We start from the raw sequence: 57671 nt of genomic DNA, 5'->3' as shown, positions 1-57671 counted from the left end.
ACGCCTCCTTCAGCAATCTTCAAAGACTGGACAGCGGCAAGCAGCGCCTGCTCCAGCTGCTGCACCTCCTGCTTCGTATGGCTGTCACCCAGACTGATACGGATGCCGCCAAGCGCAGCAGCCCGGTCTCTCCTGATGGACAGCAGCACCCGGCTCGGTTCGGCCAGCCGTGACGAACAGGCGGAGCGGGTGGCAACAGCCATTCCCAGTTCCTCCAGCTTCCTGGCCATAACCTCCCCCTTCATTCCGGGGTAAGAGAAATGGACAATATGAGGCGCCCCGTCTCCGCTGCTGTTCAGCACAAGCTCCGGAATTCCGGATATATAATCCTCCAGCTGTTTTTTTAGCGGCGTAATCCGGCGGGTGAATTCCTGCCGCCGTTCGCCGCTCATGCGCACCGCCTTAGCTGTGGCTACAATATTCGGCACATTCTCTGTTCCGGCGCGGTTGCCCATCTCCTGTGAACCTCCGGTAAGCAGAGGGAACAAGGTTACGCCTTCCCGTACATACAGGATTCCTGTTCCGCGCGGGCCGCGGATTTTGTGCGCTGACAAGCTGTACAGATCCGCCTGCCATTCCTTCAGCCGGGTCTCCAGCTTGCCATAGCCCTGCACCCCATCGACATGAAACAGTGTCCGGCGGTTCACCGCCTTGACCTGCCGTCCGATCTCACGCAGCGGCTGCACCGTGCCAATCTCATTATTCACATGCATTACACTGACCAGTACGGTATCCGGCCGGACCGCAGCTGCAACCCGCGAGGGTTCGACGACTCCGGAGCTGTCCGGTGCAATAAAGGTAATCTCCCAGCCAAGCTGCTGCAGCTGAAGACAGCTCTCATAGACTGAAGGATGCTCCAGCTCGGTAGTTATTATATGTCGGCCTCTGCCCTGATATTGCAGCGCCGCCCCTTTGATTGCCAGGTTATTGCTCTCAGTAGCTCCAGAGGTAAACACTATCTCCTGCGGCTGCACGCCAAGCGCTGCCGCACACACTTCCCGCGCACGCTTGATCAGCTTGTCCGCCTCCGCCCCCGCACGGTGCAGAGATGAGGGATTGGCAAAGTGCTGCCTCATGACTTGTTCCATAGTCTGCACTACCTCCTCATACGGCGGAGCAGCAGCGGCATAATCCCAATACAGCATATATCGGCGTTCTCCTTTGCTTATCGTTTCAGCATTCCCATTCTGCCAAGCATATACAGCTACGCCGTCCTTTATTGGATGGTAGCCTTTCAGCAAGAAAGAATAAGTATAGCAAAATTCATTCTTTATTTATATGTTGCAAAAAGGATCAAACGGGCTGCTGCCGCCGGAGCGGCTGGATGCAGATTCCGTTTGATCCTTTATATTATAACGCGTATTGCGCGCGGGCGCGTTCTATTTTGGCAATATAGGCCTGAGTTTCCTTCGGAAGCTCTGAGAGATTAGCCATCAGTTCGGCATCGTTGCTGACGCCAAGCTTATTAACGCGGCCTGGTCCGGCATTATAAGCGGCCAGTGCCATATTCTCCTCGCCATTGTAACGTTTGAGCTGGTAAGAAAGGTAGCGTACGCCTCCGTCAATGCTCTGGGCCGGGTCAAAGGGATCGGAGACACCCAGACCGTTCGCCGTTCCATCCATTAATTGCATCAGCCCTTTGGCCCCTGCAGAAGAAACAACATTAGGATTAAACGAGGATTCCGTATCAATTACAGCCTTGATCAAATCAACAGGAACGCCATATTTCGCGCTGGCCGTCTGGATCAGCTCTTCGTAATCTGTCGGCACCGTGTGCGTTATTTCCCCGGAAATGCCGTCATACGTTTCAGCTGTTCCACCAAGCTGCTGCCAGAGCAGATTACTTAGTGAAGAAGCATCCGTGAGTGAGGTTAAAGTGCTTCCGCTGCTGCCGCCGGTTGCGGATTGCAGGGCCGCCTGCTGTAGTAAAGCCGCGAATTCCGCTGCCGAAGAACCTGTTACTCCGGATGAAACCTTGCCGCTTCCGCCCTTCATGCTTGAACTCCTCAGATCAACCCATTTCAGTTGCCCGGTTCCGCTTGCTGCAGCGGGGTCGATTGCCATGCTCCCATTCCCTCTTTCATCATAAATCTATATAAACAAAATAAAGCATTCTATTTAAATTTGAAATACGGCTTTATTTTACAATTTATTTGCAGTAATTACTATATGCCAAACAGAAAAAACAGACCTCAGACCCGCATAGTTAGGTCTGAAAGCCTGTTTTGAAATCAAATTTCTGCATGCAGCTTACTCTAACGGGCAAAAGGAATTAAGACAAAATAACTTAAGGTAGAGACAATTCCCAGTCCCATGGACCAGGCGCCAGCAGTTTTTTGCCCCCTGGCATAGGCATAATACCCGAGCACTGCAGCAATAGGCCCCATAATTATTGACCAGATAAATAAGGAAACCACACCAAATCCGAGGCCAATATAGCCGATTGTCCGTTCATCGCTTTCCTTTACACTGCCGGTTGTACGTTCTGTTTCCCTGTTGGAGGTACTATGGACCTGCACGGGAAGCGGACTGATTTCAGCAGCATATTCCTCGTTATGACTTCTGTCCCGGCGGGGATAATCCACTCTGCGCGGACGCAAAATAATTTTCCTGCGTTCCGAACGGTCCACTTTGGGTTCATCATTCTGATTGTCCATAAGGGCCTCCTCTAGGCGTTCGGCTTGAACGTCAGACAACAGGTTGCGGATGAAGTTCCGGCATGGTCATGATGATTATTTGCCGTCAGCTCTTCAGCATATTCTTCCTTGAAATGGCTGCCTGCATGCTTGTCAATTTCAATAACAATTTCTTCGGCACGGCACAGGTTCTGTTCTCCCCAATAATGACAGTTGCTCACACTGCATCTCACAAGCGGTTTTGCGTTTGTCATAATGATCACCTCGGCTTCATTATGTCCTCTCCGCTTTACGGCTATGCGGCTGAATGGTTTCCAGCTGATGAATGGAGCCGTTCATATGTACATCCAATTGTGCACGCAAAAAAGACCGGGCTGTCATGTTGCTCATGACAAACCCGGTCCTTTACCTGAAACCGGCAGCTCCGGTATTACACCTGATTCTGCATCCGTTTCTCCGTTAAATAATCGTTCTCATAATAAGCCAGATCATCACGCAGCTCTTCATAGACCTTGGTAATCTCCATAATAATATCGCGTGCCGGACGGACCGGCTTCTTGCGGAAACGGATCGCATCCTGACCTGTGTAGGCATAGCGTCCATCTTCGGAGTAGCTTTCGTTCTTAGGATAGAAGAAGTTGTTCACTCCAAAATGATATACATTATATAGCGCTTTTTGCGCGAAGGCTTCATCAAAAGTGGCGCGGCGCAGAGCAACCCCAAGCTTCTCATAAGACATCTCCGAGAACACCAGCAGATGGCGGAGATCGGACAAGAACCCTTGATAGAAATGCAGTGTTTCTTCATCCTCTTCGGCAACCAGTTGCGGAAGCGCATGCTCGTTCAGGAACAGTTCCATTTTTCCGATTACGGATTTAAGTTTTTCTCTCGTCGATTCACACAATTTCTGCACATTAGCTGCTGACATGGCGATTGCTCCCCCTTATTAGTCCTTGCTTTGTAGTCGTTACGACATAATCATTTCGAGTAGTTCTATCTTGATAGTATCACAAAACTTCACCGGTCTCCACCCACCGCAGGTGAGGAGAGTCATCCCGGTCCGGCAGACCGGATACAAGCCCCGGAAAGCGCTTATTTTCTGATATTAACATAAAACCCTGTACGGCGGTATCCTTTTCTCCGATGCATAAAACCGGCCCTCTCTTCTAAACCTAACAGGTATTACAATGCCAGGAAGGAGCGGAAACCATGTCACGAAAAAATTTAACCGTCGCCGGTCTGGTCACTGCTGCGCTGACGGTGGTGCTGCTTACTTTTGCCCTGCGGCCGGAAGACAGCGCCATAAACGGTACCCTCAGACAAGCCTCTGTGCCGAATCCCTCTCAGGAGAAAACCATCAAGAAAACAGCCCTGGTACAGGATGTGAGTGCTACTGACCGCCTGAACCGCGTGGATGTAAGCAAACATCTTAGAACTATGCTCTCGGATACCCACGGCGCTTCGCCTGAGGATATCTCAGCATATGCCAGGAACTTACAGCAGGGACACGGTCATATCACCATGCTGATGCTGATTGATTTCCGCACGCAGAAGACAACTACCTATAAATCCTCTCTTCCGGAAGGAACGGACCAGGAGAACAAGCAGCTGCTCAAATACCTGAACACAGCCAAGTCGGCCATCAAGGGGCATCAAGCCTATGAGTCCCCGTCTTTTGTAATCGGCAGCAAGAAATATTATTTCGTGGCACAGCGTGACCAGGAGGGCCAGCTCGGTGTCATTGCCCTGATCAATCAGAAGATCCTTGACCGGGTAGCCCAGCACCAGCTAAAGAATCTCCGTCTGATCCCTTATCCTAAGGAAGGCAAGTACCGCGTAGAATCCGTTCATGCCGATACGCTGAAGGACCTCACTGTCAAGACAGGCCATGACAACGAGAATGCCAGCCACTACTACGAGAACGAGATCGTCGTCCGGTTCCGGAGCGGGCATCCTACAGCAGGCCAGCTCCAGACCATTGCCGCAGATATTCAGTGCAAGGAGCCGCGTAAGCTGGGGTATGCCTATATTTTCCGCTCAGAGAAGATGAACTATTCCCAGCTCAAAACCTACTTCGCTTATAAATGGCACCCGCAATATTCCGAGCCTCACTATATGTATTTAACCAATGATACTGTGAGCGAAAATACAGGAGCCAATGTTATAACGCCTAATGATCTGCTCTTCTCCACCTATCAGTGGAATCTGCCGGCCATTGAAACAGAGCTGGGCTGGAATCTGTCCAAAGGCAGCAAGGAAGTCGTTGTAGCCGTGGTAGATACCGGAGTTCAGGCGGACCATCCCGATCTGCAGGGCCAGCTGCTGGCCGGATATAATGCGATAACTAACGGTGGAGCGCCGGATGATGATGTCGGGCATGGCACGCATGTCTCAGGCATTATCGGAGCATTGACCAATAATGAGGAAGGTGTGGCCGGCATCAGCTGGTATAACAAGATCCTTCCGGTAAAAGCGCTCGACAACTCCGGGGCTGGCACCACTTATTCCGTTGCCGAAGGCATTATCTGGGCTGCCGACCATGGCGCCAAAGTGATTAATCTCAGCCTGGGCAATTATGCCGACTCCCAGTTCCTGCATGATGCCATCAAATATGCCTATGACCGCGACGTTGTCATTGTCTCCGCTTCCGGCAATGACAATACCGAACGGCCGGGCTACCCTGCCGCCTATGAGGAGGTAATTGCCGTGGCCGCAACCAATTCCACCGGAGGAAGAGCGTCTTTCTCCAATTACGGGGATTATATCGATGTGGCTGCACCCGGGGAGAGTATCGCCAGCACCTATCCTGATAATCAGTATGCGGCATTATCCGGCACCTCGATGGCCAGCCCTCATGTGGCAGCGCTCGCCGGGCTGGTACGCTCGCTGAACCCCGAGCTGACCAATAAGGAAGTAACCGAGCTGCTGACCTCAAATGCGGTGGATCTGGGTGATGCCGGACATGATAAATACTATGGCTGGGGTCAGGTAGATATCTACAAGACACTGCAGGCTGCCGGCGGAGGTCAGGTTCCCCTGCAGTTATTCCCCCAGCATGTCGGTAAACAGCTTAAATCCATGCAATGAGTTAGGCGCTTGTCCGCCTGGCCTGACGCGGGAAGGCTTATTGGCGGATTGAATGCAGATGCCGGTCCAGCAGGTGCAGGAACTGTCTGAGCCCGCGCTCCATGTCTTCTTGCGTAAGCTGCGAATAACAGAGCCGGATATGGCGGGAAGGCGTATCTCCGGCATAGCAGACATCTCCGGGTAGGAAGGATATCCCTTCCTGATCAGCCAGCGCGTGCAGCTTGTCAATCCCGGGGGATTCGGGCAGCTGCAGCCATAGGTTCAGGCCGCCCTCAGGCAGCGTCCAGCTGACTCCGGCCGGGGCATACTGCTTCAGAAGCATCGCCGCCGCTTCCTTGCGAAGGCGCAGGGCGGTCCGCAGCTTCGCCGCGTAAGCCTCATACCTACGGTCGATGAACGGCAATACCGCGCGCTGGGTCAGCAGCGGACTGCCCAGGTCACTCGACGACTTGGCGGCAATCAGCCTGGACAGGATATTGCCTTCAGCGGCAACGCAGGCGATCCGGCATCCGGGCGCGAGCACTTTGCTGAAGCTCTTCATATAGACTACATGCCCGGCGCCATCCATCGATTTGATCGACGGCGGGGGCGGCTGATGGAAATACAAATCACTGAACGGATCATCCTCCACAATGAGACAGCGGTAACTGCGGGCAAGCTCCAGCAGCCGCTGTCTTCTTGTTATGCTCATCGTAGCGCCGCTGGGATTCTGAAAGGTAGGGTTCGTATAGATGAGCTTCGGCGGTCTGCGGTCACACATTGCAGTAAGCCGGTCCACCCGCATCCCTTGCTCATCCATCGGAACGAAGATCATCTCTGCCCCCCGTCCGGCAAAAACATCAATGGCCCCCGTATAGCTGGGTGCCTCCAGATAGACGGTGTCCCCGGGACCGACAAAGGTCCGGGCCACCAGATCGATTCCCTGCTGCGAACCGCTGGTAATCATTAAGTCATTGGACCCAATCGCTATGCCCCGGCTCTGCAGATGCCTGCGCATCACCTCCCGCAGCTCCTGATCCCCCTGGAAATTCCCGTAGGAGGCCATCAGCTCCGGCTCTTCTTGTACCAGAGCCGCCATAGTGGCGCCAATCGGTTCAAGCGGAAGGAGGCTGCTGTGTATTGCTGCCAGATGGAAGGGATACTTCACTTCCGAATAATTGAAGTTGCGCCACAGCTGTGCCCGCGGCAGGTAGTCGTCATAACTGTCCTGCCATCCGGCTGAAGTATCGGGCAAATTCCGCTGCCGCTCCGCTACATAACAGCCTTTGCCCTGGCTGCAGACAATATGGCCGCGGGTTTCCAGATCAGCATAAGCCTTGCTGACGGTTACCTGGCTTACCTTCAAGGAGGAGGCCAGACCTCTTACGGAAGGCAGCTTACTCCCCGGCTGGAGAAGTCCGGAAGTGATCCGCTGGGCGATTGTCTCACTGATCTGCTGCGGCAGAGATTTAGTGCCGCTTCGGAGTAAATCAATACGCATCCCGTTTCCCCCTCACTGTTATATTTAACGCTTTACTGTTATACTGCTATACCGTTATGATACAACAAAATTCAGATTAGCGGGGAGCATGAACCATGAAGATCAATTATGCTGAGATGACGAACCACCTGGGGTCCTCAGCTGTTCGTGACATTCTCAAAATTACGCAGGGCAAAGATATTATCTCGCTGGCGGGCGGCCTGCCTGCTGAGGAGCTGTTCCCTGTAGAGGCTGTCCGCGATGCCTATAGCCGCGTACTCTCCAGCGATGTTTCAGCGCTGCAATACGGCTTAACCGAGGGATACCTTCCGTTGCGTGAAGCGGTCGCTGCAAGATTGGGACAGCAGGGCATTCAGGTGTCCGCACAGGAAATGCTCCTCACCACCGGTTCCCAGCAGGCTATAGATTTGCTCTGCAGAATACTTATTGATCCGGGTGATGCCGTACTGGTGGAAGCCCCGACTTACCTGGCTGCCCTGCAGGTGCTGGGCTCGTACCGCGCAGACATCCGCGTAGTGGACAGCGATGAACATGGCATGCTGCCTGAGCATCTCGAAGAACAGCTCCGTACGCACCGGCCTAAGCTCCTGTATGCCGTCCCTACGTTCAACAATCCCTCAGGTGCGACCTGGAGCAAAGAACGCCGTGAACAAGTTGTAGGGCTATGCAGGAAATACGGTGTGCTGATATTGGAGGACAATCCGTACGGCGAGATTGCCTTCGACGAGACACCGGGAGCATATCCGCCTGCGCTCGCCGCCATTGACAGAAGTATGGACGGGGATTCCTGTGTGGTCTACACTGGTACGTTCTCCAAAATCGTTGCACCCGGACTGCGCACCGGCTGGATCACCGGGCCCCTGGAACTGATTCGTGTCGTTGCCAAAGCCAAGCAGGCTGCCGATCTGCATTCCAGCGCCATTGATCAGCGCGCTCTGCATGAGCTTCTACAGAGTTTTGACCTTGAGGGCCATATCCGAGTGATCTCCCGTGAATATCAGTCACGGATGAAGCTGCTCTCGGCTGAGCTCTCCTCGCGGAACTGGGAGGGGGCCAGCTTCCTTGAGCCGCGCGGCGGCATGTTCCTGTGGCTGACCCTGCCCGGCCGCATCCATACCGCTGAGCTGCTCCCGCTCGCCGTAGAGCAAGGCGTCGCCTTCGTTCCCGGCGAGGTATTCTACTCCGCCCGGCCGCTGAAGAATGCGATGCGCCTCAACTTCACCCATACGCGGCCGGAGCTGTTGCCGCTTGCGGTGCAGCGGCTGGAGACAGCCATGTCCCGGTATGAGGAGCGTTTGCTTCCTATGTAGCCTTCCCCCGGATGTTACCTGTAACTGTATACAAAAGGCGGCCCCCTGAGGAGGCCGCCGTCTTAATGTCTGTATGTGTATTGAGTTACCGCACAGTGCTTATTCGTTGTCAGTTAGGAAAGTTTGCCGTAAGCCGGGTTCTGTGCTCGTTGTGGTTCAAACGGGAACTACCCTCCCACCATAAGCGACAATCATCTATCTAGGCCATACATTACTGCACAGCTCCAGCGACCAACCTAGACACGCCTCAGGCGAAGGCTGCTTCTTCCGGTTAGGGAAGACGCTGCGTCTCATTAGGTCTTGCTCCAGATGGGGTTTACCAGGAACGAAGTCACCAGCGTTCCTCGGGGTCTCTTACACCTCGGTTCCATCCTTGCCTGTGCTGCCCGAAAGCAGCCATCGGCGGTCCATTTCTGTGGCACTATCCTTCGGCTCGCGCCGACTGGACGTTATCCAGCATCCTGCCTTATGGAGCCCGGACTTTCCTCCCGCGGCGTTCTCACGCACACCGGCGATTGTCTGTCAAACTTTCCGGAACAACATTGTATATTATACAGACTTGGACCAGCGGACACAAGTGTAAATAATTGCAGCCCAGCAAGCTTAGAGGAAATTAAAAGGCTCGGTGTTCAGCTTGGAGGCATGCACCACAGTACTGCACTTATGCTCCGTCAGCTTACCGGCAAGAAATTCCGCTACTTTCTCCTTCATGATCTTCTCCGCGTTATGCCCGGGATCGATCAGTGCAATGCCTGCCAGGTGTGCATCCTGAGCCGTATGGTAATCGATATCACCGGTCACCAGCACATCCGCTCCTTTGAAGATGGCACTGCTGTAATACTTGGCACCGGACCCGCCCATCACAGCTGCCTTGCGGATAGGACGGTTCAGATCGCCGACAACCCGCACATGGCCGACATCCAGACCGCTCTTAACGGTCTCCACGAACTCTCCCAGCGTGGTCGGCTCCTTAAGCTTACCCACTCTTCCGAGGCCGAGGCTGCGGCCCTTGAGGTCCATGGAATAGAGATCATAAGCCACCTCTTCATACGGATGAGCCTTCAGCATCGCCTGCACAACTTTGTTCCGGATCGGATGCGGCACAATGGTCTCAATGCGGATCTCTTCAGCCCGCTCCAGCTTGCCTTGCTTGCCGATATAAGGGTCTGTCCCTTCCTGCGGAATGAAGGTGCCATAGCCTTCAATGTTGAAGCTGCAATGGCTGTAATTGCCGATCCAGCCCGCACCGGCATTCAGAATCGCATCCAGCACCTTCTGATGGTGATCCTTCGGCACAAATACAACGAGCTTGGACAATTGCTCCGTATGAATATCCTTGATCGGTGCACCGTTCTCAATCCCCAGCGCTTCCGCCATCCAGTCGTTCATTCCGCCTTCCGCCACATCCAGATTGGTATGGCTGATATAGACGGCAATGTCGTTTTTGATCAGCTTCTCATACAGCCGGCCCATGGGAGTATCTGTAAGAATGCCTTTGACCGGCCGGAAAATAATCGCGTGATGTGCGATGATCAGATTGCAGCCCTGGGCAATCGCTTCGTCCACGACACTGTCGTTAACATCCAGCGCGACCAGCACGCCTGTGATCTCTTTCTGCAGACTGCCCAGTTGAAGCCCGACATTATCCCATTCCTCCGCCAGATGCTTCGGTGCAAGCTGCTCCATATATCCTATTACAGTCTGTCCTTTGGCAAACATTCCAGCACCTCCGCTATCTGCTTGATCTGTGCGCTGATCTTACTGCGCTTCTCTTCTGCCGCCTCCAGCTCCGAACGCGATAATGAGGTCAGGATACCTTCCAGCTTAGAGATTTCCCCCTGCCACTTCGCCATGAACACTTCATTCGGCGCTTGCAGCAGCCAAGGGCCCATCTGCAGCAGCAGACCCTGATCAAGGGCCACCTTGCCGCCGGCGAGCGTTTGTTCCCGGTACAGCTGTTCATTCGTCCGGCCAGCTTCAGTGCCTTCAGGGACCGCTGTCAGGATCTCATAAGTTTTGCCGTCTTCCTCCAAAATATGCTCCGAGATCAGCACCCAGCCGTTACCAAGCAGCCAGCGGCGCAGAATATCCTCGCCCACATTGGGCTGCAGCGCAAGTGTCTTCACCCCTGCCAGCTTCCCCAGTTGCCGGCCGCGTTCAAGAATAGCAGCGATTAGCGATCCGCCCATGCCGGCAATTGTGATGCAGTCTGCTTCCCCCGGCTCCAGCACTTCCAGTCCGTCTCCACGCCGTACAGCAATCTGCTTGCTGAGGCCTGCTTCGGCTACACCTCTGCCTGCTGCTTCATACGGTCCCAGGTTCACTTCCCCGGCAATTGCCGACGGCACACGCCCGCTCATCACTGCAGCAACAGGCAGCAAGGCGTGATCTGAACCAATATCAGCAAGCCTGCTTCCTTCCGGCACCTGCTCCAGCAATCGCTGAAGCCGGTCTGATAATTTTACGTTGTTTACGTTATTCATGAGGCCACCCACGTTATCCATTTTTTTCTGAAGATGAACAGCAGCGCTAAGCCAACAGCGATCTTCAGTATTAATACAAGCGAAGTCCATTCCGGGAATCCCGATCTGAGCCACAGCGCATCGATTTCCGGCATCAGCCAGAGTGAAACGCCGACGCCCAGGTACACACCCGAGACCCCGCTAACCCGGTGATACAAAAGCCAGCTGAGCCAGATCATCAGCACACAGAGCGGAAGCCAGAGCAGTTCCAGCATGAGAATGGAAGCATCCGGCCTCGCCTGGCCGAAGAATCCCGCGTACAGCAGGGCCCAAAAGGCAAAACCGCAAAAATGAAGGAGTCCGATACGCAAAAAGAAGCCAAGTACACACCATAGAAGACCGCAGGCTGCAATCAGCAAAGGTCTCCAAAAGTCCGGATCCAGATCATGCAGAGCAATTAACCATAGCCCGAACCCAAGGGTTAACACGCTGCCGATTCCTGCCAGCACCAGACTGATCATCTTGTTGCGGTCCTGATAAATAGCAGAATAGCCATAACATACAATTAATACACAGAGCGCCGTGGCAAGTTGCAAAGGCCAGGGAAAAACGCTAAAATAAAGACTAATCAAGAAAATCAAGGAAATTATTCCAAAACCAAACAGCCATATTTTGATGCTTCCCTGTTGGAGATTCCGCAGCGACACCGGATTGCTATCCTTAATTTCTGCTTGATCATCATACAGGTTGGTCAGGAAGTCACAATATTGCTCCGGCAGCAGCTTGCTTCTTCTCCAGTACTGAATTTCTCTTAAAATAGTGTCACGTTTCTCCAAATTCAACGGCTCATCCCTCTTTCCAGATCCTGCCTCTGACCTGTTACATAACCCCCACACAGTGGGGCTTTAGCTTCGATGATGACTCAGGTACTTTGCGGGGACCCCCAGAATATACACAAAGGACCTCCTGCCACCGTGCAGCAGAAGGTCCGGCCTTATACGTCTATTCGAGGAAATCCTTCAACCGCTTACTGCGGCTCGGGTGACGCAGCTTGCGCAGTGCTTTGGCTTCAATCTGGCGGATACGCTCGCGGGTAACACCGAACACCTTACCCACTTCTTCGAGGGTTCTCGTCCGTCCGTCATCCAGTCCGAAGCGCAGGCGAAGCACGTTCTCTTCACGCTCGGTGAGCGTGTCCAGCACATCCTCCAGCTGTTCCTTCAGCAGCTCATAAGCCGCTGCATCCGCAGGCGCAAGCGCCTCCTGATCCTCAATGAAATCTCCCAGATGCGAATCATCTTCCTCACCGATTGGTGTTTCCAGTGATACCGGCTCTTGGGCAATCTTCATGATTTCCCGAACCTTCTCAACGGTCAGTTCCATCTCAGCCGCTATCTCTTCCGGCGAAGGCTCACGTCCCAGCTCCTGCAGCAATTGGCGGGAGACCCGGATCAATTTGTTGATGGTTTCCACCATGTGCACAGGAATACGGATCGTACGTGCCTGGTCGGCAATCGCGCGGGTAATCGCCTGACGAATCCACCAGGTAGCATAGGTACTGAATTTGAAGCCTTTATTGTGGTCAAATTTCTCAACGGCCTTGATCAGACCCATGTTGCCTTCCTGAATCAAGTCCAGGAACAGCATGCCGCGTCCGACATAACGTTTGGCGATACTGACTACGAGCCGCAGGTTCGCTTCAGCAAGTCTCCGCTTCGCTTCCTCGTCACCATTCTTGATTCTCATTGCCAGTTCCACTTCATCGTCAGCCGATAACAGCGGAACACGCCCGATTTCCTTCAGATACATCCGGACGGGGTCGTTGATCTTGATGCCCGGAGGCAGCGACAGATCATCGTCGAAGCTGAAATCATCGCTGTCTTTGTCCTCATTATCCTCACTTGGCCGGAGGCTGTTGACCTCTTCATCATTCTCATTCACAACTTCGATCCCCAGATCGCTCAGCTGCTCGTAGAATTCCTCCATCTGCTCGGGGTCTTGATCAAACGGCGATAATTTCTCCATAATATCTTTGTAGTTCAATGATGATCTTTTCTTACCATGATCAATAAGCTGGTCCTTAACCTGATCCAGAGTAAATTCCGCTTCCAGTTCAGTATGCTGATCGTTCGCCATAATTCGACTCCCTCCTCCCTAGGTACATCCTGTCAATGTCTCATTGTCTCTCTAGGGCTAAAATTTCACTTGCTATTTGTGCTGCACGCAAAAAGTCACCGGATTTTTCCGCCTGAATCATCTCTTCACGCTTGGGTTCTATTTTGCGCTGCAGAGGATACTTCTGCACTTCACGAATACAATCGTCCAGAACCTGGGTATTCCAGTCCGGAGGGGTATCCATCATGGAGATCGCCGTAGCAGTCTTCTCCAGACGGTCATCCTGAAGCGATGATAGAAACCGGCTGATGCCGGGTGGTTTGCCTTGCGCATAATAGGCATATAGATAAGCGGCAATTGCCGCATGATCATCAATATTGAACTCTTCCCCAAGGCGTTCGCCCACATAGGCCGCCGCTTCCGGATCTTGAATCATCAGTGATAAAAGGCGCCGTTCCGCAACATGGTAAGCAGGCAGCAGTGTAGGTGTCTGCACTTGCCCTTTTTTATGCCTACCATTATTCCACCTTTTGTCGTTATTATCCCCTTCGGGAATGTTTTTTTGCATGGACGCCCGAAGTAAATTGCAATCCTGCTTCAAGCTGTCATAGGACAGCTCCAGCTCGGAGGCGATTTCCCTCAGATATACCTCACGCTCCGTCGAAGAATGGAGTCCGGCAATAATCTCCAGAGCCTCCTTGACATAGGCAATTTTGCCGTCTTCCTCTAGGAGTATATGGTTTTTTTTCAGATATATAAGCTTAAATTTTATGGATGATACGGCGGAGTCAATCACCTGTTCCCTGAATCTGTCCCCGCCATGCCGGTTGATGAATTCATCGGGGTCCAGGCCGCTCGGGAGCAGCGCAACCTTAACTCTCAGCCCGCTTTCTTCGAGCAGCGGAATGGCCTTAAGTGCGGCAGCTTGTCCCGCCTTATCTCCGTCATAGGAGAGAACAATCTCATCCCCCAGGCTTTTCATCAGCGCCACATGGCCCTCGGTGAGCGATGTACCCATGGTCGCCACCCCGTTATGCACACCTGCATCCCAAGCCGAAATGACATCACCGTATCCCTCGAACAGGACGATTTGCCGCGTTTTGCGGATGGATGCTTTGGCCTGGTGCAAATTGTACAGGATCCGGCTTTTGTTGAATAACCGGCTCTCCGGGGAATTCAGGTATTTCGGCTGCCCCTCACCGAATATTCTTCCGGCAAAGGCGATGGTCTTGCCCATGCGGTTAGCAATCGGAAAAATGACCCGGCCGCGGAAACGGTCCAGATAACCCTTGCCTTCCCCCCGGGCAGACAGCAGTCCGCCCTTCTCCATCTCGGCGAGATCAAAGCTCCGTTTCTCCAGAAACTGCAGCAGTGTATCCCAACGGTCCGGCGCATAGCCAATTTGAAACTGGTCAATCATTCTATCGCTGAAACCCCGGGTTCTTAAATAATCCATGGCGGCTGTGCCGTATTCCGTGTTCTTCAGCAGATAATGATAATACTTCGCCGATAAATCATACGCCTGAATCAGCCGGTCCCGCTCTGGATCGGGTGGAGCGAGCGCTCCCCCTCTGCCCTCGGGCACGGGTATATCACTTTCTTCCGCCATTATTCTGACTGCTTCGGGAAAGGATAATCCTTCGATCTCCATCCTGAACTTGATGGCATTTCCGCCCATACCGCAGCCAAAGCAATGAAAAACTCCCCGGTCAGGGGTGACGGTGAAGGAAGGGGATTTCTCCGAATGGAACGGGCAGAGGCCCCATAAATATTTCCCCTGCTTGGACAAATGGACAACCTTACCGACTGTATCGACAATATCATGCCGCGCCAGCACGCTTTCGATAACCTCTTCCGGAATATTACCGTGTCCGCTAGCCACATTAGCCACCTTCATCTCTTAACAAATAAATATAATTCGCTACAGCTGTACATTCTCCTGCAAAAAAGTTAAAAGTTTTGTCAGTTTATGTTGAAAATAAATTTTTTCCTCTGCGGTAATCGCTTTTGGACCCTTGGAATAGTGGCCTCGCCTGCGTTCTACCGCCCGGGCATGCCTGCCCTCCAGCATAAAATCCATTTTGGAATCCTCATACTCCTGCCCCCGGTTCGAGAGCACCCTGCAGCGTTTGCCCAGCGCCAGCGCCGCAAGTCCATAATCCTGCGTAATTACGACATCTCCCGCAGAAATATGATTGGCGATATACAAATCGGCACTGTCAGCTCCCCGGTCCACCTGGACAACCGTGACACCTTCCTCAGCTTTGAGCACATGATCGTAAGAAGAAACCATCAGTACCGGTATGCCAAAGCTGCGGGCCACGGTATTAATCTCCTGTTTGACCGGACAAGCATCCCCATCAACGACGATCTTTCTTTCCTGGGACCTTACCATGATTCTCACCAAATTCCCGTGTAATATATATACGCTCCGCTTGGCAGAAATCCTTCTTTGTAAAGCATAAATACGGAACGAATGTCAACTTACGCATTGGCACCGTTCCGTATATTTATACCCTAAACCCTCAATCTATACCATAAGTCATAAACATTAGCTGAATTTTCAATCCTTGATTACCACACCAGCTTGCCGAAATCGGCAAACAATCTGGAATCCGCGTTAATGCCGGACAAGAGTGCCAGACGGTTAGCGCGAACCGCCTCGTCTTCAGCCATGACCATAACGGAATCGAAGAATCCGGTAACGGCATCCTTCAGCCCCGACAGAATCTGCAGTGCTTCTGCGGCATGCAAGGCAGCCAGAGCTTCGCGGTAAGGAGCATGAATACTCTGCCAAGTCTGATACAGCTTCTGTTCGGCTTCTTCTTTGAGCAGAGAAGGGTCGATTACCGTTCCTTCGGCTGCTTTGGCCGCCAGATTGCTGACGCGGGTCAGGGAATCCACAGTGATTTTGAAATCAGCTACGTCTGATACTGCATTCATAAGCGCAAGACTTCTGCCTACTACGTCAACGATATCATCGAAACCGGCAGCAATAGCTGCATCCACAACATCATAGCGGACATTGTTGTCGGATAATAGGCGTTTGACGCGCAGACCAAAGAACTCGTAAAGGTTTATACGCAGCTCAGGGGTGAAATGTTTCTCTGAACGTAAACTTTCATGAACTTCCAGCGCTGCAGCGAAAATTTCCTGCAAACTGATACTAAGCTGATGCTCCAGCACAATTTGCACAATTCCTGCCGCCTGACGGCGTAGCGCATAAGGGTCCTGGGAACCGGTCGGGATGATTCCGATCGAGAAACAGCCTACAATCGTATCGATTTTATCGGCAAGGCTGACTACCAGACCTGCCTCCGTTGAAGGAACGGCATCCCCTGCGAAACGCGGCTGATAGTGCTCGAAGATCGCTTTGGATACATTGTCAGCTTCACCGGCCTTACGGGCATAATCCTCACCCATTGTACCCTGCAGCTCAGGGAACTCGCCCACCATTTGCGTAACCAGGTCGAATTTGCAGATATCCGCAGTCCGGCTGACTTCAGCTGCGGCACTTGCCGGCAGCGCAAGCTTCACAGCCAGACGGTCAGCGATGGCACGGATGCGGCGCACTTTATCCCCTACACTGCCCAGCTCTTCGTGATAGACGATATTCTCCAGCTTGGCCAGCGCATCGTTAATCTGCAGCTTCTGGTCCTCTTCATAAAAGAACTTGGCATCCTGCAGCCGGGCGCGCAGCACCTTCTCGTTACCCTTGGCAATTACGTCCAGCGATACGGCATTCCCGTTACGGACAGTTACGAAGAACGGAAGAAGCTTGCCGTCTTCGCCGAACACCGGGAAGTAACGCTGATGCTCGCGCATAGAAGTAATCAGCACATCCTGCGGAATGTTCAGGAAAGCAGGGTCGAATGTACCGAACAAGACGGTCGGTGTTTCTACCAGGAACAGCACTTCTTCGAGCAGATCTTCCTTAATCGCAATCTTCCAGCTCTTCTCTTCGGCGAGCTTGTTGATTCCGCTAAGGATCAGCTCTTCGCGTTCCTTCACATCTACGAGCACATGCTGGCTGCGCAGAGCTTCGGCATACAGGGCAGGTTCAGCGATAACTGCTTCTTCTCCGAGGAAACGGTGGCCGCGGCTCACATTGCCGGCTTTGACTCCGGTAATCGTAAGGTCAATAATCTCCTGACCGAAGAGCGCGACCATCCAGCGGATTGGCCGGACAAATTTGAAATCATAAGCGCCCCAGCGCATATTTTTCGGGAAAGTCATGGCATTGACAATACCTGTAAGACCTTCAGAGAGCAGGGAAGCTGTCTCAATCCCGGTGCTGCTCTTGGTGGCATAGATGTATTCTACGCCCGCCAGTTCCTTGAAGGTAAACTGCTCCGGCGCAACGCCCTGGCTGCGGGCAAATCCAAGTGCCGCCTTGCTCCACTCGCCGCTTGCGTCCAGTGCGATTTTGCGGGACGGGCCTTTGACTTCTTCACTCACATCTTCCTGCCGCTCAGCAGCATCCTTCACCAGTACAGCAAGACGGCGCGGTGTTGCAAATGCGGTAACGCCATTGTGGCTGATCCGCGAGGCTTCGAGCCATTTGGCTGTTCTATCCTTCAACTGTTCCATGGCGGCGCGGATGAAGCGGGCCGGAATTTCCTCGAGACCGATCTCGAACAAAATGTCTTTAGACAAGGTCAGCACCTTCTTTCTTCAGCAGCGGGAAGCCGAGCTTCTCGCGTTCCTCCAGATATGTTGCCGCTACGGTGCGGGCAAGATTACGCACTCTTGTGATGAATCCCGTACGTTCGGTTACACTGATCGCTCCGCGCGCATCCAGAAGGTTGAAGGTATGCGAGCATTTCAGCACATAGTCATAGGCGGGGAAAACCAAATGGTTCTCCATCGCTCTGCGCGCTTCCTCTTCGTAGGTGTTGAACAGGGTGAACAGCATTTTGACATCGGAAACTTCAAAAGTATACGTGGAATGCTCCACCTCCGGCTGATGGAACACATCACCGTAAGTCATTCCGTCTACCCATTCCAGGTCGAATACATTTTCCTTATCCTGAATGTAGGAGGCAAGACGCTCCATACCGTAAGTAATCTCCACCGCTACCGGGCTGGCTTCAATTCCCCCTACCTGCTGGAAGTAGGTAAATTGCGTGATTTCCATTCCGTCCAGCCACACTTCCCAGCCGAGGCCTGCACAGCCCAGTGACGGATTCTCCCAGTTGTCTTCGACAAACCGCACGTCATGCAGCAGGGGATCTACGCCCAGTGCCTTCAAGCTATCCAGATACAGCTCCTGAATATTGTCCGGGGACGGCTTGATGATGACCTGGAACTGGTGATGCTGGTACAGGCGGTTCGGGTTCTCCCCGTAACGGCCGTCTGACGGACGGCGTGAAGGCTCGACATAAGCGACCTTCCAGGGCTCCGGACCGAGTGACCGCAAAAAGGTCATGGGATTCATCGTGCCCGCCCCTTTTTCCGTATCATACGGCTGGACGAGAATACAGTTCTGGGCTGCCCAGAACTGCTGCAGTGTCAGAATCATCTGCTGAAAGTTCATACTACCGACTCCTTCGCTTTACAAGTGTGTACTGCCTCTTTACTTATGACTGGCTCTTGCTGCTGCGCGATGGAGGCGGTCACCGGCTTCTTTCTGTATCCCTGCGGCAGGTTATGGAGAGTATATCCTTCATAAGTCCGCCACAAGGCAAAAAAGCTCCCGCCCCCATGCCTGATTAACAGACATAGGGACGAGAGCCTGAATTCTTCTCCCGCGGTTCCACCCTACTTGATTACGCTACGCGAAATCCACTTTTCATTCTGCCGCTTCCGTACTCCCGGGCGCCATGTTCATGAACGTTGTCCTGCCAGGCTTCCACTATCCCCGGCTCGCTGAAGCGACAAATCGATTCATTACTTTCCCGATCGCTGCACTCTCTCCATGTCTGGAGCAATCACGGCATTCCTATAAATTGCTGTAAAAAGAAACTGAACTTATAGTAACGGATAATTCGCATTTCGTCAAATATTGTATTTATCAAGCTGATCGAGGAAACTCTGCGATTTCAGCCGGAGCCCCAGCTGCATATCCATAAATGCCCGCATAATGGCCTTGAGCTCTGCGCGTGTCTCTGGCTTCACATCCACATTGCCAAGTCTGGTCAGATCAAGTAGCGCGAATAGACGAAGCAGCTTCAGTGCACGCGGAGAAATCTCCATCACGGGAGGATCATTATGCCGGCAGCTGCGGCAGATTACACCGCCAAGACGCGGACTGATTCTAAGCTCCTCATCCGGCTTGTCCATATCGCAGACTACACAGGTATCAAGCTGCGGGCCATAGCCTGCCGCCTGCAGCACTTTCATTTCAAAAACATTTATGATGATGCCGGGCTCTTTGTCTTCTTCAAGTGCATTCAGGCAGGCGCTTAATTGACGGAACCAAAAGCTTCCCGTCTCTTCATCATGCAGTACCCGGTCAAGCAGCTCGCAGGCATAGGATGCATACGCCGCTTTGACAAGATCCTCACGCAGCGGATGATGGGACTTCGTGATCTCCCCGGCATTCAGTGTTCCGAGTCCTCCATTGTTACGGAAAAATACAAATTCTCCTGTTGTGAACAACTGGATCAGGGCAGCATGGCGGCTTTTCACCTTCTTGGCGCCCCGTACCAGAACACCTACTTTACCGGCGTTCTCGGTGCAAAGCGTAATAATTGCGTTCCCTTCGCCGTAGTCCATGCTGCGGATGACGATCCCTTCCACCCTGTATAGCATGCCTCTTCTCCCAACCACTCGGCAAGCAACCAGTCCTTATTGTGCTTCTTCATCAGTGACCATCTCTTCCTCCGCCGGCAGCGGTCCGCTGCTCTCCGGCGAATCCCCAGCTTCTCTGTACAGCAAATAAGCATCGACATCTCCAGTCATTGCAAAATACTTCCACGAAAAGTTCCGCATTCGTATTCATCCTTTCTTCGGAAACACGATGTCTCTTCAGAAGTAGGATGTACGAAGCTCAGGGATCTATCCTTGCAATTCCTGCCAAGTAGAAGCGGAGGGAAGGTTTATTGGTCTTTATGGAAGCCCAAATCCCGCAGTACGCGGTCCTGATTGCGCCAGTCTTTTTTCACTTTTACCCATAGTTCCAGGAAAATCTTCGAACCCAGCAGGTTCTCAATATCCGTCCGCGCACGCCGTCCGACTTCCTTCAGCAGGGCACCCTGCTTGCCGATAATGATCCCCTTCTGGGAATCGCGCTCCACAAAAATAACCGCTGAAATATGCACTACGCCATTCGGTTCAACGCTCATGTCCTCAATCGCCACCGCAATGGAATGCGGCACCTCTTCGCGGGTCAGATGCAGAATCTTCTCGCGGATCAGCTCCGCACAGACGAATTGCTCCGGGTGATCGGTAATCTGGTCGTCCGGATAATACTGCGGGCCTTCCGGCAGATACTTCTGCACCTGCTCCAGCAGCGTATTGACATTGCTGCCCATTTTGGCAGAAATCGGCACGATCTCGGCGAACTCATGCAGCTTGTTGTATTCGGTAATCATCGGAAGCAGCGCTTCGGGCTCGATTTTGTCAATCTTGTTCATCACGAGAATGACCGGCGTCTTGATGGAGTTCAGCTGTTCCGCAATATAACGGTCACCGCCGCCCATGCCCTCAGAAGCATCCACCAGGAACAACACAGCCTCCACTTCATGCAGGGTGCTCATCGCTGTCTGGTTCATGTAATCGCCCAGCTTCGACTGTCTTTTATGGATACCCGGTGTGTCCAGGAATACGATCTGCGAATTATTGGCTGTATATACCCCGTGAATTTTGTTTCTGGTGGTCTGCGGCTTGTCCGACATAATGGCGATCTTCTGGCCAATCACCTGGTTCATAAGTGTCGATTTGCCTACGTTCGGTCTGCCGATAATGGCGACAAACCCTGATTTGAATTTCATATAATCCTCCTATTTATCTTACAACTTGGTCAAAAACGTTCATAACATTTTAGATCAATCTGGAAACCTTGATACTAGGTCAAAAGCGTTTCGATCAAAAACGTTTCAAAACCCTTCGATCAAAAACGTTTCAAAACCTTTCGATCAAAAACGTTTCAAAACCTTTCGATCCCCCTAAGTCCCCCTTCGCCAAGGGGGACCCCAAGGGCCCCGGCCCTCTGGACACCCGGAAATGGCGTGGACTCAGCATCCGGCACGGGGAAAGCGGGGTTGGAGCATGAGCGCTTACGTTCCCTGCGGGAACACGCTTTACTGCGGCGCAATAAGTGACTGACACGCTATACTGCGGCGCGGAAAAGACTGGTTACTTGAACAACCCAAAGCTTGGTCAAAAACAATACTTCCAAATCTTTTCGATCCCCCTAAGTCCCCCTTAGCCAAGGGGGACCCCAAGGGCCCCGGCCCTCTGGACACCCGGTATTGGCGTGGTCACAGCTTCCGGCACGGGGAAAGCGGGGGTGGAGCAGGAGCGCTTGCGTTCCCTGCGGGAACACGCTTTACTGCGGCGCAATAAGTGACTGACACGCTATACTGCGGCGCGGAAAAGACTGGTTACTTGAACACCTAAACCATACTTGAACCCTCTAAAACAAACTTAGTTGTATTTTGTACACTTATTCTGTTTAGAATCAGAGACTCTACAGGTTTAAATGTATTTCGTACAACTATTTCCTCACTGAGAGGCTGTTATTGGACAAACTAGCAAATATAGTTGTACTTTTTGCAGTTATATCGAAGTTTAGCGGATTTAGCGGGATTTTAATTGTACAAAATACAATTAAACTATGATCACAGGCATAATTAAACCCAACTAAATACTTCACCTGTCTTGCTGCTACTCCGGAGCCTGACCCTGCTCCAGGTCCGCAGGACCGAACGCGCCGGGCAGCAGGTCGCGCACTGTAGTCTCCACGATGTCGCCCTTCAGGTTGCCGAGAATGACCGGCATATCAGGGCCGCACAGCTCAACCATTACCTGGCGGCAGACGCCGCAAGGCGATACGGGGCCGTCCGTATCCGCAACTACAGCGATAGCCCGGAAGGTCCCCGGCTTATGCCCGTCCGCAATCGCGCGGAACATAGCGGTCCGTTCCCCGCAGTTGGTCGGTCCGTAGGCAGCATTCTCAATATTACAGCCGTGGTGAACATTCCCGTCCTGATCTAGCAGCGCAGCACCGACTCCGAAACGGGAATAAGGTATATATGCATTGGCTCTTGCCTTGATCGCTTCCTGAAGAAGTAGAGCAGAATCCATAGTTGTCCTCCTAAAAGTTTTGTGAGCATATACTTCTCTGATTAGTCTTCTTACAAAACTCACTTCGTAAGAATAACCTTAGTTTTGTGAGCATACACCGCTTCGGTTATTCTTCGTCTAAAACCCGCTTTATAAGCATACACCGCATCCATTATTCTTCGTACACTACCGGCCGCTTAAACATGACCTGGTATTGTGGTTCTAAGTAAAGATGACGGAGCGCACAAAGCGGATCCGCCTCTCCCTAAGCTGAAGTTGTAAACTGATTATGACATAAGACTTGTGATCCAGTCCATCACGGGATGATAAAAAACATAGATTCCCGTAATAACAGCAAACACCGCCGTAAGCAGTACAGCTCCTGCGGCGGTATCTTTGGCCTTCTTGGCCAAGGGATGAATCTCCGGCGACACCAGGTCAATCGTCGCTTCAATCGCCGTATTCAGCAGCTCGGCGGTCAGCACCAGCGTAATCGCCAGAAGCAGCAGCATCCAGCTTGACAGGGGGAGCCTGAATACTGCGGCGGCAGCCAGTACAATAACAGCGAGGCCGCTGTGCACCTTCATATTCAGCTCCGACCGGAAAGCCGCAGCAATGCCATGAGCCGCAAAGCGAAAAGAATGCCAGAATTTTTTGTGGCCGACCGCCGTGTTCTTGACCATTAGCGTGTCAACCCGACCTGAGCCAGAACATTCTCCTGCTTAGACATCATCTCGGCCTCAGATTCCGGATCCTGATGGTCATATCCCAGCAAATGCAGGAAACCGTGGACGAACAGGAAGCCCAGCTCGCGCTCCAGCGAATGTCCATATTCCAGCGCCTGCTCTTGCGCACGCGTTACGGAGATAATGATATCTCCGAGCACGTTAGGTACTTCCTCCAGCACCTCGCCCTCACCATTGGGCACAGCATATATAATTTCCGGCTCATCTTCTCCGGTCTCATTCATCGCGAAGGACAGCACGTCCGTTGGACGGTCGATTCCCCGGTACTCCAGATTCAGCTCATGGATGCGTTCGTTATTGACGAAGGTAAGATCCACTTCACCCTCATCGATTCCTTCAGCGCTGCCCGCTTTCTGCAGAATGATCTCCAGCAGGGCGATCAGCTCGCCGTTAATCTCATGCTCTTCCTGTTCATTGCTCCAAACGACGCTCAGGCTCATTTTTGATGGCCCCTTCCTCTTTTTTGGGCTTGCGCACATCCTCGGGGTACTCAATCCGGGAATGGAAAATGCCCATTACAGTCTCTTTAAGTGTCCGTGCAATAATGTCCAGCTCTTTGATGGTCAGGTCGCATTCATCAAACTGATGGTCATCCAGCCGGCTTTTGATAATCTTCTCGATCATCGTTTCTACCTGCACGACAGTAGGCTTGCGGAGGGAGCGGACCGCGGCCTCCACACTGTCGGCGATACCGACCACTGCAGATTCCTTCGACTGTGCCTTCGGTCCCGGATAACGGAAGTCCTCCTCCGTGAAGTCGGGCTCCACACCCTTCTCCTCCGCAATCTTCAGTGCTTTATGATAAAAATAATGCAGGAATGTCGTGCCGTGATGCTGCTCCGCGATATCGCGGATCGGCTTCGGCAGCTTGTACTCCTTCTGCATCTCCACCCCGTCACGGGCGTGGGCCACAATGATGGATTTGCTCAGCTTGGGCTCAATCGAATCATGCGGGTTCTCCATATTGTTCTGGTTCTCAATGAAATAGAACGGCCGTTTCGTCTTGCCGATGTCATGATAATACGAACCCACCCGGCACAGCAGGCCGTCTGCACCGATCGCTTCAGCAGCGGCCTCGGATAAGTTCCCGACCATAACACTGTGATGGTACGTTCCCGGTGTCTCCGTAAGCAGCTTGCGCAGCAGCGGATGATTCGGGTTAGACAATTCGACGAGCTTCAGCGCCGACAGGATGCCGAACGTGGCTTCGAAGAATGGCATCAGGCCGATTACCAGCACGGCAGTCAGCAGGCCGCTGGCAAACGCGAACCCGATGGAATACAGCGTCTGCGTCTCATTCCACACACCACCGCCCAGCATGGTCAGTATAGCTACCGTCAGGCAGCCGAACAGGGAGACCATGATTCCGCCCTTCAAGAGTGTAGAGCGCTGTCCTGCCCGATGGGTGGAGAAAATAGCCACATAGCTCACAATAAGTGCAAAGAAGCCGAAAGTGAAATCAAATACGGTGTTCTGCTGCACATTCAGAATAATACTGGCAAGGACGCTGAACAGAATGGAACAGAAATAGGCCAAGGTCATATCCAGCAGCATGGAGATCAGCATCGCGCCTATCGCTACAGGAGCCAGGAAGCCTATATACGTCCGGACATCCGTCTGCAGGAATGCCGCCAGCTTCATCATAATAATTGTAATTATAAACACCAGCACCAGCATGAGCAGCTGGGAGTTATTATACTTGAAACCGGAGGTCCCGCCGTTATAACGGATGAATGTCATCAGGCCAAAAGACAGCAGCACGGAGAGCAGCAGCAGTCCGAATTGCGGCCAATAATTAACTTCTTTGCTCAAGAGGCCGTTCTCGTCCAGCAGGGCATACAGTTCCGGAGTAATCTCCTGGTTCTTGGCGACCAGCACATCCCCCTGCTCGATGAATACATCAGGTGTATTCTGGCGGGCCTGCACCTTCGCTTCCTTGGTCGCATCCTCATCGTAGAACTTGTTGCTTGTAATGACCAGCCGCACCAGCTCCTGCACAACCTCACGGGCGGTCCGCTGGCTCAGCGAACTGACACTGACCTGCTCGGCCACCTTAGCTCGCGCGGTCTGGGCGTCAGTAATCTGGTCATTCATCAGTTTGGTGACAATATCCCGGGCAACAGGCTTCATCTCAATGATATCCTGGGAGGTTAGCCGCGGAATTTTAATATACGTTTCTTCAGGAATCACATAGGCCTGGTCCTTGATGACCGACTGCATTTCAGCGAGCAGATGCTCCGAATACGTTCCGGCTTTACTGCTGGCAGCAACAAAATTAAGAATAAAATCGTTGGCCCGCCGCGGAATTTCCTCACGGTAGATCGTCGTCTTATCGCTTTGTGAAATCGTATCATCCTGATTCAGCCGGTCAATCCGGTCGAGCAGCAGGGTTACTAGATTCTCAGCCCGCATGGGTATAATTGCATACCGGTTAGTTACATTCTCGGCCGCTTCTTCCTGGGCTTTCAGCTTGGCATTGGTGTCCGGAATTTGCTTGGGCGCCGTGATTTCCTTGGCACTGCGTGTACCCTCTTTGATATCGTACTTTTTGGGCAGCAGATCAGAGGACAGGCTGAAGTAGAAAACAAGCCCCAATAACAGGAAAAGAGCATAGCGCGAGACCGCGCTATACTTCCACCCGTTAGTGCTATATACAAATCCGCTTAATTTCGATGGTTGCTTTGAAGCCATGAAGACAATCCCCTTTTTTATTGGAGGTTTTCGGCAGAGCGGTCATAGGCAACGATAATTTTCTGCACCAGGGAATGCCGGACTACGTCCTGTTCTGCAAAATAGACAAAGCCGAGCTCCTCAATACCGGATAATATCGCTTTGGCTTCTATCAGCCCTGACTTCTTGCCGCGCGGCAGATCGATCTGGGTAACATCGCCCGTAATGACCATCTTGGAGCCGAAGCCCAGCCGGGTGAGGAACATTTTCATTTGTTCTGGTGTCGTATTCTGGGCTTCATCGAGGATAATAAAAGCATCCTCCAGCGTACGCCCGCGCATATAGGCAAGCGGCGCAATCTCGATCAGCCCGCGCTCCAGCGCCTTGGCCACCTGATCAGGCCCCATAACGTCGTACAGGGCGTCGTAGAGCGGCCGCAGATACGGATCTACCTTCTCCTGCAAATCACCGGGAAGGAAGCCCAGGTTCTCGCCTGCCTCCACTGCCGGACGCGTCAGCACGATACGCTTGACGGAGCCTTCCTTGAGCGCCGTTACCGCAAGCACAACGGCAAGATAAGTCTTGCCTGTCCCCGCCGGTCCGATGCCAAAGACGATATCACGCTTTTTGATGGTTGTCACATAATGTTTCTGGCCAATCGTTTTGACGCGGATGGGTTTACCGCGGAAAGTTGTTGTAATTTCACCTTTGAACAGGTCAAGCAGCTGATCGGCACGGAAATCCTTCGCCAGTTCTACGGCGTACTGCACATCGCGTTCACTTAGTATGTAACCGCCCCGCACCAGGGACAGCAGCACGTTGAACAGCTGGCCCAGCATGTCCACTTCACGCTCAGCGCCGCGTATGGTAACTTCAGCTTCGCGCGAGTCGATAACCGCCGGAATTTCTTTCTCGATAATTTTCAGGAATCCGTCCTGCGGGCCGAACAGGGATTGAGCTTCTCCCGCATTTTGCAAAGATATACGAATGCTTGCAGTCTGTTCTGACAAGTAGCCTCATTCTCCTCAATTGTTTACTATCGGAAGTTCTTCCGCGATTCTCTCTTCCACCTCAAACAGCACTTTCATATAAACTTTACCATTCTCTTTCTTCTCATGCAAAATTTTTTGACTTTTGATGACGCTGTCAGCACCGTAACGCGCGAAAATATCACTCTTGGCCCGCGTCAGGCCTTCCTCCCGCGCGGCCTCCGGAGTCAGCATTTCAGCGGTATATTTAATCTCCAGCTCCTTCTCGGTCATCATGCCCAGCGGCAGCTTAAAGGACCGCCAGGACAGCATATCGGGCTCCGTAAGCGTGCGTGACTTCTCAAAGCCGGAATCCCCGTACCCCCACAGCTGCACCGCCCATTTGCCGAGAACGAGATACGTGCGGTCTTTGCGTTCTCCTGTATAGGAACTGCCCGTTCTTTTGAGGGGCACCTCAAGATTATATTCATGCCATACCAGGCCTTTAACATCGCCTTTGGCTACTACAAACTCTGTATTCTCCTCGTCCCCCAGCGCTCCGGAGATGAGGATGTCCCCTTTTTTGACGCGGGAGTTGCGGCTCACCACAGGTCTGCCCTGCTCTGCATAGATTTCAGTGACAACCGCATCCGTCCTGCTGATCAGATGGCGCTGGCTGAGTAGCGGCTTAGTCTCCGGGCGGTCGGCTTCGACAACCTGGATCGTAATGCTCGTCCCCGTCCGGTGAAACCCTGCCCACGTCAGCCCCGGAACAAGGGTGGTCAGCTCCCTGGAGAGCTTGTCCGACTCTTCCATCCGCCAAATCCACTGAAAAGGGTACACCCCCTCCTTGCGTGCGGCTTCGAGAATGTCCTCGGTAGGAATGCGGGTATTCCCTTCAACCTTAATGCTCCACACCATAGAGGACAGCAGCAGCAGCCCCACACCGAAGATCAGCAGTCCTGCGGCAAAAAACTTCCGCTTCCACAAGCGGGCCGCCCGGAAAGGAATTCCGTTACGGGCCGTAACATGCATGCGGCAGCCTGTCTTCTTAAGGAGCGGACGGAGTCTGAAAAAATCATCCAGCAGCAGGTTCAGCGAAGCGCCGTCCCCGGCAGGCCTCACATCCCAGATGACGATGCCTGCTCCGGTTACAGCGTTGATAAAGGTCTCCACCTGCGGTCCCGTCACATGCAGTGTAACGAACCCCCGCAGCGATGACAGAGGCGGCTCTTTCATGGATTCTCCCCACTTTCCTTATACCTGATTTCACCGATAATACCTTCAACGGCAAGCTCCTGGCCCAGAATATTGCGGATGACCAGCCCTTCACCGGAAATCTCCAGATATCCCTTGGCCAATGCCAGCCTGAGCTGCTCCGATGAGAAATGCAGCACGCCGCGGTGGTTCTCAATATACAATTCCTTATTGCCGATCAGGGTGATCCGGGGCATCTCCTGCAGCACATCCTGCGGAAGATCCAGTACCCCGTTTGTCCATCCCCGCAGCCTGCGGCCAATACGGGTCATATATAGACGCTCCCCCTTCCTGCCTTCTGTACACCTTATGCGGGAGGGCGTTTGTTTATGAGAAGAACTCACATCATTTGTACCGTGAGGCTCCTGCGGCTCCATCAGTCAGGCAGTGGTATATGCAGCGGATTCTGCAGGATAAGTCCACGGGATAACACGGCAAAAAGCCCGGATCTGCTCCTCTTAAGGAGCAAATTCGAGCTTTCAGGCAAAGCAAAGAGGTAACCGCAGTGCAAAGCAGCCGCTCTTCTGCCGGGGGTTCAGCCTTCCTTGCGGACAGAGGCATGCGGCTGCCGGGAACGGGGCGGTCCCAGAATCTCCGCCCACATCAGGCCGCTGCGCAGCGCCTCACGGTCCTGCACCAGCGGATGTTGCCCTGTACCCGCCTGAGACGAACTGGCGCCCTCTCCGGCAGTCATTGTGCCTGTGGAAGGCACTGCAGCCGCCATGCCGTCAAAAGCCGCCTGCAGCCGCTCCAGCTCCCGCTGCATGCGTTCTGTCCGCGCCTGCACACCGTCCATATCGCCGGTCTGCTCCATGGACATCCCTTCGCCTGTCTCATAGTCAGGCGAAGGCTGCTCTGCCCGCTCCGGCCACGCCGGCGAAGCATCGTATTCCCGCTCTTCCGGCGCGGGATCAGGCCGGCCCGAATTCCCCCGGCGCCCCCCGGGCTCCGGAAATCCGCTGCCCGGACGTTCAGGGCGCCCGCTATCCGCTGTCCGGGCGGGAGCACGGGGGCGGCGCAGCGGACCCCCTTCGCCCCCGCCGCCAAAGGTAGGCATGCCGCCGCGCGGGGCGGACTTGCCTTTATTTTTGTTCCAGTTGCTGATGACCGCGATCACCGCAATGACCACGATGTAGAGTATGCTGCTCATGGGAAATCACATCCCTTTATTTGTGGGGCGGACGACTGCTGTCGTCCCCGTCGTTTAATTTACCGAGGGAGCCGCGCATCTGCGTGTCGGCCTCAATATTTTTGAGGTTCATGTAGTCCATTACACCAAGCTTGCCGGAGCGCAGCGCTTCGGCCATCGCAAGCGGTACCTGGGATTCGGCTTCAACCACCAGCGCCTTCATCTCCACCACCCGGGCCTTCATCTCCTGCTCGTGGGCGACAGCCATGGCTCTGCGTTCCTCCGCTTTGGCCTGGGCGATGCGCTTATCCGCCTCCGCCTGCTCGGTTTGGAGGTACGCGCCAATATTCTTCCCAACATCAATATCCGCAATATCTATAGACAGAATCTCAAAAGCGGTACCAGAGTCCAGACCCTTGGACAACACCGTCCGCGAGATGGAATCGGGATTCTCCAGCACATCCTTGTGCGAATCACTCGAACCTACTGTGGTTACGATCCCCTCACCGACACGGGCAATAATCGTTTCTTCACCGGCGCCGCCGACGAGACGGTCGATATTGGCCCGGACGGTTACCCGCGCTTTAACCTTGACCTCAATCCCGTTCTTGGCCACAGCCGCAACAATCGGAGTTTCAATGACCCGCGGGTTAACGCTCATCTGAACCGCCAGCAGCACATCGCGTCCGGCCAGATCGATGGCTGCAGCACGGGTGAATTCCAGCGGAATATCCGCTCTCTGTGCCGCTATCAGCGCATTCACTACCCGGTCTACATTCCCTCCGGCAAGGTAGTGGCTCTCCAGCTGGTTGATATTCAGGCCCAGCCCTGCCTTGGTAGCCTTAATCAGCGGATTGACAATCCGGCTTGGCGTTACCCGGCGCAGACGCATCGCTACCAGCGTAATAATGCTGATTCGAACGCCCGATGCCCAGGCCGAAACCCACAGCATGACCGGGAAGAAGCTGAAGAAGACGCTTAGTACAATGATCACGACAACCGCGATCAACAAAAAAGTAATCATAGATGCTTCCATCATACGCTTTACAACCTCCGTTATTTTTTGGGATTAACCTTATTTCCATACAGTATTACACGCTGCTGCCTGCTCATAACAGAGGTACAGCTATTTCACGGATTCCTTCACAACCACCCGGCCGCCTTCGACCTTTACCACCGAAATAGCGGTTTGCGCGCCGATGAATCCGCCCTCTGTCACCACATCAATCCGCTCGCCGCCAATAGCGGCAGTTCCGGCCGGGCGCAGCGGAGTTACGCTGATTCCGGAAGCTCCGATCAAACTCAGCTTCTCCGTCACAGGCACAAACCCCTGCTCTTTGGTGAGGCTATCCTGGAGAATGAACCGGTTCCAGATCCCCCGCTCCTTGAAGACCACAGCCACAATCACAATCACCACTGCCGCTGCCGAAAAAGCAATGCCCAGACTGAACATCGCATGCGTAAAGCTGTAAGCAGCTCTTACAACACCAGCCACAAGGCTGACAGAGCCCAGCAGCCCCAGAATACCAAAGCTTGGCACAAACAGCTCAAGCACCAGCATTACGAGTCCCAGAATGAACAGCAGCAACGTCTCCGCCCCGGCGAAGCCAGCCACATAGTTCCCGAAGAAATAGAGAGCAAATGCCAGCGTCCCGATAATTCCGGGCACCCCAAAGCCGGGTACCAGCAGTTCAATGAACACCCCGGCGATGCCGACAAAGAGCAGAATCGTCATAATAACCGGATTCGTCAGAAAATGCGACATTTTCTCCGCACCGGTATGCTCTACGCGAAAAATGTCATCTGTAGAATAACCCAGCCAAGTAATGGCCTCATTGGCTGTACCCGCAATACGGTCGGCATAACCTGCCTGGAGCGCTTCCTCACTGCTCAGAGCGATGATTTCCCCCTGCCCCTTGGCCACGCCAAGTTCGGGCTTGTTCACCACCAGGTTGATATCCATCATCCCTGCAGCCACTTCCGGATCACGCCCGTTCAGCGATGCGGCTCCTACCATCTTGGATTTCCAGTAGGATACCATTTTTGCGTCTTCCACGCTATTGCCATTCCTGTCTACCAGTGAAGCGGCACCGATCATACTGCCCGGCTTCATGATAATGGCGCCAGCATTAAGCGCTATGTAACTGCCGGCGGAAGCGGCGTCGCCTTTGATGTAGGCCGCGGTAGGAATTTTGCTGTCCCTGACCATATTTCCGATTTGTTCAGCTGAATCCACCCGGCCGCCCGGTGTGTCAATCTCCAGCACAATCAGAACCGCGCCGTAATTGGCAGCCTCCTGAAATCCGCGTTCCAGAAAGCTCTGCAATCCGCGCTCAATCTCCTGATCCACCGGAATGATAAACACAGGACCGCCCACAACTGTACCCGCAGCCGCAGCCGGCGCGCGAACCGCTTCATTATCTGCATGGACCCTGCCCGCTAACGGCAGAATCAGCAGAATCATCATCGCGGCTATACAGGACAAGACCCCTATGCGTAACTTTTTCAAGCTTGCTGCCTCCCCTCTGCACGATTTAAAACCACCTGCATCCTTATCATATAATAAAACGCAGCATATAATCCTTAGTACGCCAGTTTCTGCACAGGCGTTTCAACAGTGGATAAAGTGTATCTATTAAGATCATCTTCACTGATGGATTGCAAAACTGTTTGAGGAGGGAATACGGGAAGCTAGAGGTTAATAGAAAGGTTTAGAGAGGTTTATGTTAATAGAGGTAATAAATTTTCATTATGATAAACTGCCGCATTCGAAGCTATGGTACTTGGAGTCCGCAACACTCCACATAACGAAAAACACCCCTAATTAAAGGGGTGCTAGCGTTATATTATTGCAGAAATTGCTGAACCGCCTGGTTCACGAGTTTACCATCGGCGCGACCTTTGACCTTAGGCATCAGTGCGCTCATCACCTTACCCATTTCACTTTTCGAAGAAGCACCGGTTTCCTGGATGGTCTGCTGTACAATTACTTTAATTTCTTCTTCGGAAAGCTGTTCAGGAAGATATTGAATGATAATCTCGATTTCTGCCTTAGTACTCGCGGCAAGCTCTTCGCGACCCGCTGCTTCAAATTCTTGGAGGGCATCTTTGCGCTGTTTGATTTCACGACTAAGGATATCAAGCACTTCGTTGTCGTCTAATGTTCTCTTCAAATCTATTTCAAGATACTTTATTGTAGAACGAACCATTCGAATGGTGGAGAGTCTGAACTTGTCCTTACTCTTCATCGCTTGCTTCATATCTTCGTTTAATCGTTCGCTAAGATTCATGCGTGGGTAATCCTCCTAAAACTTTCTCTTACGAGCAGCCTCAGACTTCTTCTTGCGCTTTACGCTTGGCTTCTCATAATGCTTGCGTTTCTTCACCTCAGCCAAGACACCATCTTTAGCAATGGAACGTTTAAAGCGACGAAGTGCAGCATCAATTGTCTCGTTTTTGCGAACTTTCGTTTCAGACACCAGTTTTCCCTCCCTCCGACCAGACCGTCCAAGAGCATAACAACACGGTTCATCAAATTTCATTATAGGTCAAACCTAAATAAGGTGTCAACCTTCGTGTTATTATTTTTTAGCCGGTCTGTTTTATTGAATTCCTGATTATGCGTGGGAAGCAGAATTCCCGACGAGGGCGCCGAGTTTGGCTCCGCCCAGCAGATGATAATGCAGATGAGGCACCGCTTGTCCGCTGTCCGGTCCGCAGTTGTTAATCAGCCGGTATCCGGAATCAGCGATTCCCAGTTCTACCGCAATTTGCTGCGCCACAGCATGGATCTCGCCGATCAGCGGCAGATCCTCAGGCGTGACATCATTCATCGAAGCGATGAACTTCTTCGGGATGATCAGCACATGCACAGGGGCTGCAGGCTCAATATCGTAGAACGCCAGAATCCGCTCATTTTCGAATACTTTGCTCGCCGGGATCGAACCTTCGATAATTTTGCTGAACACAGTTTCCATACAACGCTTCCTCCCCAAAATTTGTGATGCAGAAGCTTGCATCCGGCACTTTCCGCGGTAAAATCTGTAGCACCGGCAGTCCTTATATTGTAAAAACAGGCGTATTCACGGCCGTTTCCACTTCATAAAAATCCACCGCTCACAGGGGCTTGCCCTGTAATCATTAGCTCAGCTTTTGGCCGGCGGGGCGCATTAGCCTGAATCTGTTGGTTATTCCGGCCTGATCCGCTTCGCGACAAATATAGTTTATGGCTCTAATCATACAGGAAATTGAAACATAACGAAAGGTGGAGTCCAAGCATAAAGGCTGCCTCAGGGAGAAGAAAATGAAATAAGGACAAAGAGGACAAAGCTGTATTATAACAGGCAGCATAATTTTGGTGCGGTGGAGCGAGGATTTAAGGCATAGAAATTTCCATACAAAAAAAACAAAAAAAAGAAACACCCTTCACAGCTCATATGAGCTGCTTCGGCGGCGGACGTATGAGAAGGAACAAATTCCCTGTCATACGTCCGCCGAGGTGTTTCAAATGATGTCGGCTTAGCTGTATTATAACAGGGGGTTGAAGGTGTATCTGTGATCGTTGTCACATTCAACCCCGTCTTTCACATTTTTTCCAAAAGAATGGTTGAACCCCCGCCGCCCTGTTCTGCAGGAACTACAATCAGCTTGCGCGGCAGACGGGCACGAAGCTCGGGAACATGGCTGATGATGCCTACGGACAGCTGGTCATTGTGCAATCTTTCCAGTGAGGTTATCACGGTATCGAGCAGATCCGGGTCCAATGTACCGAAGCCCTCATCCAGGAAAAAGAATTGCAGCGGGTATTGTCCGCGCAGCTGAATCTGGGCTGACAGGGCTAATGCCAGCGCAAGGGAGGTCAGGAAAGTCTCTCCGCCGGAAAGCGTGGAGACCGGCCGCTTCATACCGCCGTTCCCGTCATCACGGATGACAAAACCTCCGCCGGAGTCCACTTCCAGCGCATAACGCTGCTTGCTCAGGAAACGCAGGCGCTGTGAGGCAGCCTGACATACCTGCATCAGCTGTTCTTCCGCTATATATTCCACAAAGGCGTTGCCGCGCAGCACCGTCTGCAGCTTGGACAAGCGCTCCTGCATAGCAGCATGTCCTGCCCGCTGGCCTTCAAGTTCCATCCAGCGGATGTGCCGCTGCTGCAGATCCTCCAGATCACGCTCCGCACGTGCGCGGGCCTGAAGTGAACTCTCATCCTCTTCCCTGCACTTCTGCAGTGTCTCCTGGCTCTCCTGCCACTCCTCACCGCTGAGCACAGCACCATCCAGCTTCTCCTCTATGCTCCGCAGCTGCAATGCACACTCGGCTTCCTCCTCGCGGTGAGCCCGCACCCGCTCAGCCGCCTGTGCCCGCTCAGAGGTCTCCAGGGACGCAGCTTCAACCTCAGCGGCTGAAGTAAACGCCGAAGACTGCAGCGCCTCCTTCCACTGGGAGTCGGCTGCCGTATAATGCTCATGGGCAGACTCTGCCGCCTGACGGGCAACCGCTGCTTCCCGGGTCTGCTGCTGGGCGTTGTCCGCCGCCTGGCGGTGCTCCCGCCGGCTGCGTTCAAGCGCAGTCTGAAGCTCCAGCAGCCTGCGCTCGCATTCCGCCAGCAGCGCCGCTGGCGGACGTCCGCCGGTCCATTCCCGGAGCAGCTGCTCTTTGTCACGCGCGAGCGCTTCTTTGCCTTCAAGCTGGGCGTCCCACTGCGCGAGTTCCTTGTCGAGTCCGGCCAGCTGCTCCTGCAGCGTCTGTACAGCTAGACTCTTCTCGTCCAGGAACTTGACGCTGATCTCCAGCCTGCTGCGGATCTCCTCGGCCCGCTCATCCTTGGCGAGCAGCTCCTGATAGGCTTTCTCCGCCTCCTCTGGCGCAAGCTCCGGAAAGAGCCCGTTCCATTCTTCCCTAAGCTTACTCGCCGAGGCAGCAAGTTCCTCCGCCTTGGCAGCCAGTCCCTGCACCCAGGACTGCTCGGCTTCGGCACCGGCCGTTTCCTTGTGATACAACTGCTCCAGCTCCTGCATGGAACGCTGCCAGTCTGCGGCTGCACGCCGCAATTCTCCGGACCGTGCCTTCAGCGAGGACAGCCGGGCATTCAAACCGGATAATGCTGCTTCATCCGGGATGTCTGCGGCTGCAAGAGATGCAGCGGACGCAGGGGCTCCGAGGGAGTCGAGAGCTGCAGAGGACTCAAGAGCTGCAAGAGAGCCGCGGGCGGCTGAGGACTCGAGAGCTGCGTGAGAGTCGCCGGCGGCTGAGGACTCGAGAGCTGCAAGAGAGTCGCCGGCGGCTGAGGACTCGAGAGCTGCAAGAGAGTCGCAGGCGGCTGAGGACTCGAGAGCTGCAAGAGAGCCGCCGGCAGCAGTGGCAGCAGACTGCTCCATCGCCTCTTCGGACGCTGCTCCGCCCAGCTGGGCAAGCCATGATCCGTCCTGCTCCAGCAGGCTGCGGAACAAATGGCGCGTCTCCAGCGCCTGCCGGGCCAGAACGCGGACATGGCGGAGCCGTTGGTCCAGCTCTTCATGTCCCCCCTGCTCCTGATTAAGCGCAGGGGAGGGATGGTGCTGGCTGCCGCACACCGGGCAGGGCACACCCTCCTGGAGTTCACGGGCGAGCGCCAGCGAGAGCCTGTGAACCTCCTGCTCCTTCAGCGCAGCTTCAAGCGCGCTGGTGTGCTGCTCCAGGCGGCCGGCAGCGGCTCCCGCTGCACCTTCGGCCGCAAGCAGCTCTTCCTGGTGCAGGGCAGCGGCGGCAAGCAGCTCCCCGCGCCCTGCACCAAGCGCCTGCCGCCGCGAAGAAGCAGCGGCCAGCCGCGCCTGCGCCGCAGCGAGCACCGCTGCGCGCTCGCGGTGCTCGCGGGCTGCCGACTCCCGCTGGAGCTCGGCAGAACGCAGCCCTTGCAGTCTCTGCATGGCTTCCTGCAGAGACTGCCGCTCCTGGGAGCGGACCGCGAGCGGCTGCAGGCTCTGCTGCAGCTCGTGCTGTTTCTTTTGGCCACGGGCCAAAAGCTCACGCTCCCGGGCCAGGCTCTCCCGCCCGGCGGCCAGGCCCCGGGCGGCTTCGTCCTGGCGCGCCAGCAGCGCCGCGCGCTCCCGGCGCAGCCCGCCGAGCTCGGCTTCCAGCTCGAGCGCGCGGCGGAACAGGCCCTCCTCCTGCCGGAGGGCCGGCTCCCCGGCGGTAAGCGCGGCCTGTGCCGCTGCTTCCGCCTCCGCCTTTACCGCCGCCTCCTGACCGGCGGCGGAGGCCAGAGCCTCCAGGCCCTCCGCGCGGGCATGGCGGCTCTTCCAGGCCTCTTCCGCGCTGCGCCAGGCCTTCAGCGCGGGCAGCCTTTTCTCGGCATCGTCAGCCTTGCCGAGCTTCTGCTCCAGGAGGAGAATCTGCTCCTCCTGGGCTTGTAGAGCCTGCCGCTGCTGCCCCCGGCGGGCTTGCTCCTCCTGCAGCTCGCGGATGCGGGCGAAGCGCTCTGCGCGCGCCGCGGCTTCCGTGAGCCGCTTGCGGCATTCCTCCGCATGCCGGACTGCCTCCTGCACCCGGACAGCTGCCGCTTCCACGTCTGCCTTGCCCGCGCTGCCCAGTCCCTGCTGCTCGGCCTCCAGCGCTCGCAGTGCCGCCTCGTTCTCTTTGACGCGGCGGCTAAGCTTAAGGGCCAGCCCGTCCCCGTATTGCTCCAGATGAAACAGCCGCTGAAGCATCTGCCTGCGGTCTACACCGCGCAGGGACAGGAACTCGGCGAATTTGCCCTGCGGCAGCACCACCGCCCGGGTGAAGTCATCCATCTTCAGCCCGATATGCTCTTCCACACAGCGGGTAACATCCGCAAGCTTATCGGCCATCACAACATCGCCGTCATCCTTGACCTCGATGAACCGGCTGATCGTATTACTGACCGATTGCTCACCGGTCCGTTTAAATTTGCGTTCCACCCGGTAACGGCGCGCTCCGGAAGAAGAGGTCAGCTCGAAGGTGAAGGCTACACTGAGCTGGTCCTCAGAATGGTTCATAATGCCTTGAGTCCCGTTCACTGCGCGCTCCACTTTCCCGTACATTGCCAGCGTGATCGCATCCAGAAGACTGGATTTGCCGCTGCCCGTCGGACCAAAGATCCCGAACAGCCCGGTCTCGGTAAGACTGGTAAAATCTATTTCCTGCTGCTCTCTATAGCTTTGCAGTCCGGATAGTTTCAGTAGTATCGGCTTCACTTAAGCATCTCCTCCCCATCCGCAGATTCCTGCCTTTCTTCTTCAGCCAGCTCCAGGAACAGCTCAATCAGGCTGTCATCCGGTTCCGCACCGCCCGTCTGGCGCTGGTAGAACTTGCGGAACAATTCCTGCACAGGCACGCGTGAACGTGCCATCTCTTCCAGCTCCTGCTCCATCTGCGGATAAACCGGACGGATATGTACAATGCCTTCCCGAGACTTGCGCAGCCGCTGGATATCGTTCATCGACATCGCTTCCGTCAGACGTAGCTCCAGATCGATGAAGGCCCCCGCATCCCTGCCTTCATCCAGCCAGCTGTAGACCTCCTGCAATCCGCCGGTTGACTTCCAATTAACCAGCGGACGGCCGCAGCTCAGATAGATTTCTTCGAAGACCGGCTCCCCGCCGGGCGCAACGTCTATCAGAGCTACAGATTTTGCCTGCCCCGCCTCTGAGAAGCTGTAGGCGAGCGGCGATCCGCTGTAGCGGATCATGCCGTCGCCCTTGACCCGCTGGGCCCGGTGCAGATGCCCGAGTGCCGTATACTGTGCACCGCAGGAGAGCGCCGAAGGATCTACGGTATAGGCACCGCCAACCTGGATCGGGCGTTCAGAGTCGCTCTCCACCCCGCCCAGTACATAAATATGGCTCATCGCCAGATTGACGGTCTGCGGTGAGAACTCCCGGCCGAGCAGATTCATCAGCCTGCCGACTCGTGCGCTGTAAGCCAGCCGCAGCTCAGCCTCTCCGCCGTCACCGGCGAGCAGCTCGCCAAGCCGGGCTTCAGAGGGGTAAGGGAGCGCAGCGATTTTGGCAATCTCACCGGTCCTTGCAGCATGCACCGTCACCGGCTCTGAGGTCGGCATCCCTACCAGTGTAATCCCCTGTCTGCGGACAAGCGGAGACACGGAAGCTACACGCTCCGGCTGATCATGATTGCCCGAAATGACAACCAGCGGCCTGCCGCCTGCCGTCAGTCTGGCCGCAGCCTCGTAGAACAGCTGCTCCGCCGCAGCCGGTGGATTGACCGAATCGTAGACATCTCCCGCCATCAGAATCAGATCCGCTCCGGAGGAATCTGCAATCCCCACCAGCTCATCCACGAACTGCTCCTGCTCCTTCTGCCGGCTTCTGCCCTCCAGCGTCCGCCCCAGATGCCAGTCTCCCGTGTGCAATATGCGCATATCCGCCCTCTTTTCCCCGCCTGTCTGCGGCAATCATAGATTTATATATAGATGTTTGGATTTCCTGCTGCTGTAGCCAGAGCAAAATTTTGATAATCTTCCATATGTGTTGACCATCCGCGTATTTTGTTGAAATCCTGCACGAAATACAACATTTTCCTCATAATATCGATCCTAATCCAGAATTGTTGTATAAAAGGCAGCATTTCTGCTTCTCAAAGCGGATTAGAAGGAGAATTCTTGTATTTCGTACAACAATCTTTCGAATAGCTATGAATATAAGAATTCAAGTTGTATAACGTACAACATTTGCTCCTGTGCAGCGTAAACGTAAGGCTTTCATTTCTTTTCTGCCACTAACAAATCAGATATAAAGATCAAAAGATTCCGAGTGACAGAATAGCGGTGGCCGGTTACTTGTTTGTTTACAGTCTAAGCGCTGTCTATATAGTAACTCTTCGTCAGTCTATCAGCTCAAACTATATCGTGACTCCAGAGAACACTTCGCCCTCCGGCCGCTGCCCGTCTGCAGATTTCTTGAAATATTTCGCTGTTCACGGTGGAAATCCGCAGACAATGGCAGACGCTGACGCTCCTATATTCCAAAATGGTTCCGCGCCACATTCCCCTGTCTATATACTTTCATGTTCAACCTATATATGTTAAATCTCTCATTCTCTTAAATCTCTAAGTCTATGAGAATCCTTAGCCTCTTGTCTAATAGCATCCTAAGTCTCTTAGTCTGTTAGTCTGTTAGTCTCTTAGCACTCTTAGCCTCTTAGCACTCTTAGCACTCTTAGCCTCTTAGCACTCTTAGCACTCTTAGCACTCTTAGCACTCTTAGCCTCTTAGCACTCTTAACACTCTTAGCACTCTTAGCACTCTTAGCACTCTTAGCACTTAGCCTCTTAGCCTCTAATCCTTATTCTCACAGCCTCATAGCATGTCCGCCATCGAAAAAGTACAACCAGACCTCGCTGACCGGCTCGCCCAGAATATCAAGCAGCGCCTTCCTGTACAGCTCCAGCTGGAAGCGGTACTTCTCAGTCAGCGATTCGAGCCCGCCCTCTTGCACCGGGACGAAATCTGTTTTGTAATCGAGCAGAATCAGGCGCCCTTCTTCCCGGAACAGACAGTCGATTACCCCTTGAATCAGAACGGTCTCATCGAAGGCTCCTCTGGCACCGTCAGCCGGGAGTCCCGCTGCCGCTTCGTCCAGGTATGCCAGCCCCCGGTAAGCCTCGTCTGCAGGAACGCTATAGCTGAAAGGCTGCTCTCTGGTCTTCCAGGAAGACTTAAAGAGTCTGCGGCCCAGTTCACTAGTACAGAAATCCTCTACTTCGCCCAGTTCAACCGCGTCTGCCTGCTCCTTGCTGAGTATGGCTAGCCGTTCAAGTCGCGCAAGTGTAGCCTCGAGAACAGACCGGTCCACCGGTTCATCCAGCGGAATATGCTGCATAACGGTATGATACGCGGTTCCGCGCTCAGCAGGGGTAAGTCCCCGCTTTTCCATAAATTTCGGGCGCTGCAGATGCAGGCTGTCCCCATATCCGGCACCGCCGCTTCTTGTCTTCTTTCCCCCGGGAATATAGGTTTCTTCCAGCAAATCAAGGGAGGGCTGGTCTTGCATGGACAGCAGTGCCTTCAGCTCGGTCACCGATGTTTTGGCGGGAATGCCGGAAGCAGCCGCATACGGATAGATCCACTGTAGCCTGTCCGCAATCTGCCCTGCTGAGGCCGTTCCCAGCGAAGGCACAGTCCTGCCCTGACGGAGCGCCTCAAGCGCTATACGGCGTTCTTCGTTCTTGTCACTGTCACCGTCTGCTGCCAGAAAAGATCCGGAGCCAAGCTCCGCAGCGCCGAGCACCGATATGCTCCAGTTGGACTCATCGCCGTGAAGCACCGTAGATACCGTGCCTTCACTACCCGCAAGCTTGCGCAGAATAGCGGCTGCGGGATGGCGGATCAGCGCCGGTCCCACCCAGTCCAGATAGCTGCGGCCCCGGGCCAGCAGATGGTCTGCCAGGAGCAGCTCCTCCCGGCCCTGCATAGCAGTCCAGCCGGATACTGTGCGCGGCAAATCGCGGACCGTGCCTACCAGGATCATTTTGTCGCGCGGACGGGTCAGTCCGACATAGAGCACGCGCATCTCCTCAGCCAGCAGCTCCAGCCGTGAACGGCGGTTGATGGCCAGGTAAGGCAGCGTCGGGTAGCTGACCCGTGTCTCCCTCTCCACGAAGCGGGGACCGAAGCCGAGTTCCTTATGCATCAGGAACGGGGAATGCAGATCCTGGCGGTTGAATATTTTGGCCATGCCTGCCAGGAATACAACCGGGAACTCCAGACCCTTGGACTTATGGATCGTCATAATCCGGACACCTCCAGCCTCCTCGCTGCTGCCCCCGGCAACGCCCAGATCGCCGCCGTTCTCTCTCAGCCGTGAGATAAAGACGAGGAAACGGAACAAGCCTCTGGCTGAGGTCTCATTCTCGAACTGAACGGCCCGGTCATACAATGCCTTCAAGTTGTTCTGGCGCTGAAAGCCTCCGGGAAGTCCGCCAACCCATTCCAGATATCCGCTTTCCCGGTAAATACGCCAGATTAGTTCGCTTAAGCTTCCCTGCCGGGCGGCGTTTCTCCAGTCCTCCAGCATGTCCCGGAAGGTCTTCAGCTTCATCCGCAGCTGCGGATGAATAGCCGTCAGCGCCGCAGAGGCTTCTGTCTCGGCAGCCTTGTCTTCAAGCAGAGCCTCTTGCTCTGATGTTGTAAAAAGATCATACGCGGCAGCAGTCTCTGCCGTTAAATCACCGCCTGCATCGCCGCCTTGCTCCACCCGCAGGGCAGCACCCGCTGAACCCATCGCCGGAGGATTGTCCCCCGGTATATTCCCAGCTTCGGATGCCGCAACCAGCGCGTCATAGAACGTTCCGGTGCTGCATAGGCGCACCTTGGCCAGTTCTTCCTCGCGCAGATTCACCACCGGCGAGCGCAGTACACCGGCCAGCGGAATATCCTGGCGGGGATTATCGACAATCTGCAGCAGCGAGAGGGCGATCTCCACCTCGGTAGCCTGGAAGTACCCCTTGTTCTGGTCGCCGTATGCCGGAATGCCTTCATTCCGCAGCTCTTCAATCATCAGCGGCGTCCACACACGGGCGGAACGCAGCAGGATGACGATATCACCGTATACTACCGGACGCATGATCCGCAGTGACTTATCATAGATCAGCAGCGGTTCCCCGCCGGTCATTCCTGTCATCTGCGAGATGCGCCGGGCAATGGCCCGTGCTTCCAGCTGTGCAGTCTCACTCTCTACTGCCTCATTCTCCTGCTGGGGCAGCTCATCGTCCTCCCCGGTTTCCTCCGGCTGACCGGATGCAGAGGTCCCCTTATCAATCAGCAGCAGCTCCGGCGCAAAATAAGTATCCGGCCCTTTCTCCGCCGCTCCCGGGAAGTTGGCTCCATAGACCAGCTCTGCACGCTCGTCATAGCTTATCTCCGCGACATTGCTGTCCATGATCTGCCGGAAAACCATATTTACGGCATTCACAACCTCCAGCCGGCTGCGGAAATTGCGGGCCAGATCGATGACCGAACCGCCGCCATTATCGTTCTGCCCGGGACTGGCTTCAGTCCGGGGATCCGCTTCACCGGCAAGCAGGCCGCTGCCGTTACCGCAAGCAGACGGTTCAGCGCTGAACCTGCGGTATTTGTCCAGGAACAACCCCGGCTCAGCCAGGCGGAAGCGGTAGATACTCTGCTTCATATCCCCGACCATAAAGCGGTTGCCGGGGAACTCACGGGAGATCAGCCGGACGATCTCCTCCTGTACGCTGTTGGTATCCTGATATTCATCCAGCAGCACCTCATCGAACTGGCTGCGGTATTCCATCGCGGCATCAGAAGGCAGGGAATGCCCCGGAACCGAGTCCGGATGGCGCAGAATCTGCAGGCAGTAATGCTCCAGATCACTGAAATCCACCAGCCCCCGGCCCGCCTTCTCCATCCGGTAACGTTCACCGAACCCGATAACCGTCTCCGCCAGCTCGTGCATCAGCGGTGCCGCTTCATGGAGTTCACCCAGGAAAGACTCCGCCGGGCGCCCGAACAAGGATTTCTGCAGCTCCAGCAGGCTCTTCTTCACTTGATCCCGGATTGCCTTAACACTCTCCTGCAGGCCGGGATCGGTTGCATCCTTCTTGCAGGGCTTCAGCTTGCCGAAAGAGATTTCCATGAAAATATCATAGAGTTCAGCCCATGGCTGCGATTCTACCGCATCCCGTAATCCCTGCGCCATATCCAGATCGGCCGCCAGGTTATCCGCATAAGGAGCAGGTCCGCCGGGTTGAAGCGCGATCTCGCGGGCCTGCAGCAGCTGGCTGATGGCACCATCCAGCGTCAGCCTGGCTTCAGCGAGAATGCTCTGTACCCAAGGGGTATGGCTCAAGGACTCCGCATCCGGCAGTGAGAAATCAGCAGCCGTATCCCGCAGCCACTGTGCCGGCCAGGGATGACTGCGCGCGAAATCATGCAGCCGCTGAATCAGCGAATGCACGGCGTCATCACTGCGCTCACCGCTGAACCAGTCCACAAGCCGGACAAATACGCTATCTTCCCCGTCTTCAGTGACCTCACCGTATTTCTCCTCCATCAGCTCTTCCAGCAGCTCCTGGCGCATCATTTCCGCTTCATGCTCATTGAGTATACGGAAGCCCGGATCAATCGGAATCAGCTGATAATACCGGCGGATCACTTCAAGACAGAAGGAATGCAGCGTAGTAATAGAGGCTCTGCCCAGCAGAGCAAGCTGGCGGCGCAGATATTCGTTCTCACCGCTTGTGTCCTCTTCCAGCTTGCGCTCCAGCGCCTCCCGGATCCGCTGCCGCATCTCGGAGGCTGCAGCCTTGGTGAATGTCGCTACCAGCAGCCGGTCCACGCTGAAGCCTGCTTCCTCATTGCTGATTTTGCGGATAATGCGCTCTACGAGTACCGCAGTTTTACCGGAACCCGCTGCTGCCGCGACGAGAATATCGCTGCCGCTCTCGGCAATGGCGCGCCACTGGTCGTCACTCCACAGACTCCCTTCCGGCTTCGCTTCCGTTACAGGATGTATGCTCACAATTTTTCTCCTCCTTTGCGGGACAGCAGATCCCAGATTACGTCTTTGCCAGGCTTACTCAGATTATTGTAGCCATTGCCCTCCACAGCCTCGTCGAACTGGCAGACCGGGCGGAAGGAGCAGAAGGTACAGGCAGTCTCCTGCTGGATGCGGTAAGGCTGAATAGCCACATCGCCTTCCGTAATACGCGTACCGATATCCGAAATCGTGCTCCGCACTGAAGACAGCAGCTGACCCCATTGCTCCGGGGTAGCTACAGACGCGCTGCTGTAGAAGCTGCCGTCGCTCTTCAGCGCTACCGGAACAATAGAGGAATAGCCTTTGTCGAGTGTGGTATCCATCAGTGAGACCACTTCACGGTCAGCCGTCAGCAGACCCTTCATTTTGAAGCGCTTCATCAGCTCCTGCTCCGCCTGCTCCCGGTTCATTCCGTTGGCTGAGGTTAGCAGCGGATCATGAACATGGAAATAGAGCGCGCCTGCCGGGAGTGCAGCCTGGCCAAGCCATTGCTCGGAATAGGTGAGCAGCACATCAAGATAGGTCAGCATTTGCAGCGACAATCCATAGTAGACCTCGTGCAGCTTGAGATCCTTCTGGCTTGATTTGTAGTCAATGACCCGCAGCAGAATACCCTGCTCGCCTTCAGCCATATCCACACGGTCAATCCGGCCGACCACCTCCATTACGCAGCCGTTCGGCAGTGTAATTCTCAGCGGAGGCAGATCCTTCCCGGGACCGAAATCCAGCTCCAGCCCGACCGGCTCGAAGCTCCCTCTGCGCGAATGCTCGCCGAGGATCACTGAAGCGCGGCCGACAATATTCTTCAGCTTGCGTGAGATATAGCTGTAACGTTTGCTGCTCATCAGAATTTCGCCCTGCAGCAGCGGGGACAGACGGTCTACCGTCTCACCCGCCTCACGGCGGCATTCTTCGGCCGTCATGCTGCCCCAGCTGCGGCCCTCCTTCTGCAGCCGCTGCGCCATTTGGCTTAGAGCCGCATGGAACAGCTGCCCGATATCCGGGGCCTGGAGCTTATAGAGCTGGCGTTCCTTCAGCCTTAGCCCGTAAGAAGCGAAATGAGAGAAGGAGCAGGCCACAAATTTCTCCATGCGCGACACGCTGCCGCGCAGTGTGGAGCCGCCGTACAGCCGCAGGCTGGTCTCCCGCTTCAGCCTGATCCCTTCGTTGCGGTAGAACAGCGAGCCCAGCAGCCGTTCAAGCTGAAGCTTCATTGAGACTTCTGCCTGCCCAGCAGCCGCTGCCTGTGTGTTCACCGGTTTGTCCGCATGTCCATCGGCCGCAAACCAGTTATAGACATCCCACCACAATCGGGGAATCTCTACCCCCTGGCGCCACTGCCGGAGCTGAAGCATCAGCATGCGGAGGGTTTGCTCAGGATGGCCGATGAAATTCATGTGGACCGCTTCCGTTTGTGCAGACATGCTGTCTTCAGCTGCCTCCCCTCCCTGGGGGAATCCTGACAGATACTTCTCATCCAGCCCTTCAGGGAACATGCCCTGAAGCTGGCGGATAATCTCCGAGGGCAGCAGCACTTTGCCTTCATCATCAGCCAATGCGTAACTAATCCACAGCTTCCTGCTGGCAGTTGTAAGCGCATTGTAGATCAGGAAGCGCTCATCCAGCAGCTTGCGGGATGAGCCGGGAGCCAGCTCCATACCGGCATTCTCCAGCAGCAGACGCTCTCCCTCGGACAAAATCCCGTCTTCCTTGAACTGTGCCGGAACCACACCTTCATTGAAGCCCAGCAGGAAGGCATACTTCACTCCCGACACCCGCGTACGGTCCATCGTTCCGACCAGCACCTGATCAAGGGCAGGCGGGACTAGCCCCATCTTGAGCTCAGCCAGCCCTGTTTCCAGCACGCCGGCGAACAGTTCAAATTCCATTCTTTCCTTGCCCATCATCTCGGCAATCTGATCGAGCAGATCCAGCACAGCCCCCCACAGCTGGTTATGCTCACGGGCAGCTTCCGGGCGTCCCTGCTCCAGAGACTCCGCCCCCATCCGTTCCAGCTTGCGCGCCGCCTCTGTGTCCTCAAGCAGCAGATATACTGCTCTGCACAGCTCCAGGCCGCTGCGGCTGGCTTTGACCCTCTGCTCAAAAGCCTGCAGCGGTCCTGTGATCGCGCTCCGGCAGGCTTCCATTCTGGCCAGCATGGCTTCATCTACAGCCTCACTGCCCTCCAGCGAGAGGCGGGGAATGCCTTTCCAGGAACGGCCGTCAGTCCACCGGTACCCGTGAATACCGCAGGCCAGCACGTAATTCTCCAGTTCATCCATATTGGCGCGCGTAATACTTCCGTCCAGCGGAAGCAGCAGCTCGGTCTTCACGCAGCGGAACACATCCTCATAGCGCCAGCGGCGGCGGACTACATCCAGAGCGGAACGGATGAATTCCACCAGCGGATGGTGCAGCTCATTCAGCTTCTGGTCCAGGAAGAACGGAACGCCGAAGTCCTGGAACAGCGGAGCAATCAGCGGCTCATAATCACTCATATTCCGCATGAATACAGCCATCTCACCATACTTGGCCTCTGAATCTCTGGCCAGGCTCAGCATCTCGCGCAGCACGCCTTCGACCTCGATCCGGCGGGAGGCCGCAGCCCGGATACTGACTGCCTCCTCCGCTTGCCCGGCTGCTCCGTTCCAGCGCAGCCGGCGCTGGAATCCACGCTCCAGATGGGCGAGAGCCGGACTGTCCTTGAACCTTGGAAGTGCTGGCGGCGCCAGAAGCTGATCCCAGACTGTAAGGCCCATCTCCTCGGCCATTCCGCGCAGCTTGATATACGTAACCGCAGCCGGGTGAAACAGCTCCAGCTCATGCGGTGCCTGGCCTGCGGGATAGATCCTGTCCAGCGTCAGGGCAATGGTCACCCCCGAAGCATATTGCATAAGCTCACGCAGTACGATGAATTCCTGATTGGTAAACCCGTGGAACCCGTCTACCCATATCTCGGATCCCCGGATATAGCCGGAATCCTGAATATGCTCAGCCAGCTCAGCCAGCCTGTCCTCCTGATCCATGTAGAGCTGTGACATTTCCTGCTCCAGCTCACTGAAGACCAGGTGCAGATCTTCCAGCTTGCCGGCCAGAATCGGACTTCCTCCCAGGGCATCCCGCATTCTGCCGAGCTGTTCTTCGAGGTCACCTGCTCCAAGGCAGCAGCGCTTGAGCTCCGTGTGCAGGTCGCTGAGCCGTTCCACGAATCCTGGCCGGTCCGAGGAGGCGCCGAACAGCTTCAGTTCCTCCTTGCGCCGGTTGACGATCTTATAGATCAGCATCTTCTTGCCTTCCTCGCTGATCGGCAGACTCGCGCTGCCGCCGGTCTCCTGCTTCACCCGGTAGGCCAGCCGCGAGAAGCTGAGTGTCTGGGCGCGGATGCTGCCCTTCACGTTGCCCGCAGCCAACAGACCGCGCTCCGCACCGAATGATCCCTGTTCAGGGACAAGTATAATTATCGGCGCTCCAAGCGGCTCTGTCTTCAGCCGTGAGGATACCGTCTCCCATATTGTAGTTGTCTTGCCGCTGCCCGAGCGTCCGATCAAAAAGTTAACCGTCATATCAGCAGACTCCTTCCGTGGCGGAGAATTAGAATGCAGGCCGCCCTGCTGCTGCACACACAGAAGCGGATTGCCTGATGAATATCAGAATCTATGAATAATCTCGTCCCAATAGTATAGCATACCTCCACCGCGCGCTCCAGAACGTACGTTTGCCATTGTTTGCAAATACCTGCCGCTTTTTTAAAGGCCACAGCAACCAAGGTCAACAACAAAGAAGACTCTCCCGGAGCCATGGATCGGCTGGTCGGGAGAGCCTGGATGGAGTGTATTATTTAGCCGGATCGGATATATAACCGGGATAGCCGCAGAATTAAGTGTCATAAATCCATCTAGCATCAATCCGGAAGTAGAAACCGGTTCATTAGATGGAGAAAATCCAATTAAATCAGCAGAGTCACTCCTCTGCTGATTCCGGCTCAAGTGCAGGGCAGCACCCAGCGCGATTCCGCTACGTAGTTCATGATCCCCAGCCCGGGAAGTGGACTGAAATTCCGTTATATGAGCAGATCAGGCGGATTCGCCGGGCAAACGGACTCAGATTCCGCTAAGGGACCAGTCAGAGCTGCTAATGGAATCCAGCCGGCAACATAACGGACTCAGTCCGCTTAAGCCCCATTCTGAGGTTTTTTGGAGAAATAGGAGCTTCTCAGTCCGCTTCGCTCTGCTGACGGTTCCCCGCTACAGTGCACAGCAACTTCCCTGTAAGAAAAAAAGAGAGCCTCAGTAGCTGAGACTCTCAAGACAAGCCTTCCGGCTTGAACTAACATCATTATTTGCTGCGCACTTCAAAGATGGCAAACTTCAGATAATGCCCTTCGTCCACGCCGAGGATCTGCGGGTGATCCTTGCCTGCGGCCCGCCACTCGATCAGCCGGAGCACTTTGCCGGCATCCTTGGCCGCTTCCTGGATGGTCTCCAGGAACAGCTGCGGCTGCATATGGTACGAGCAGCTGGCCGTAACCAGATATCCGCCTTCATTGACCAGCTTCATGCCATGCAGATTGATATCCTTGTAGCCGCGGACAGCGCCTGCTACAGCACTTTTGGTCTTGGCAAAAGCGGGCGGATCAAGTATAACGACATCCCAGGTACGTCCGCCGCCTGCTGTCATCGGCTTCGCGGTATCCGCCTTGGCAGCCGGCTTAGCGCCGGGTTTGCTCTCTGCCGCCGGACCTGTCGCCCGCTCAGAGCGTTCTTCCAGCCCCTTAACCTGATTGCGCAGGAAGGCAAACGCATCATCCACTACAAATTCCACCCGGTCGGTGAATCCGTTGATCTCCACATTGGCTTTTGCACTCTCAATCGCATGCGCGGACACATCAAGGCAGGTTACCTTCTTGGCGCCGTATTTACAGGCATGCAGGGTGAAGCTGCCGGTGTGCGCGAAGCATTCCAGCACGGTTGCGCCGTCCCAGAACGGGAAGGTGACCGGCTTACCGCTTTTGTTGACCGGCAGCGTCTGGAGTGATCCGTCCTCTGCCGCTACCTCCTGCAGCGTGATTCCGCTGCGCCCGCCCCAGCCCTTCATGAGCGGAGCGATGGAGGCTCTGTTCTCGCGCTGATCGAAGAAGTAGCCTGTCTTCTGGCCTTCTTCAATATCGACGATAACCTTCAATCCATTCTCGCTTACCGTGATGTGGCGCGGGCATTCCCCGTAGAGCACGCCTGTGGTCTGCTCTAAGCCTTCGAGCTCGCGGACGCTGACGTCACTGCGCTCATAAATGCCGCGCGGCGCCATAACCTGTACCAGCGCTTCCACAATCTCGGAGCGGTGCTGATCCATCGCCAGCGTCAGCAGCTGTACGACGAGAACCTCCCCGAAGCGGTCGATGATCAGCCCCGGCAGGAAATCCGCTTCCCCATACACCAGGCGGTAAGCATCCGCACCCGGCAGGAAACGCTCCCTGTGCTGCAGAGCGCTTGCGAACCGGCCGGCAAAAAATACCGTGTCCATCGCCGCAAGCTTACTCTGCGACAGAATTCTTACCCGGATCTGCGAGGCCGGATTGTAATACCCTGTGGCCAGATAACGCCCCTGATGATTCAGCACATCCACAAGTCCCCCTGCCTGCGGCTCCCCGTCTACCGAGGCTACTTCGCTGGCGTAGACCCACGGATGTCCCTGTTCCAGTCTTTTCTTACGGTTTCGTTCCAGAATTACCGATGCCAATGACTTCAACTCCCTGTTCTTGTAGCTCGATTTGTATACATGTCCCATGCAATGCCTTCATATATTGGTGTACAACCCCCGTCCAAAAAGGAGCCTGTCCTTATGATCCGTGACCTGCTGTTCCCTGTCATTTATGGCCTTGTCATCTTTCTCGCCGGCATGAAGGTGATGGAAGCCTCATTGTCGCGGCTCGCCGGCCCGCTGCTAACCCGGAGTCTGCATAAGGCAACCTCTACGCCGGCCAAAGGCCTGATTGCCAGCAGCCTGCTGTCCGCGCTGCTGCAGAGCAGCACGGCCGTAACCGTGCTGACCATCGGTATGGTCAATGCCGGGCTGCTGACCTATGCCCGGACGCTGGGCATTATCCTCGGCAGCAACATCGGCACCTGCCTGACTACAGAGCTGATCAGCCTGCAGATCAGCACACTGGCAGCGCCGCTGCTGGCCGCCGCGCTATGCCTCTGGGCGGCCGCAGTGATGGCCGGCGAGCTATCCCCGCAGGCATGGCGGCTGGTTGAAGCCTGCCGCCGGATCTCGGGGCCGCTGCAATTCATCTGCCTCGCGGTGGCCGGCTTCGCCCTGGTCCTGTGGGGCATCGCGGTCATGCAGTCGGTCGGCCCCGCCCTTGAAGGCAGCGAATTGTTCCGCTGGTTCCTCGGGCATGCCGCCACAAGCGCACTGTGGGGACTGGCAGCAGGTGCCGTGCTGACCGCGATGGTGCACAGCAGCGCGGCGGTGATCGGCATGGCGATGGGCCTCGCGACCAGCGGCGTCATGCCGCCGGAGCTGGGAATCGCCATCGTGCTGGGCGCGAATATCGGCACCTGCGTCACGACCGTAATCGCCGCCATCGGCAGCACGCCGTCCGGCGTATTCGTTGCCTGGTCGCATGTGGCGCTCAATGTCGGCGGCGCCCTGCTCTTCCTGCCCTTCATCGGACCGCTGCAGTCACTCTCTGCCTGGATCGGCGGCGGACCTGCCGCACAGCTCGCCCATGCCCAGACCATCTTCAATGTTGTGTGCTCGCTAGGGGTACTGCCGCTGTGCTACCTGCCCGTATGGACCAGGCTGGAGCAGCGGCTTCAGCTCTAATCCATACCGTCCGGCCAGGATTACAACTGTCTTATTATACTTCAATCCGCCCCGCAGTTCTACGGAAGCTCCACTTCCAGCATCCCCCTCAGAAAATACTATAAAACCGCGAGCCGTCATAAAAAGTAATAATCGTCGCGGCTGCGGCTATCCCCACCATCAGACACAGCGCAGCATAGTCGCTGCGGGTAAACGGCCGGGCCCGGTACCAGGTCCGGGTGCGGCCAGTTCCGAAGCCGCGCAGCTCCATCGCGGTGCTGATCTTCTCGATCCGCTCGATACTGGTCAGAATCAGCGGCAGCAGAATGGATACGATGTTCTTCAGCCGCTTAGGCAGCTTCTCCTTGCGGGAGATATCAATGCCCCGCGCCTGTGCCGAGAATGAGATATTCTCATAATCCTGCTGGATGTCGGGGATATAGCGCAAGGCCAGTGAAACGGAATAAGCGATCTTGTAATTGACCCCGACCCGGTTCAGCGAGGCGGCGAATTCACTCGGATCTGTCGTCAGCAGGAACAGCAGCGCCATCGGAATGACCACGGCATACTTCAGAGCGATATTGAATTGGTAGAAAAGCTGCTCCGCCGTCAGCGTATAACGTCCGGCGAGATGCAGCAGATCATGCCGGGTGCCATAGATTCGTGTACCTTCCAGCGGTGAGAAGGCAAAGATCGCGATGTGATTCAGCAGGAAGAAGAGCAGAATGAAGTAGAGCACAAAGGCATATTCCTGAAACCGGACCCGTGAAATGCGGAATACGGCCAGGCTGAAGAGCAGCATCAGCAGCAGGCAGCGGGTATCGTAGGTAATCATGGCAGAGACCGACCACACGGCAAAAATAATCAGCTTCGTTGCCCCCGTCAACCGGTGCACCGGAGAATCCTGTTTGGTATAGGTTAGCATCTTAGCTTTCATCCGCGCCGGTTCCCCCTGTCATATTCGATAAACCGCCGGACAAATTCCACAGGCTGGTTAAGTCCCGCCTTCACTGCCAGAGCAAACAGTGATGTCTCCTTCAGGTTGGCGCTGCTCACAATATCCCGGTCCGTCAGAATCACCTCCGGCCGGGCATCCGCCAGCTTCCTGCCCTCCGCCAGCACAATCGTCCGCTCCGCGTACTCCAGCATCAGGTGCATATCATGGGTAATCATAATCACCGTAATCCCGGAGCTGCCGAGTCCGCGCAGAAACTCCATAATCTCGTTATAGTGCCGGTAATCCTGTCCGGCGGTGGGTTCATCCAGAAGGAGCACCTCCGGCTCCAGCACCAGGATGGAGGCAATGGTCACCCGTTTCTTCTGCCCGTAGCTGAGCGCTGAAACCGGCCATTCGCGGAACTCATACAGTCCGCAAATCCGGAGGACCTTATGTACCCGCCCGCGTATCTCTTCTTCCGCGAAGCCCCGCAGCTTAAGTCCGAGGGCAACCTCGTCATAGATCAGCGTCATGGAGATCATATGATTCGGATTCTGCATCACGAAGCCGATATGCTCTGCCCGCTCCTTGATCGTATCCGTTGCCAGATCCCGCCCGTTCAGCAGAATACTTCCCGCTGACGGCTTGTAGAACCCGCAAATCAGCTTCGACACCGTTGATTTGCCCGCACCGTTCCTACCGGCAATGCATAGCATCTCGCCGCGGCGGACGCTGAAGGACAACCCCTGCAGCACCTTCGCCTGCTTGTCATAGCCAAAGGTAAGATCCCGCAGCTCAAGCAGCACAGGTGCTGCTTCCTCCTCCTGCGGTACTTCACTGGCCTCATACCAGGCGCGGAGCCTGGCGGCTCCGGTCTCCAGCCTGATCCCGTCCAGATGCTGCGGGTTCATCTCCGGTGTAATCTCGCAGCCGGCATATTTGAGCGCAGTAAGATAGAGCGGCTCCCGGAGGCCTGACTCTGCAAGCAGCGGTGAACTCAGCAGCTGCGCAGCCGGCAGGTCCGCCGCAATCAATCCTTCATTCATGACAATGATCCGGTCCACCGGCCGGTGCAGCACTTCCTCCAGCCGGTGCTCGATAATAATGACCGTATTGCCGGTCTCACGCTGCACCCGGTCGATCAGCTCAATCGCCCCGGTTCCCGTATAGGGGTCCAGGCTGGCCAGCGGCTCATCGAACAGCAGGACGTCCACATTACTGACCAGTACCCCGGCCAGCATGGTCTTCTGCTTCTGTCCGCCGGACAGCTCCTGCGGAGAAGCTGTCAGCAGCTCCTGAATATCGACCGCTCTTGCCGCAGCTTCTACCCGCTCATGCATCTCCTGCACCGGAACCGCTGCATTCTCTAGGCTGAAGGCAATATCCTCGCCTACGGTCAGGCCGACAAACTGCCCGTCCGGGTCCTGCAGTACAGTCCCCACCACCTCCGACAGGCCGGCAATCCCCAGCTCCTTCGTGTCTGTCCCTTTAACGGTAAGAGTACCGCTTATTTCGCCCGGATACGCAAAAGGAATCAGGCCATTGATGCAATGGGCCAAGGTGCTTTTGCCTGAACCGGAGGGCCCGACAATCAGAATCTTCTCGCCTTCATGAATCTTCAGGTTAATCTTATGCAGTGTAGGTTCCTGCTGGGCCCGGTATTTAAAGGTGAAATCGGTGAATTCTATAACCGTTTTGCTCATGGGTAACCTTCCTCATATGCTGATTTACGTATCCTAACTGACCCGCTCAAACAGAAAGGCCGGTGACGGGCACCGGCCTTTCTGTTTGAATTATATATTATTGCAGTCTTTTCAGGCTACCCTGTTTCGTTCTCGTCTTGGAGTAGGCTATAGCGAGCAGTGTTCCGATGACCGCCACCGTTACGATGTTGGACGCTCCGGCGATCAGCCCCTGGGTGAAGACCTTGTTAGCCGGTTCCGCGTAGATGAGAATGTCCAGCACCGGCGCTACCAGGAACCAGGCAATGGCGTTGGCAATAATCTGCGCGAGATTGAAGGCAATGATCTCCTTCCGGCCGAACTCCCCATCCCTGATCGCTATTCTGGCTGCCAGCAGCCCGATAATCAGTCCGACCAGTCCCGAGGAGATGACCCAGCTGAACCAAGGGGAGCCATAGAATATCGCATCCTTCAGTGTGTGCCCGATCAGTCCGATGAAGAGCCCTGCAACCGGTCCGTATAGCAGCGCAAACAGTGCCAGAAGTGCGTATGTAGTCTCAATGTTGGTATTCGGAATACCCGAAGGAATGGAACCGAACCTCCCCAGTATTACGAATAACGGCGAACCGATGCCGATTGCCACAATCGTTTGAATGGATAATGCCTTGTGCTTAGCCACCTGCTTCATCTCCCTTAATGGACTTTATACTATGCTTTTCCGAATTATACATCGGTTTACTTGGGATTACTATAGGGGAGAGCAAATTAATATCCGAAACTGTTACACAATAAAAGACCTGAACACCGCCCAGAGGCAAATGTTCAGGTCTGATGATCATGCTTAAGGATAGCAGGCAGTACTGTACTATTTCACTGAAACAGATACCGTCACTGTCTTGGTGCCCAGCTTGCCTTTAACCGAAGTGGTTCCTTTGCTTACCGCTGTAATCTGCCCGGAGGAATTCACTTTAGCCACAGAAGGTTTGGAGCTGGTCCAGACTACGCTTCCTGTGACAATAGCGCTCTTGCCTGTATCATACAGCGCGGTTACAACTACGCTTTTGCCTGCACCCGGAGCAAGAATCAGCTTATTCTCACTGACCGTAATCTTCATTAGCTTCGGCACCACTGAGATTTTGACGGTGGCAGGAATTCCCTGATAGGAACCGCTCAAGGTTACTGTACCTTCCGTAATCGCTTTGACTGACGTTCCCTTCACAGAAGCAACTTCCGGATTTGACGATACCCAGTTCATTCCGCCCGAGAAGTTCGCAGTTTTGCCGTTCGAGAAATATCCGGTGACCTTAATCGTTTTGGAGCCTTTGATATTCATCTCAAGCACAGCCGGTTCTACGACAAGCTTCACAACCTTCTGCTCAATCGTTACCGGAACACTGATCGTCTTATTGGAATACGTACCTTTGAGTGTTGCCGAGCCTTTGACCAGACCTTTAATGGTCTTGGCAGCTGCCGATTGCTTGAGAACCGCGTTGCTTCCGCCCAGTTCCCAGACAATAGTGTCTGTCACATCGAGCTCATCACCGTTCTCCAGTACGGCCTGAACCGCCGGGAGCGGCGTTTCTTCACCGATGACCAGACCCAGTGCATCTTCCGGTCCAATCAGGACAAGCACTTTATTCTTAACTGTAACTTTGAGCTCAACCGTCTTGGAGCGGATCGCGGTCGCAGAACCTACAGTTACTGCACCTGCTTTGATCTTGCCTGTCAGGGTAGCCGTACCTGCCTTGCCGCCGGTAAGCTTCCCGTCCTTAATCGAGACAATCTCTTCATTCGCCGAGGTCCACTCGATTTCATCGCTGATATCCAGCTTGGTTCCGTCATATTTCGTTCCGCTTACCTTCGGCAAGCCGGCGGAGTCTGCTGTGTATATTTCCTGTTCTGTCTTCTCGAGGGTCAGCTCCGTCAGGGTTGGATAGACCGTTACCTTGAAGGTTTTGCTGATTCCGAGGTGATCTGCTTTGATGACAGAAGTTCCTACCGCTTTGCCTGTCACTGTAGCAAAAGCATTGCTGGCATCGGTAACATTGGCAACTACCGTAGCTGCCATCAGGTTGTCCGAGGTCCAGGTAGCTGACGCCGTTTCGTTCGTGGTCGAATTGACCGCATTACGCATCTTTGCCGTTACATTTAGACTTTCTCCCAGGAAAATGGACTGGTCGCCGGATGGTGTCAGCAGGAGCGCTTCATAAGGCGCCCGCACATAGACGTCAACGGACTGTTCCACACCCAGGTAGCTTGCTGTAATGACAGCCTTACCCACGCCATGAATAGTAATCATGCCGTCTTTTACTGTAGCTACGCTCTCGCTTGAGCTGCTCCAATCTGCCTCTTTCTCGATAGGGAGCTCATCACTCACCGCTGTAGCTTTGGTTACTGCTTTCAGCTGCACCGGGTTGTCTCCAACCAGCATTTCAAGCTCTTTGACTTCCGCACCGCTCACTTTGTCTTTAAGCATGATTGCCGAATAAGGAAGCTCCACAACCGCCTTGAAAGTCTCGGTTAATCCCTTGTACTTGGCAGTAACTGTCGCCGTTCCTTCGCCAACCAGCGTAATCTTACCCTCTGTAATTGTCAGTACGCCTGAATTCGAGCTGCTCCAGTCGGCGTCCTTCGTCACATTTTTCTCTTCAGTGGCTGATTCGCCGCCCTTGGCCGTTGCGGTAACCAGGAGTGAGGCTTCTTTGTCTCCTAGTTTATAGCTGCCCTCCGTGCTGCGTTTCAGTGTCAGATCTTTATACGGATACGTAACAGATACCTCAACAGTATCTACCGCATTATTACTATAAGTAGCTGTAATCATTGCCGTCCCGTAAGTAAGCGGCTTGATCTGACCGTTAATTACGCTGACAACTTCATTCTTGGAGGAGGTCCATGTGGCGGATGCCGTCACATCCCTCTTGGAGGAAGAGCCTTCTACATTGGCATATACCTTAAGCTGCTTCGGTGTCTGGCCAACGGTTAGCTCTATTTTGTCAGAGCTGTCGATTTCAATAGAGTTGATGTCTCCAGCAGCGGCAAAGACGTTTACCGGAAAAGCTGCAGCAACGAGCAATATCATAATGAGGAGCGTTTTTGTCATTTTCCTGTACACGGTCATCTGTTCTCTCCTTAGACGGTCTTATTATCGGTGGCCTTTTACCACACTCTTCCACTATATCGACAAATGGAGCCCAAGTCTTTACCCCATTTTCAGTTAATTTTCAGTTTCTGCTGAATTCAGGTCTTTATAACTATAAAAATTGTGCTCTATATCTATACATTCAGTCCGGCAGGCAACCGCCAAAGGAAGTAGATAAAATACCTAATTTGCACCATTGTCTGAAATTTACATTTCCGATATGGTATTTTATAACATCCTCACTCTATGTATCTCCCCATCCGCATTTACTTCAACGAGAGTCTCTGCCTACTTCCTATAACAGTGTATTGCGTATGATCATTCATTAGGGTTCGCGGATAACAATGCAGAGGAGGATTATCATGAAGCGGCTTGCTCAACTGGATTCCATACGCGGACTGGCTTCGCTGTCTGTTGTGCTTCATCATCTGTGGCAGTCAGCTCCGGTATTGCCGGCTGTATTCTATTATTCTCCGGCCCGGATCTTCATCGGCGGCCATCAGGCCGTCATCCTCTTCTTCATCCTTAGCGGCTTCGTACTCGCCCTACCGTTCCTGAGTGGCAAAACTGCCCCGTATTCCGCCTACATCATCAAACGGATCTGCCGGATCTATCTTCCCTATCTTGCGGCCCTGATCCTTGCTGTCATTGCCGCCAGCCTGCTGCATAACAAGTCAGAGAGTCAAGTGGGTTCATTCTTCTACTTTTTCTGGCAGAGCGGGTTCAGCCTGCGGCTGATCGCCGAGCATCTGACGCTGCTCACCAACTTCAATACCAACGCCTACAATACCGTCATCTGGTCTTTGCTCCATGAGATGAGGATCTCCCTGATTTTCCCGCTGCTGATGCTCCTTGTGCTCAGGCGCGGCCTGGTGTTCAATCTCCTCATCTGCCTCCTGCTGAACATGGCCAGCACAGCCAATGATATCTTCGGCCTGGAGTCCAGCAGAGGATTTCACACCTCATATATGGACACCGTCTATTACACCCCGTTCTTCATCATCGGCGCCTTGCTGGCCAAACACAGGGCTGAACTGATGAGCCTCTGCCGGCGTGCCGGACAGCTGTACAAGGCGGCCGGCCTGGCCGCAGCCATCCTGCTCTATGCCTACTCCCGTCTCCTCTCCGACAAAATTCATCTGCCGTTCAACCGCGTTATCGACGACTATGGGATCACTCTGGCTGTGGCATTCTTCATCATCCTGGCACTTACTTCAGCGCAGCTGATCAAGCTGCTCTCGCTGAACTTCATCAGCTTCCTTGGTAAAATCTCATACAGTCTCTATCTCTACCATTTCATCGTATTCCTCACTCTGGCCTACACCATCCAGCCTTATATCCCCTACTGGCTGTTCGGCCTGCTTACACTGGCTCTTAGCATTCTGGCGGCTACAGCAAGCTATTATGGGGTGGAGAAGCCGGCTATGGCTCTCGGACGGCATCTCAGCAGCTATGTCACCAGGCCCCGGGCGGGACGTTCCGCGCTGCACAAGGCACCTGAAGCT

43 protein-coding genes and 1 other RNA gene (2 of these 44 cut by a window edge) are annotated in these 57671 nt (G+C 54.6%); 4 read left to right on the top strand and 40 right to left on the bottom strand.

The window, feature by feature from the left end; translation table 11 throughout:
• From NYE33_RS12500 to NYE33_RS12480, 5 genes are all read right to left on the bottom strand, one after another.
• Nucleotides 1-1145: the 5' portion of a cysteine desulfurase family protein gene (locus tag NYE33_RS12500; protein WP_341065959.1), read on the bottom strand. 7 nt of this gene lie to the left of the window's left edge; 1145 of the gene's 1152 nt are visible here — the first part of the coding sequence; its start codon is at nucleotides 1143-1145; the stop codon falls past the left edge of the window.
• A gap of 205 nt (nucleotides 1146-1350) precedes the next feature.
• On the bottom strand, nucleotides 1351-2064 hold the full coding sequence (locus NYE33_RS12495) for a lytic transglycosylase domain-containing protein (RefSeq protein WP_042139411.1): 714 nt from the start codon (nucleotides 2062-2064) through the stop codon (nucleotides 1351-1353).
• Nucleotides 2065-2255: 191 nt separating this feature from the next.
• On the bottom strand, nucleotides 2256-2657 hold the full coding sequence (locus tag NYE33_RS12490; protein ID WP_076244070.1) for a hypothetical protein: 402 nt from the start codon (nucleotides 2655-2657) through the stop codon (nucleotides 2256-2258).
• 11 nt (nucleotides 2658-2668) lie between these two features.
• Nucleotides 2669-2890 (bottom strand): DUF1540 domain-containing protein, encoded by a 222-nt coding sequence (locus tag NYE33_RS12485; protein ID WP_042141544.1) that lies wholly within the window; start codon nucleotides 2888-2890, stop codon nucleotides 2669-2671.
• Nucleotides 2891-3066: 176 nt separating this feature from the next.
• Nucleotides 3067-3564 (bottom strand): YpuI family protein, encoded by a 498-nt coding sequence (locus tag NYE33_RS12480; protein WP_042139416.1) that lies wholly within the window; start codon nucleotides 3562-3564, stop codon nucleotides 3067-3069.
• Between the two features lie 281 nt (nucleotides 3565-3845).
• Between NYE33_RS12480 and NYE33_RS12475 the strand changes: the two genes are divergently transcribed.
• Nucleotides 3846-5723 (top strand): S8 family peptidase, encoded by a 1878-nt coding sequence (locus tag NYE33_RS12475; protein WP_341065956.1) that lies wholly within the window; start codon nucleotides 3846-3848, stop codon nucleotides 5721-5723.
• A 37-nt stretch (nucleotides 5724-5760) separates the two neighbouring features.
• Here NYE33_RS12475 and pdxR read toward each other — a convergent pair whose 3' ends face one another.
• Nucleotides 5761-7203 (bottom strand): MocR-like pyridoxine biosynthesis transcription factor PdxR, encoded by a 1443-nt coding sequence (pdxR, locus tag NYE33_RS12470; RefSeq protein ID WP_340943228.1) that lies wholly within the window; start codon nucleotides 7201-7203, stop codon nucleotides 5761-5763.
• A 95-nt stretch (nucleotides 7204-7298) separates the two neighbouring features.
• Here pdxR and NYE33_RS12465 point away from each other — a divergent pair, with 95 nt between their 5' ends.
• Entirely contained in the window at nucleotides 7299-8513 is a 1215-nt protein-coding gene (locus NYE33_RS12465) for an aminotransferase-like domain-containing protein (protein WP_340943226.1), read from the top strand.
• 114 nt (nucleotides 8514-8627) lie between these two features.
• On the opposite strand, the gene rnpB is transcribed toward NYE33_RS12465, so the two are convergent.
• From rnpB to NYE33_RS12315, 30 genes are all read right to left on the bottom strand, one after another.
• An RNA gene (gene rnpB, locus NYE33_RS12460) (RNase P RNA component class A) lies at nucleotides 8628-9044 on the bottom strand.
• A gap of 72 nt (nucleotides 9045-9116) precedes the next feature.
• Nucleotides 9117-10232, bottom strand: a complete 1116-nt coding sequence (locus NYE33_RS12455) for a Nif3-like dinuclear metal center hexameric protein (protein ID WP_042139420.1) — start codon at nucleotides 10230-10232, stop codon at nucleotides 9117-9119.
• Entirely contained in the window at nucleotides 10208-10996 is a 789-nt protein-coding gene (locus tag NYE33_RS12450) for a tRNA (adenine(22)-N(1))-methyltransferase (protein WP_340943223.1), read from the bottom strand. Before NYE33_RS12450 ends, NYE33_RS12455 begins: the two co-directional genes overlap by 25 nt.
• On the bottom strand, nucleotides 10993-11817 hold the full coding sequence (locus NYE33_RS12445) for a hypothetical protein (protein WP_076244084.1): 825 nt from the start codon (nucleotides 11815-11817) through the stop codon (nucleotides 10993-10995). The genes NYE33_RS12450 and NYE33_RS12445 overlap by 4 nt, the downstream gene beginning before the upstream one ends.
• A 160-nt stretch (nucleotides 11818-11977) precedes the next feature.
• A complete protein-coding gene (gene rpoD, locus NYE33_RS12440) occupies nucleotides 11978-13111 on the bottom strand; it encodes an RNA polymerase sigma factor RpoD (RefSeq protein ID WP_039304147.1) in 1134 nt (377 codons plus the stop codon).
• Nucleotides 13112-13151: 40 nt separating this feature from the next.
• On the bottom strand, nucleotides 13152-14987 hold the full coding sequence (gene dnaG / locus NYE33_RS12435; RefSeq protein ID WP_216626863.1) for a DNA primase: 1836 nt from the start codon (nucleotides 14985-14987) through the stop codon (nucleotides 13152-13154).
• 24 nt (nucleotides 14988-15011) lie between these two features.
• Nucleotides 15012-15485: a YaiI/YqxD family protein gene (locus NYE33_RS12430; RefSeq protein ID WP_039304144.1), complete on the bottom strand. Its 474-nt coding sequence runs from the start codon at nucleotides 15483-15485 to the stop codon at nucleotides 15012-15014.
• A 179-nt stretch (nucleotides 15486-15664) separates the two neighbouring features.
• Nucleotides 15665-17746 carry a glycine--tRNA ligase subunit beta gene (glyS, locus tag NYE33_RS12425; protein WP_336100669.1) on the bottom strand — a complete coding sequence of 694 codons (2082 nt, stop codon included), beginning with the start codon at nucleotides 17744-17746 and terminating at the stop codon, nucleotides 15665-15667.
• On the bottom strand, nucleotides 17739-18626 hold the full coding sequence (gene glyQ / locus NYE33_RS12420; RefSeq protein ID WP_039304138.1) for a glycine--tRNA ligase subunit alpha: 888 nt from the start codon (nucleotides 18624-18626) through the stop codon (nucleotides 17739-17741). The genes glyS and glyQ overlap by 8 nt, the downstream gene beginning before the upstream one ends.
• Before the next feature lie 461 nt (nucleotides 18627-19087).
• Nucleotides 19088-19843 (bottom strand): DNA repair protein RecO, encoded by a 756-nt coding sequence (gene recO / locus NYE33_RS12415; protein ID WP_341065953.1) that lies wholly within the window; start codon nucleotides 19841-19843, stop codon nucleotides 19088-19090.
• Between the two features lie 36 nt (nucleotides 19844-19879).
• The gene (locus NYE33_RS12410) at nucleotides 19880-20023 is read right to left on the bottom strand and encodes a YqzL family protein (RefSeq protein WP_076244089.1); all 144 of its coding nucleotides are present in this window, start codon (nucleotides 20021-20023) and stop codon (nucleotides 19880-19882) included.
• A gap of 107 nt (nucleotides 20024-20130) precedes the next feature.
• Nucleotides 20131-21024 (bottom strand): GTPase Era, encoded by an 894-nt coding sequence (gene era / locus NYE33_RS12405; protein ID WP_039304132.1) that lies wholly within the window; start codon nucleotides 21022-21024, stop codon nucleotides 20131-20133.
• 895 nt (nucleotides 21025-21919) lie between these two features.
• The gene (locus NYE33_RS12400) at nucleotides 21920-22339 is read right to left on the bottom strand and encodes a cytidine deaminase (protein WP_039304130.1); all 420 of its coding nucleotides are present in this window, start codon (nucleotides 22337-22339) and stop codon (nucleotides 21920-21922) included.
• Between the two features lie 266 nt (nucleotides 22340-22605).
• Nucleotides 22606-23001 (bottom strand): diacylglycerol kinase family protein, encoded by a 396-nt coding sequence (locus NYE33_RS12395; protein WP_042139429.1) that lies wholly within the window; start codon nucleotides 22999-23001, stop codon nucleotides 22606-22608.
• Nucleotides 23001-23504 carry an rRNA maturation RNase YbeY gene (gene ybeY, locus NYE33_RS12390; RefSeq protein ID WP_336100677.1) on the bottom strand — a complete coding sequence of 168 codons (504 nt, stop codon included), beginning with the start codon at nucleotides 23502-23504 and terminating at the stop codon, nucleotides 23001-23003. Before ybeY ends, NYE33_RS12395 begins: the two co-directional genes overlap by 1 nt.
• Nucleotides 23476-25755 carry an HD family phosphohydrolase gene (locus NYE33_RS12385; protein WP_076245016.1) on the bottom strand — a complete coding sequence of 760 codons (2280 nt, stop codon included), beginning with the start codon at nucleotides 25753-25755 and terminating at the stop codon, nucleotides 23476-23478. The genes ybeY and NYE33_RS12385 overlap by 29 nt, the downstream gene beginning before the upstream one ends.
• 17 nt (nucleotides 25756-25772) lie before the next feature.
• Nucleotides 25773-26744, bottom strand: coding sequence for a PhoH family protein (locus NYE33_RS12380; RefSeq protein WP_039304117.1), 972 nt, complete (start codon nucleotides 26742-26744; stop codon nucleotides 25773-25775).
• 15 nt (nucleotides 26745-26759) lie between these two features.
• Nucleotides 26760-27941 (bottom strand): sporulation protein YqfD, encoded by a 1182-nt coding sequence (gene yqfD / locus NYE33_RS12375; protein WP_076245018.1) that lies wholly within the window; start codon nucleotides 27939-27941, stop codon nucleotides 26760-26762.
• Complete coding sequence (gene yqfC, locus NYE33_RS12370) at nucleotides 27938-28231, bottom strand: sporulation protein YqfC (RefSeq protein WP_039304110.1); 294 nt, start codon at nucleotides 28229-28231, stop codon at nucleotides 27938-27940. Before yqfC ends, yqfD begins: the two co-directional genes overlap by 4 nt.
• Nucleotides 28232-28494: 263 nt before the next feature.
• The gene (locus NYE33_RS12365; protein ID WP_341065951.1) at nucleotides 28495-29109 is read right to left on the bottom strand and encodes a hypothetical protein; all 615 of its coding nucleotides are present in this window, start codon (nucleotides 29107-29109) and stop codon (nucleotides 28495-28497) included.
• A gap of 16 nt (nucleotides 29110-29125) precedes the next feature.
• Nucleotides 29126-30127 (bottom strand): flotillin-like protein FloA, encoded by a 1002-nt coding sequence (gene floA, locus NYE33_RS12360; protein WP_039310446.1) that lies wholly within the window; start codon nucleotides 30125-30127, stop codon nucleotides 29126-29128.
• Between the two features lie 87 nt (nucleotides 30128-30214).
• Nucleotides 30215-31555, bottom strand: coding sequence for an NfeD family protein (locus NYE33_RS12355; protein ID WP_063779841.1), 1341 nt, complete (start codon nucleotides 31553-31555; stop codon nucleotides 30215-30217).
• 379 nt (nucleotides 31556-31934) lie between these two features.
• Nucleotides 31935-32378 (bottom strand): GatB/YqeY domain-containing protein, encoded by a 444-nt coding sequence (locus NYE33_RS12350; RefSeq protein ID WP_039310385.1) that lies wholly within the window; start codon nucleotides 32376-32378, stop codon nucleotides 31935-31937.
• A 15-nt stretch (nucleotides 32379-32393) separates the two neighbouring features.
• A complete protein-coding gene (gene rpsU / locus NYE33_RS12345) occupies nucleotides 32394-32567 on the bottom strand; it encodes a 30S ribosomal protein S21 (RefSeq protein ID WP_005547957.1) in 174 nt (57 codons plus the stop codon).
• Nucleotides 32568-32705: 138 nt separating this feature from the next.
• Nucleotides 32706-33065 carry a histidine triad nucleotide-binding protein gene (locus NYE33_RS12340; RefSeq protein ID WP_042139435.1) on the bottom strand — a complete coding sequence of 120 codons (360 nt, stop codon included), beginning with the start codon at nucleotides 33063-33065 and terminating at the stop codon, nucleotides 32706-32708.
• Nucleotides 33066-33671: 606 nt separating this feature from the next.
• Nucleotides 33672-37280 carry an AAA family ATPase gene (locus tag NYE33_RS12335; RefSeq protein ID WP_341065949.1) on the bottom strand — a complete coding sequence of 1203 codons (3609 nt, stop codon included), beginning with the start codon at nucleotides 37278-37280 and terminating at the stop codon, nucleotides 33672-33674.
• Nucleotides 37277-38464: an exonuclease SbcCD subunit D gene (locus NYE33_RS12330; protein ID WP_341065947.1), complete on the bottom strand. Its 1188-nt coding sequence runs from the start codon at nucleotides 38462-38464 to the stop codon at nucleotides 37277-37279. The genes NYE33_RS12335 and NYE33_RS12330 overlap by 4 nt, the downstream gene beginning before the upstream one ends.
• 928 nt (nucleotides 38465-39392) lie before the next feature.
• On the bottom strand, nucleotides 39393-43583 hold the full coding sequence (locus NYE33_RS12325; RefSeq protein WP_341065944.1) for a UvrD-helicase domain-containing protein: 4191 nt from the start codon (nucleotides 43581-43583) through the stop codon (nucleotides 39393-39395).
• A complete protein-coding gene (gene addB, locus NYE33_RS12320) occupies nucleotides 43580-47164 on the bottom strand; it encodes a helicase-exonuclease AddAB subunit AddB (RefSeq protein ID WP_336103841.1) in 3585 nt (1194 codons plus the stop codon). The genes NYE33_RS12325 and addB overlap by 4 nt, the downstream gene beginning before the upstream one ends.
• A 772-nt stretch (nucleotides 47165-47936) precedes the next feature.
• Complete coding sequence (locus NYE33_RS12315; RefSeq protein ID WP_042141546.1) at nucleotides 47937-49337, bottom strand: class I SAM-dependent rRNA methyltransferase; 1401 nt, start codon at nucleotides 49335-49337, stop codon at nucleotides 47937-47939.
• Between the two features lie 102 nt (nucleotides 49338-49439).
• Here NYE33_RS12315 and NYE33_RS12310 point away from each other — a divergent pair, with 102 nt between their 5' ends.
• Nucleotides 49440-50429, top strand: a complete 990-nt coding sequence (locus NYE33_RS12310; RefSeq protein ID WP_076245031.1) for a Na/Pi cotransporter family protein — start codon at nucleotides 49440-49442, stop codon at nucleotides 50427-50429.
• An 88-nt stretch (nucleotides 50430-50517) separates the two neighbouring features.
• On the opposite strand, the gene NYE33_RS12305 is transcribed toward NYE33_RS12310, so the two are convergent.
• The 4 genes from NYE33_RS12305 to NYE33_RS12290 all read right to left on the bottom strand — a co-directional run bounded on the left by NYE33_RS12305 (nucleotide 50518) and on the right by NYE33_RS12290 (nucleotide 56127).
• On the bottom strand, nucleotides 50518-51345 hold the full coding sequence (locus NYE33_RS12305; RefSeq protein ID WP_076245033.1) for an energy-coupling factor transporter transmembrane component T family protein: 828 nt from the start codon (nucleotides 51343-51345) through the stop codon (nucleotides 50518-50520).
• Nucleotides 51342-53048 carry an ABC transporter ATP-binding protein gene (locus NYE33_RS12300; protein ID WP_341065940.1) on the bottom strand — a complete coding sequence of 569 codons (1707 nt, stop codon included), beginning with the start codon at nucleotides 53046-53048 and terminating at the stop codon, nucleotides 51342-51344. Before NYE33_RS12300 ends, NYE33_RS12305 begins: the two co-directional genes overlap by 4 nt.
• A gap of 97 nt (nucleotides 53049-53145) precedes the next feature.
• Nucleotides 53146-53715 carry an ECF-type riboflavin transporter substrate-binding protein gene (locus NYE33_RS12295; protein WP_340943195.1) on the bottom strand — a complete coding sequence of 190 codons (570 nt, stop codon included), beginning with the start codon at nucleotides 53713-53715 and terminating at the stop codon, nucleotides 53146-53148.
• A 177-nt stretch (nucleotides 53716-53892) separates the two neighbouring features.
• A complete protein-coding gene (locus NYE33_RS12290; protein WP_340943193.1) occupies nucleotides 53893-56127 on the bottom strand; it encodes an Ig-like domain-containing protein in 2235 nt (744 codons plus the stop codon).
• A 401-nt stretch (nucleotides 56128-56528) separates the two neighbouring features.
• Here NYE33_RS12290 and NYE33_RS12285 point away from each other — a divergent pair, with 401 nt between their 5' ends.
• Nucleotides 56529-57671 carry the 5' portion of an acyltransferase family protein gene (locus NYE33_RS12285; RefSeq protein ID WP_341065938.1) on the top strand. The gene runs 24 nt beyond the window's last position, so 1143 of the gene's 1167 nt are visible here — the first part of the coding sequence; the start codon lies at nucleotides 56529-56531; its stop codon lies beyond the right edge, outside the window.

The sequence above is a fragment of the Paenibacillus sp. FSL R10-2199 genome, assembly GCF_038000235.1.
Lineage (GTDB): Bacteria > Bacillota > Bacilli > Paenibacillales > Paenibacillaceae > Paenibacillus_AQ > Paenibacillus_AQ phytohabitans.
Note: the sequence above shows the minus strand (reverse complement) of the source record. Positions and strands in the feature narration are given on the sequence as shown.

Coding starts and splice junctions, on each gene's coding strand:
- NYE33_RS12350 (WP_039310385.1), bottom strand. CDS start 32,378: ATGAATCTTAGCGAACGATTAAACGAAGATATGAAGCAAGCGATGAAG.
- NYE33_RS12395 (WP_042139429.1), bottom strand. CDS start 23,001: ATGGTCAAGAACACGGCGGTCGGCCACAAAAAATTCTGGCATTCTTTT.
- pdxR (WP_340943228.1), bottom strand. CDS start 7,203: ATGCGTATTGATTTACTCCGAAGCGGCACTAAATCTCTGCCGCAGCAG.
- addB (WP_336103841.1), bottom strand. CDS start 47,164: ATGACGGTTAACTTTTTGATCGGACGCTCGGGCAGCGGCAAGACAACT.
- yqfD (WP_076245018.1), bottom strand. CDS start 27,941: ATGAAAGAGCCGCCTCTGTCATCGCTGCGGGGGTTCGTTACACTGCAT.
- NYE33_RS12365 (WP_341065951.1), bottom strand. CDS start 29,109: ATGAGCAGCATACTCTACATCGTGGTCATTGCGGTGATCGCGGTCATC.
- era (WP_039304132.1), bottom strand. CDS start 21,024: ATGAAATTCAAATCAGGGTTTGTCGCCATTATCGGCAGACCGAACGTA.
- glyQ (WP_039304138.1), bottom strand. CDS start 18,626: ATGAACTTTCAGCAGATGATTCTGACACTGCAGCAGTTCTGGGCAGCC.
- dnaG (WP_216626863.1), bottom strand. CDS start 14,987: ATGAAGGTGGCTAATGTGGCTAGCGGACACGGTAATATTCCGGAAGAG.
- NYE33_RS12305 (WP_076245033.1), bottom strand. CDS start 51,345: ATGAAAGCTAAGATGCTAACCTATACCAAACAGGATTCTCCGGTGCAC.
- NYE33_RS12430 (WP_039304144.1), bottom strand. CDS start 15,485: ATGGTAAGGTCCCAGGAAAGAAAGATCGTCGTTGATGGGGATGCTTGT.
- floA (WP_039310446.1), bottom strand. CDS start 30,127: ATGATGGAAGCATCTATGATTACTTTTTTGTTGATCGCGGTTGTCGTG.
- NYE33_RS12450 (WP_340943223.1), bottom strand. CDS start 10,996: ATGAATAACGTAAACAACGTAAAATTATCAGACCGGCTTCAGCGATTG.
- NYE33_RS12475 (WP_341065956.1), top strand. CDS start 3,846: ATGTCACGAAAAAATTTAACCGTCGCCGGTCTGGTCACTGCTGCGCTG.
- NYE33_RS12355 (WP_063779841.1), bottom strand. CDS start 31,555: ATGATGATTCTGCTGATTCTGCCGTTAGCGGGCAGGGTCCATGCAGAT.
- NYE33_RS12400 (WP_039304130.1), bottom strand. CDS start 22,339: ATGGATTCTGCTCTACTTCTTCAGGAAGCGATCAAGGCAAGAGCCAAT.
- NYE33_RS12485 (WP_042141544.1), bottom strand. CDS start 2,890: ATGACAAACGCAAAACCGCTTGTGAGATGCAGTGTGAGCAACTGTCAT.
- NYE33_RS12495 (WP_042139411.1), bottom strand. CDS start 2,064: ATGGCAATCGACCCCGCTGCAGCAAGCGGAACCGGGCAACTGAAATGG.
- NYE33_RS12295 (WP_340943195.1), bottom strand. CDS start 53,715: ATGAAGCAGGTGGCTAAGCACAAGGCATTATCCATTCAAACGATTGTG.
- recO (WP_341065953.1), bottom strand. CDS start 19,843: ATGCTATACAGGGTGGAAGGGATCGTCATCCGCAGCATGGACTACGGC.
- yqfC (WP_039304110.1), bottom strand. CDS start 28,231: ATGACCCGTATTGGCCGCAGGCTGCGGGGATGGACAAACGGGGTACTG.
- NYE33_RS12330 (WP_341065947.1), bottom strand. CDS start 38,464: ATGCGCATATTGCACACGGGAGACTGGCATCTGGGGCGGACGCTGGAG.
- NYE33_RS12455 (WP_042139420.1), bottom strand. CDS start 10,232: ATGTTTGCCAAAGGACAGACTGTAATAGGATATATGGAGCAGCTTGCA.
- NYE33_RS12310 (WP_076245031.1), top strand. CDS start 49,440: ATGATCCGTGACCTGCTGTTCCCTGTCATTTATGGCCTTGTCATCTTT.
- NYE33_RS12385 (WP_076245016.1), bottom strand. CDS start 25,755: ATGGCTTCAAAGCAACCATCGAAATTAAGCGGATTTGTATATAGCACT.
- NYE33_RS12340 (WP_042139435.1), bottom strand. CDS start 33,065: ATGGAAACTGTGTTCAGCAAAATTATCGAAGGTTCGATCCCGGCGAGC.
- NYE33_RS12290 (WP_340943193.1), bottom strand. CDS start 56,127: ATGACAAAAACGCTCCTCATTATGATATTGCTCGTTGCTGCAGCTTTT.
- rpoD (WP_039304147.1), bottom strand. CDS start 13,111: ATGGCGAACGATCAGCATACTGAACTGGAAGCGGAATTTACTCTGGAT.
- NYE33_RS12480 (WP_042139416.1), bottom strand. CDS start 3,564: ATGTCAGCAGCTAATGTGCAGAAATTGTGTGAATCGACGAGAGAAAAA.
- NYE33_RS12465 (WP_340943226.1), top strand. CDS start 7,299: ATGAAGATCAATTATGCTGAGATGACGAACCACCTGGGGTCCTCAGCT.
- NYE33_RS12490 (WP_076244070.1), bottom strand. CDS start 2,657: ATGGACAATCAGAATGATGAACCCAAAGTGGACCGTTCGGAACGCAGG.
- NYE33_RS12300 (WP_341065940.1), bottom strand. CDS start 53,048: ATGAGCAAAACGGTTATAGAATTCACCGATTTCACCTTTAAATACCGG.
- ybeY (WP_336100677.1), bottom strand. CDS start 23,504: ATGAGCCTGAGCGTCGTTTGGAGCAATGAACAGGAAGAGCATGAGATT.
- NYE33_RS12410 (WP_076244089.1), bottom strand. CDS start 20,023: ATGCGGAACTTTTCGTGGAAGTATTTTGCAATGACTGGAGATGTCGAT.